The following is a 57,671-nucleotide window of genomic DNA, read 5'->3' as shown; positions in this document are numbered from 1 at the left end:
CAACGATATAGCCGTGGCCATTCGCCTCGTTGCGATAGTCATCCTGTGCACTGGCCCCCGTTGGCGTCACATCAAAACGGGCAAATTCATCGAGCCGTTCTTCACCGTGGCCTGCAAGATCATCCCAGCCGTAGCGAGTGCTGGTCTTGCTGATCCCGATGCGGGCTTGTTCGGCAGTTAAGGTGCCACGATTAGCAAAGTAACCCGGCCAGTTTTCTTCACAGGTTAAATAAGTGCCCCAGGGGGTATAGCCATTGCCACAGTTATTGAGTGTGCCACGAGCCTGACTGCCATCGGGGGAGTAACGGGTTTCGAGCAGTGAAGAATAGGCCAGCGGTCCACTGACATCCATCACTGTCGCACCAGTAAAGCGGCGGTTATGACTGTCGTTATAGATAACTTCCCATTGATTATTAATCAGTTTAATTCTTACGACAGACACACCATGGGCATTAATTTCCTTACGGACCTCATCGACAATAGTGCGTAAACCCGTGGTCGCATCTACCGTTGGGCCATTGGGATGCAGGGCCATTTCATCGATATATTCATGGTTGATACACAATAAACCGTCATCACCAGCCTCATTCAGGGGAAAGAAGTGCATACCATCGTGGTGCATACCAACAGCGTTTGCTTGGTCATCGGCGGTATTACTGCCATCGGCTTTCCAAGGTGCAGCTTTTGAATTTAATGGTGTTCCCCAAGGCGCAAGCACTTGAGCGCTATAACCTTCTGGGACCACTACCGCATCTAAGCGCGACCCAGCGACTGAGGCGAAATTCAGTTTTACACTACTTTGGGTAGGGGGGACTGGCACAACAGGATCGATGGGGTTAGGAGTCGAAGTACCATCAGAGCCACAGCCCGTTAAACCTATACCTGCAAAGGCGGTCATAGCGCTAATGCCGAGCCCACCTTTTACAAAGTTACGACGGGATAAATGTTTATCCAACACTTGGCTAAAGGATTCATTATTGCTTTTATTATAAAGTGTCGGGTCAAAGGTGGCCTTGCTCATATTGCACTCCAGTTGAATGGTAGGATTAAATATCGAGCCTTAGCCTGCCATCACAATATGACAATAAAGCAGAGTTTGCATGACAGAAAAACGACAAAGGTTGCTCTATTTTTTTAATATTAATCATGCAAATGGCTAAAAATAATCTTAAATTTCACCGATATTAAGGTTAAACGTGACTTATTTTATCTCTCACGTAAACTCTTTAGACTGTAATGATCGCAATGCTATTAATTTAGGGAGAGATTATGTCGGTTGAGAGGAAAATTGCCGTCTTATGCCGGGTGGAGCCCGGTTGTCTTGGACCCGATGGCAGCGATCATATAGAGGCTTTTTGTGCCTTGGCACAGAGGGCAATGCAATATTTTGATGTGGATGTTGCTACCTGGATCCTTACGCCAAGGTACGATAAAACCTTAGAGGAAATGCAGTACAGCGTTGCAAATAAGTTACTCTCACATGCTCAGGCTACTCAATATTTCACCTTAATCGGCCGGGATATAGACGCATTTGAAGAGCGTTTTCAAGATAAGTTAACTTCACTCATCAATCTTTACCTTGCTAGAAAGTAGAACATTCATCTTAGCTAACGATTATTGACGTCATTAAAGCTGTAATGTGCTGATATTATTGGATTATGTCTAGTGTACCGCAAACCGTTTATGGTTCGAATATCGGCTAGAACATCATAAATAACATCACATCAGGCATTCGCTATCGGCAATGGGGTGCAATTAAGCCCGTAAAGTCGAGCATAATTTGGTAGACTAGCCCATAGATTTCAATGTTAGCTCGTTTTTGGCTTTATCATGGCTAGTCGTCCCTTGGTGATTGAGCCCAATAGAGCAAAGGGATTGTCCATGGTTCATTCCGCCCAAACTCTTCAGGCCCATACTGCTGATAGTGCTCACTATGCCCCATTATTGCAGCGGCAATTTGGTTTTACGGCATTCCGTGGTGGACAACTCGAAACGATTTCTCAATTGTTGGCGGGCCACTCCAGCCTAGCGATTTTCCCGACAGGTTCAGGAAAATCCCTTTGTTACCAGTTTACGGCGCTACAGTTACCCCAGCTAACCTTAGTCATTTCTCCGCTACTTGCACTGATGAAAGATCAGCTCGAGTTTTTACGCTCCAAGGGCATTGCCGCGGCCAGTATTGATTCGACCTTAAATGCCGAGCAGAGCAAACAGGTGATGATGGATGCGCGAGCGGGCCGTTTAAAAATTTTAATGGTGTCAGTTGAGCGCTTTAAAAATGAACGCTTTCGACAGTTTATCCAGTCGGTTGCCATTTCAATGCTGGTTGTCGACGAGGCACACTGTATTTCAGAATGGGGGCATAATTTTCGGCCAGATTACTTAAAGTTGCCCGATTATCGCCGTGAGTTAAATATTCCCTTAGTCTTGCTGTTAACCGCAACGGCTACCCGAAAAGTAAAACTAGATATGGCGATGCGATTTGATATTGCACCTGAGCACATTGTTCAAACGGGGTTTTACCGCGCTAATCTCGATTTAAACGTGCTCCCAGTCACCAGCCAAGATAAGGTCACACGGCTTCACCAAGAGGTAAGTCGCTTTTCCGGTGCTGGGATTGTTTATGTTACCTTGCAATCTACCGCCGAAGAGGTGGCAAAGGCCCTGTGCAGTAAAGGGGTAGTTGCAAGTGCATACCATGCAGGGTTTGAGGATATTAAGCGTCAACAGATCCAAAACGATTTTATGCAGGATCGAATACAGGTTGTCGTCGCGACGATAGCCTTCGGTATGGGGATTGATAAAAGCAATATTCGCTTTGTTATCCACTATGACTTACCTAAATCTATTGAGAATTACAGCCAAGAAATTGGTAGAGCAGGTCGTGATGGCTTACCTTCTCACTGTGTGACTCTGGCAAATCTTGATGGGATGAATACGGTTGAAAATTTTGTTTATGGTGATACGCCTGAACGTGAATCCATTGAGTATCTGATTGAAAATATTAAGCAAGAGCAGCATGATGCTCGCTGGGAGTTACAATTAAACGCTTTGTCCAATGCGAGCAATATTCGCCAGCTACCGCTTAAAACCCTGTTGGTTCAGCTAGAAATCTATGGCGTGATAAAACCACTTTATGCCTACTATGCCGATGTCAGCTATCGCTTTATTGTTGAGCCGTCAGAGATTTTGAAAAAGTTTAATCCTGAGCGACAAACATTTTTATCGCAAATATTTACCTACACACAAATGAAGCGGATCTGGGGCATATTAGATTTTAATGCGCTTTATCAGGCCACAGGAAGTGAGCGTAGCCGCGTCCTGACGGCGCTAGAATATCTCGCAGATCTGCAACTGATTGAGCTTGAAACTAAGCGCATTACGGATGTGTACCAGGTTGATGCGGTTGCCTTAGCGAATTCATCGTTAGTGGATGAGCTTTATGTTTATTTCGTTGAAAAAGAACACAAAGAAATTCAACGAATTGCTCAGTTAGTGCGTTTTTTCGAGTTGGAGACTTGTTTAAGTTACAATTTATCACGCTATTTTGATGATAATGCATCACCCAAGCACTGTGGCCATTGCAGTGTTTGTCGTGGACAAGTGGTGAAGTTGGCTTTTTCGGTGACGCCCGTTTGGCCACTGGACAGTCAGATACTCGCGGATCTACAGAAGTTACAGCATCAAGTGCAAGTGAAGGGCGAAGTACCTTTGTCCCTTGATACCCAATGCCGTTTCCTCGCGGGGATGGTCGTTCCCCTGTTTAGCCGATTTCAGCTCCGTAAACTCGAGGGCTTTGGTCGTTGTGAAAAATTAAGATATGCGGAGATAAAACAGAAAGTGTCGTCGCTTGTGACGAGCTAAGATAGCAAAGGATCGAACATGAGTAAGGCTGTAAAAAAGATGCTCGCCAAGCATGAGCGATTAGTTCATTCGGAAGGTGTAACTGTACTTTCCCACACCCAAAGAGAGAAGGGCGAGTGGATACAACATACCATAATGGTTGATGATTGTGATGTGCCCTTTAAGTTTCGACGGGTAAAAAATACAAGGATTTACAGGGGCAGAAGGTGAGCCTAGTGTATTACCCTGATACTGAAATGGTGGCGGGTTTCGAAATCGAAATTATGCAAGTGGTTAGAATTAAACGATTCTAAGTGATGTCCTTCGGATCGTTGCTGTTTAATGTCAGTGACGATCCGAAGGGGATTTGAACTAAGCCTAAGCCGTAAACAGCTTATTTAGCATACTGGTATGTGGAGTCGACTTTCCAGGTTCTAAAACGTAATTCTGTGCCTTTTGGCAGGTAAAACACTTTAGGTAAACGGCTGTCGTAGCGCATTTTTAACTCACTAGGGATCCGCACAAAGGCTTCTTTCTTCGCCATTTCAAAGCATGCCATCATAGTGCTTGGCCCTTGGGAAATCTCATCGACTTGGTAGTAATTATATCCCCAACCCTTTACGGTCAACTCTTTTAGCTCACCGCTTAGCCCATGCTTGTTGCAGTCAACTAACTGGGTCTGACCAATTTGGATCTCAAGTAGATAATCGTCTTCGTTCTCTAGGGGCGGTAAAGTTAGGATATGTTGAACCATTCCTAGCTTAGGTGCGGGGAACATTTTAGTGACTTCCTGTTCGACATAGTTCACTGAGTTGAAGCTGGAAACACTGATCATTGGCGAATTTAATCCTGTAGGATGTGGTGGGCTCACAGCGGTAGCGTTAAAAGACAATAAGGCAAAGGTTAAGGGTAAGGCCACAGCTGTAAATAAATGAGTCAGTTTCATATTTTCTCCTTGGCGATCCAACTATTTGGTAATGGGGTGGTAATCCTGCCCCTTATCGCGTTTCTGTTCCTATAAACGGATGTGAACTTAAAAAGGGTTAACACTTTTGTGTCAATTATAAAAAATGACCAATGAAAATAATATACTGATTTGATTTAAAAATAATGAGCACTTGAGTTTTATATGAAATTGCTAGCCATTGGTTCAACATCGGCCATGCATTTCAATGGAACATGACTGCGCCAGTTACTACAGCTTGTTGCTCAGTAACTTGAATACTGTGGTCTCCCTAAGGCTGGGCATTTTTACTCATTTGATTCAGTGTATGACAGCACTACTGCATAATTTGTTGTAGATAGTCGCCAGTAACCAGCCATATACGCCAGCCAGTACAGACCAACTTATCAACCCCATAAAAATACCGCTTACAGATAGCTGCCAACCCATTTGTGACCAGTTGCCATGGATCATATGACCCGTCATATCCATCATCAATGAAGGCAACAGCCATACCAGCAGGCTACAAACGAGCCAGAGTATGGCAAAGGTGAGGGCGGCTGCTAGGCCAAATTTGGTTGCATTGATTTTCATCGATATCTCCTTAAATTGTCTGAGACTCCCAAAAAGATATGACATGCGCTGGTGGCTGGAAGACACAAATAGAGGTGTGTCAAAGACTGGGCCCATCATGTTTTATCCACTTTAGGAGTCTCACGATAAGTTTTCATTGAGGGTCACTATTGATGCTCCTGCGCATCATGTTCCATCATTTGCTCCATCATCATCTGGATCATGCCCATGTGCTGCTCCATCATGCCCATGCGTTCACCCATGTCCATCCCGGGCATATCCTTCTCTGCACCTTGTTGATTTCCTGATTGTTCTCCCATCATACTGCCGTTCATCATGTGCATCCCTTTTTGCATGGCCTCCCAATGCTGTTGCATCAATTCCCGATGTTTTTCCGGGTTCTTTTCCTGTTTGATATTGTTCATCAAAGACTGCATTGTCATCATCTGATCCTGCATTGTCATCATCTGATCCTGCATTGTCATCATCTGATCCTGGTTCATCATTCCCATCATCATGCCGCCATTTTGCGAGCGGCCCTGTGGCTGTTCTACGACAGCTAACACAGCTGATGATGCTAGTAGGGATGAGATGGCGAGAGTGTTAATGAGTGTTTTCATGGTTTTTCCTCAGTTTTTTCAGGTTTTGTTTCAGCACTATGGAGTTTTATTTTTGGGAACCATGCTGGTGTTCGGTGCATATAGGCACGATAGGCATCACCAAACTCTGCCAATGCCTGCTGTTCCTCTCGCTTCGCTAGGCGCACATAAACCAACACCAATATAGGGAACAGCACTAGGGTGGGGATAGTTGGCCATTGAAGCAGAAAGCCAAACATGATCAGGATAAATGCGAGGTATTGCGGATGCCGACAGCGGGCGTACCAACCTGTACAGGCTAAGGTTCGAGTTTGTTGCGCCTTATGCAACACACTCCAAGCGGAGGACAGTAAAATGAAGCCCATGACAATGAGCAGGTTGCTGACGATATGTAACGGATCCCAATGGGGGTTGCCTTCGAAGCCGAGCAGGGTATGCAGCAGGTGACCGTTGTCATGGGCAAAGAAATCCACGTCGGGATAGTACTTGGTAAGCCAACCGGAGAGGAAATAGATACTCAATGGGAAGCCATACATCTCGGTAAAGAGTGCGACGATAAATGCTGAAAAGGCACCGAGGCTGCGCCAGTCCGATATTGTCCTAGGTTTGACAAAACTGAAGGCGAAAAAGATAAAGATGGCAGAATTCAAGATCACCAGTGACCACAAACCATAGGCAGATTCATCGTGCATCATCATTCTCCCTATTACCCTTGGGATTTAAGCTGCTTCCATCTTTATCTGCTCTATGGGGATCGTCGTTATGGTGTCTATGCCCATGGTGCATGAAAACGTGCATCAAGGGGCAGGCCAATAAAATCAGCAAGGGCAGGAACTCAAATAAATGTTGTCTATGCTCCATAAAGAGGAAGTAACTTACTGCGGCTATCATTCCTATGGCGGCCCAACCCTGTGGCGTGAACCAAAATGAACGCCGTTGCTTAGCCATAACTCACCTCATAAAAATTAACTCGTTATCGCCGGACACTCTCTATCACTTGTTCATTATTAGCCCATGGCATCTTTAGATCATAGTTCGCTTCACTCGACATGCAATTCGCCACAGTACATTTGCATCTGGCAATGGAAGTGATAGACACCCGCTGGCAATGCCGGTAATGCAATCGACTTGGGTCTATTCAAGGGCAGGGTCTCGCTGATCTCCAGTTCGGGAAACACCAAGGTTTCGGCGCAGGGCGAAGCGTCTTTACGGATAAACTGCAAACGGGTGGCTTGGTTGACGTGTATTTTAATCCGTGAGGGCTGGTAGATGCCGTTTTCTACCAGAATGGTCATCTTGTCTTGTTCAAACACGGCTTCCTTGGGCCGATACAGCCAGAACCACCAGATGATCAGTGCAATCAACAAAATACCGACGATATTTATTATTAACATAATGCTCTCCTCACGCTCAATGTTCCTGGGCTTTAAACAGGCGCAGACGGTTGGCATTGGTCACTACGGTCAAGGATGAAAAGGCCATCGCCGCACCGGCGATCACTGGGCTTAGCAATAGGCCAAAAAATGGGTACAACACTCCGGCAGCAAACGGCACTCCCGCTACGTTGTAGACAAAGGCGCCGAACAGGTTTTGTTTAATATTTCGAAGGGTGGCCTTGCTGATCGCAATCGCGTCAGCCAACCCATGCAGGGAGCCGCGCATCAGGGTGATATCGGCGCTTTCGATGGCCACATCTGTCCCTGTGCCTATCGCAAAGCCGACATTTGCCATCGCCAGTGCGGGCGCGTCATTGATGCCATCTCCTGTCATACCCACTATCTCCCCCTGCATTTGCAACTGCTGTACTTTTTGGGATTTCTCCTGTGGCAACACTTCGGCAAAAAATTCTGTGATGCCGGACTTGGCCGCAACGGCTCTGGCGGTGTCGCGGTTGTCACCGGTTAACATCACTACCCGGATGCCGTTTTTTTGCAGCCGCTTAATTGCGGCGATGGAATCATCTTTTATGGGATCTGCCACGGCTATGATGGCCGCAAAATTGCCATCCACGGTGAAATACATAGGAGTCTTTGCATCTAGGGCTAATTGTTGTGCTTTGTCGACCAAAGAGCCTAGGGCGATATTGCGATCATTCATTAGTTTTTCATTGCCAAAGAGTAACATCTGGCCGTCGACTTGGGCCTCGACCCCATGGCCAGCAATGGCATTGAATTGACTGACTTTTAGAAGCTCAATGCCCCGTTCTTGCGCCGTCTCGACGATCGCCTGTGCTAACGGGTGTTCCGAACCCGATTCGAGACTGGCGGCCAGTTGCAATACCCGCGCTTCGCCAATGGAGCCCGCTAGGACGATATCGGTCACCTTGGGCGCGCCCAAGGTGATAGTGCCAGTCTTATCTAGGATCATGGCGGTGATTTTCGATGCGGTTTGCAGCGCCTCACCATTGCGGATCAGCACGCCAGCCTCTGCCGCCTTACCGACTCCAACCATAACGGACATGGGGGTGGCCAAACCTAGGGCACAGGGGCAGGCGATGATGAGTACTGTTGTTGCCGATACCATGGCGAAGGCTACCGCGGGCTCGGGGCCAAAATTCAACCATGTCAGGGCACTGACGATGGCGACTATCATCACGACGGGAACAAAATACGCCGAGATCACATCCGCCAGCCGACCGATAGGTGGCTTCGAATTTTGTGCCCGTTTGACCATATTAATGATTTGTGCCAGTGCAGTGTCTTTGCCTACACGGGTGGCTTTGAAGATGAGGGAGCCAGTCTTGTTGATGGTACCGGCGGCCAAGTTATCGCCGGGTTTCTTTTCTACAGGCATGGGCTCACCGGTCAGCATGGATTCATCGACCGAGGTATGGCCTTCGATGACGTCACCATCGACCGGAATTTTCTCGCCGGGCCGGACCCGTATCTGGTCGTCGATAAGGACCTGTTCGATGGCGATATCCATCTCCTGCATGCCGCGGATCACCCGTGCCGTCTTCGGCTGTAGACCTATCAGGCGTTTGATCGCTTCCGAGGTGCGGCCGCGGGCCTTGAGCTCCAGTGCCAGCCCCAGATCGATCAAGCCTATGATCATCGCTGTCGCCTCGAAATACACGTGGCGTGCCATTTCAGGCAGTAGATGGGGAACCAATACTACCAACATGGAATAGACCCAGGCCGTGCCTGTTCCGAGGGCTATCAGAGTGTCCATATTGGCCGAATGGTTCTGTAAGGATTTCCAGGCGCCGATATAGAAATGTTTGCCCGAAAATATCATGACACCTAGGGTAAGCAGGCCGACTATGAGCCAGACGATACGTTCCGTTGTGCTGCTGACCGTCATCTCCCCGACGACTAGGCTATAGAGCATCAGCGGCACCCCCAAGGACAGGGCCAGAGTCATCTCCCGTATCAGTCGCCTATAGTAGACGAGATCCGCTTTCTCCTTTTCATCCAGCGTATCGCTTCCGGTTTCACTCTGAGCGGCTATGGCTTTGTAGCCTGCCACTTCAACTGCTTTCAGTAGATTTGCCACCGGTGCGGTTCCCGTCACTTGGACCGTACGTTCGGCAAAATACATTTGGGCACTCGTTACCCCTGGTACCTGCTGCAGTGCGGCCTCGATCTTGCTAACGCAACTGGCGCAGCCCGCCCCTTGGATAATCAATTCCAAGGAGGGCGTTGGGTTTAATTGGCTCTGCTGGTGTTTGCCATGCTTAGGTGAAGTCGAGTCTTGTGTTTTTAGTTTCATCACTGAGACTCCTCAACGTGTTAGTTGCAGAATATTTACATCTCTTGTTTAAGCATGGCTCAGTATGATTAATGGTGCCCAGTTTCTTGGTCACTACGGATGCTGTCGCTAGACCTCTTTATGGCTGATTTTGACACTTACTATTTTTGTGAACATATTCACCTCGTTAAGTGGTTTTACTCAGTTAGTAAGGTGCCCATAAGTGTTGGTACGGATTATTCGGGGATTATCATACACTCAATCAAGTTAAGCACTTGCCTAAGCAATAATGGTGTTCAGTTACTGCTTCTTGACCTCTACCATTGGCTGATCGCCTGCCAAATCAATCGAATAGCTAGCAGCGTAAGCACAATGCTAAAAGTGGTTTGAAAATGTTTATCGGCAACCCGTTTTAGCATTTTAAATCCAATCCAGGTGCCTAAGGCGCCACTTAAGATCATATAGAACAACAGCGGCCACCAATCTGCAAGCGATACGCCGATACCTTCAAACACCACAATTTTAACGCCGTGCTGCAACGACATCGCCATGGCAAAGGTGGTGACGGTGCGAAAACGGTCAACTTCCAATTGTTTAATAAACGCCGCAACTAATGGCCCAGTTGCCCCCGCAAATAGTGAAATAAAGGTGGTGATAGCACCAGCAGCCAGTGTTCCTAAGGTGCCAAGCACCATTTTGGGCAGTTTTGGCCCCCAACAGGAATACAGAATAAATGCGGCAATGGTGAGATACATGACTGATGGCGGCAGCGCCACCAACACAACACTCCCCAATAATGCCCCTAAAATCGCACCGGGGAAAAATGCACCTATGAGTTTCCATTCAATCTGGCGCCAGTCCAGAGCCGCACGGCCAACGTTCGAGCCCAATTGCACCACGCCATGCATTGGAATAATCAGTTGCGGCGGTAACGCTTGTGCCATCACACCTAATAACATGACGCCACCACCAATGCCAAAACAAGCCGTAAAAAAAGAGGTAAAAGCAGCGCTAAGGGTTAACAGGGCAAACATATCCGCGGGGATAACATCAAAGAAAAACCATGAAGAGGGCATAGGTCGTATTCGGAATGTGGGAGGGTGCTAACAGTAGCAAAATTGCATGAGGCTTTCAAAGCCATAAGCAGTCACTTAGCATTGGATTAGATGAAAAATACAGCGGTCCTGATCTTACCAATCTAAGCGGCTTACGATTATCCATGAGATTAAATTTATTAAAATAGTTTCTTAAATGCTTCTTTAGCTAAGTGCGCTTGAGGTTAACGACTAGGTATGCTGGCCTTATATTCAACCTGAACGATAGTATCTCTATTTACAGCAGTTATACCGAAATACTCTAGCCATAGGATGCAGAAGATACGAACCCAAAGCGCTTAGATCCAATGACGGGTAATAATATTGAACTGGGAGCTAAAGGGGATTTCTTAGATGAGTAACTGACCGCCAGTATCGCTGTATTTAAAGTGAAAAAAGAAAATGTAGCAGAACGCTCTAAATTATCCCACGCCCTTGCCCGATGGCCGCTACCCACTGCGCGGCATCGATGGGACCAGTAACCAAGGTTATGAAGTTGAGCTAAACGGTAAACCAACAGAGGGTTGGGATCTATTTTTTAGCCATACCCATAGTAAATCAGAAGATCAAGATGGAGCCGCCTTTAGCTCCTATCTACCAAAGGAACTGTCTCGCCTGAAAGGATAATACTGAAGGTTTAATTAGCGAGACAGTCTTCATCTTTGAGTCGTTTTAGGATGCAACAGTCGCTAACTTGGTGATTATCGCAGGAGACTAAGGATGAGAGTGATGTCTCAAGCTTTGCTAACTCCCGTTGAGTTTGACGAATATGCTCGAGTTGCTCGGCAATGATGTCATCGACCACGGCGCAGGAATGATGTGGATATTGTTGGACTTCAACCAAGCGACGAATATCACTCAGAGCAATATTTAGCGCGCGGCAGCGACGGATAAAAATCAGTGTCTCTACATCACTCTGAGAGTAGTAGCGGTAACCATTTGCCATCCTCTTAGGGGAGGGTAGTAATCCTTCCTGCTCATAAAAGCGAATTGTTTTTACTGGGACTTGTGAAGCTAATGCCAGTTCACTGATTTTCAACTTGACCTTCCAGTTACTGTAACCTTTAGCCTTGCATCGTAACACTTACTCATTATTCAACGCTATAGGATTGACCAATGCATCCCTTATCGCCTTTAGCCCTGCTGATATTATCCATAGGCGTCACAGCAGCCTATGGAGCACAGGCCAATACAAGCAACCAGCTCACAGACGTCTCTCAAACCGAAGCTGAGACAACTAATCTGCATGAACATGATGATACACATGAGCCACAGAACGATGAACACACAGATGAACATGATGAAAGCATGGAGCGAATTTTGGTTCAATCTACTCGTCTTGGAAGGATTGTCGACGACCAGCCAATAAGGGTTGAAGTCGTCACTAGTGAGGAAATTGAAGAAAAAGCCGCTATGCGTCCTGGTAATATTTCTATGTTATTGGCTGAAACCGGCGGAGTTAGGGTGCAAACGACATCACCAGCCCTTGGCAGTGCCAATGTGAGGTTACAGGGGCTGTATGGACGTTATACTCAACTATTGGCTGATGGCTTACCTCTTTATGGTAGTCAAGCTTCATCACTCGGTTTACTTCAAATACCTCCTACGGATTTAGGCCAAGTTGAGGTGATTAAGGGCTCGGCTTCCTCCCTCTATGGTGGCTCGGCCTTGGGTGGGGTTATTAATTTGGTCTCTAGACGGCCTGGTGACGAATTTGCTGGCGAGACGCTTATAAACCTGACATCTAAAAGTGGCCAAGACTTTACCGGTTACGCCGAATCTCCACTCAGTGAGAATATCAAAGGCTCAATTACCACGGGAGTCCATTATCAGAGTATCGAAGATGTAGATGACGATGGCTGGGCAGATCTGCCCGAATATGAACGTTATACCTTAAGACCAAGATTGTTCCTCGAGGGCGAAAACGGCGACAATCTTTATGTTACCGCCGGCTACATGACAGAAAACCGCCGAGGCGGGACACTAAATGGGCATACTGTTGCGGACGGCAATCCCTTTGTTGAAACTCAGAATTCCGAGCGTGTGGATGGTGGAATAGTCTACAATCGACCAGTGACCGATACCTTGACCTTCAGTACCCGTGCTTCCGCCATGGTGCAAGAACATTTCCACGCTTATGGCGTTGATAACGACAATGACAGACATGGCAATTACCTGATGGAAGCGAGTCTATCTGGCTACCGTGATAATTTGGATTGGGTCATTGGCGCAGCATATCAATCTGAAACCTACAGTTCAGATAATTATGCTGAATTTGATTATTCCTTTAATGTGCCAGGGCTCTTTGCCCTTGTTGACTATAACTTGACCGAAGACTTAATCGCCTCTGTCAGTGCGCGTATGGATGACCATAGCCAGTACGGTAGTGAGCTGAGCCCCCGATTCTCGCTCTTATATCGAGCCGATGACTTCACCGTGCGTGGCTCATATGGCCGAGGTTATTATGCACCCACCCCATTTGTGGAAGAAATCGAAGCAGCTGGTTTATCACGACTCGAACCACTTGGGGAACTCAAAGCAGAAACCGCCAAAACAGCTTCACTGGATTTTACTTACCGCTTCGAAGATTTAGAAACGAGCTTAACCCTGTTCGGTTCGGATATTAGCAATGTGACCGAACTTGAAGAATTCACCGTGGGAAATAATGAGACTCCTAACCGAGTCCGCTTAGTCAATGCCGAGGGGGAGAGCCGGATCCGCGGCTCTGAAATGCTATTGCGATACTACCTTGGCGATCTTAAGCTGACTGCAAGTTATCTCTATCTTGACGCCACTGAATCCAGTCAAGATAACACGACACGTCGAGCGATTGCGTTAACGCCAAAACATTCTGCAGGATTTGTCGCTATGTGGGAGCAACACGAAAACTTTAGGGCAGGGTTTGAGGCCTATTACACAGGTATTCAGCGTCTAAATGACAATCCTTATCTATCCGAATCTGAGCCTTACTGGCACTTAGGCCTGATGGGAGAAATGACATTTGGCCGCTACAGTTGGTTTATCAATCTGGAGAATTTGTTGGATATCAAACAGAGCGATACCCATCCATTGCTATTGCCAGAAAGGAGTCCCGCAGGACAATGGACCACCGATATCTGGTCTCGAAATGATGGGTTTATTGCTAATGCAGGAGTCCGGATCAAATTTGGGTAAGTTCGTATGCCTAGGTTTGCTCGCGGGTTTTCAGAGCAAACCTAGGAATTAATTTGTTGCGACCCAGATATCGAGTCATCACAAGCCCAAACACACAGAACCGTTTTCCGCTGGACTTCACCACCCCAAAGCTGTACTCGTTGTTAGGCTTAAATAAATATTTAATCTGAAACTCACATAACAGCTAAAAACTAACTTAGCGTGAGCCGATTGTAAAAAACATGCGAATGCTGGATTTTTAGTAAAATTCAATAAATTTATTTTGTTATATCAACACGTTATATGTTTTACATTTATTTGGTTATTCTGAACCATATGTGATTGCTATAAAAGTATTTAGAAAAAATTGTCATTTAGGTTAAGCTTTACTGACAGGTTAGGTTGGAGTTCTACATTGAGTATCAGACAATTAATCATAGTGTGTGTGCTACTGACGTTTGTTGGTCAGGCATTTGCGTCTGTGATTTTGCCGTGCCCAATGGAGATGAAAGCCATGCAAACCCTTGATGGCGCAAAAACATCAGAGACTTCACAGCAGAAAAATACTTGCCATCATTCTCCTATTACAAACAAGGACATGGGAAAGGATGTGACTGACAAGAGTCATTCGGACTGTTGTGATAGTCAGTGTAATTGCCCCATGGGATCCTGCTTGTCTGTCGCATTAACGATGAAACAACTTGAGTTGGAAGGAAACATTCAAGCCACAGAATTTACTCAAATCCTAGTGGTGAGCGTGTTACCACAATATAAATCTTCCCTGTACCGCCCTCCCATATACGCCTAATTTAGGCACAGTTACGCCTATTTTTTGGCGACTGTCCTAAACAATCAAATCATTTTTACTTTTATAAATTAATCAATTTTGCTTTAGGTCATTGATTTATTTATTTTGATTTGGAGGCAGTATGCCCTTTATTAAACACTCTTATTTGCCTAAACAGCTAAAAATAGCCGTCATATTTGTCTTAGCTATTTTGGGCAATAGTCCACACGCCTTTGCCAACGCGGCACAAGCACCCGTAATCTTTGATGTTTATAAAGATCCTAACTGTGGCTGTTGTGAAAAATGGCTGACATATATCAATCAACGAGGCTTTATCACCCGTAGCCATAATGTCGAAAACCTGTTTTCACTAAAACAGGAAAAAGGTATTCCAACTGCATATCAATCTTGCCATACCGTCATTTCCAGCGAGGGCTATGTATTTGAAGGTCATGTTCCGGCTAAATACATACAAGAATTTCTCACAAAACGTCCTCCAAACGCTGTTGGTCTCTCTGTTCCGGCCATGCCCGTCGGTAGTCCGGGGATGGAATATCAAGACAAGTTTCGTCCATACCAAGTGCTGTTGCTAAAAGTTGATGGCACCACAGAAGTCTTCGCCCAAGTGAATAGCCTTGAGGAGTCATTACGATGAAAATCCCTAAGTTAACCACTCGGATGCAACAGATCCCAACAGAGTTAGATAACAACGGTCGCCGTCAATTTGTATTTGGGGCTTCTGCGATGTTAGCAATGGCGAGTATTCCTTTTCCCAAAAATGTGTTCGCCAATGCGCAGAGCCTGTCTTTGACTCAATTGTCGGGTAAGGTATTTGATCTCAGCATTGATTATATGATGGTCAATTTCACAGGTACGCTGGCACGCGCTACGGTTGTCAATCAACGACTGCCTGCGCCGTTATTGCGCTGGAAGGAAGGTGAAATTGTCACGCTAAGGGTAAAAAATAACCTCGACCATGACAGCTCCATTCACTGGCATGGGATTATTTTACCCACCAACATGGATGGTGTGCCTGGTTTCAGTTTTAATGGAATTAAACCCGGCGAAACCTTTGAGTATCAATTCAAACTGCAACAAAGCGGAACCTATTGGTACCACAGTCATTCGGGTTATCAAGAACAGACAGGCCTATTTGGTGCCATCGTTATCGACCCTGCAGAGGCCGATCCTGTGATATTCGACCGAGAATATGTGGTGATGCTGTCGGATTGGTCAGATTCAGCCCCTGAAACCATTTACGCCAAATTGAAGAAACAGGCCGATTATTACAATTTCCGGGAGCGTACCGTATCAGATCTTTTTTCTGATATTGCCAATAACGGCTTAGCCAATACATGGAATGCTCGCGCTATGTGGAACAACGCTCGGATGAGCGATCGCGATATCTCCGATGTCACAGGGGCGACGTATACCTATTTAATGAATGGCAATCCGCCAGCTCAGGGCTGGCAAGCCATATTCAAACAAGGTGAAAAGATTCGCTTGCGCTTTATTAACAGCGCCGCCATGACCATATTTGATGTGCGTATTCCAGGTCTAAAGATGACAGTCGTGGCAAGTGATGGCCAGAACATTCAGCCCGTCGCCGTTGATGAGTTCCGCATTGGCGTTGCAGAAACCTATGACGTTATTGTTGAGCCAGAGATGGGGAATGCCTACTGCATTTTTGCACAAAGTATCGATAGAACGGGTTTCACTGTAGGTAATCTCACCTCTGATCCTCATTTACATGCAGAAGTGCCCAAAATGGATCCCGTACCTTTGCTTGGCCATAGTGATATGGGAATGAGCATGGAAGGTATGGATCATGGTGCTATGGATCATAGCAAAATGGACATGAGTGCTGGTGATATGCAGGGCATGGCTCACAGCAAAATGGACATGAGCGCCGATGATATGCAAGGCATGGATCATAGCCAAATGGATATGAGTGCCAGTGATATGCAGGGCATGGATCATAGCCAAATGGATATGAGTACCGGTGATATGCAAGGCATGGATCACAGTAAAATGCAGGTGAGTGCCGGTGAGATACAGGGCATGGACCACAGTAAAATGCAGGTGAGCAAATCCGCTTTAGGCTTAGCAGGCTTTGGTAGTAATAATGAGATTAAGCATTTAGATACCGAGTTCGGCCCACAGGTTGACATGCGAGCGGATGCCCCCAAAAGCGGATTGCACGATCCTGGTATTGGCTTGAGAGAGCATAAAGAGAAATTTAATCGAAAAGTGCTCACTTATGCGGATATTAAAGGCCTACATCCTACCTATGACAAACGACAACCCAGCCGAGAAATCCAATTACACCTGACGGGTAACATGAATCGCTATATGTGGTCGATGAACGGCGTGAAATTCATGGATGCGGAGCCCTTGGTTTTTGAATACGGCGAGCGACTGCGTATCACGCTAGTTAATGACACTATGATGACTCATCCGATGCATCTGCATGGAATGTGGAGCGAGCTTGAAACTGGCGACCCCGATTTTATTCCACGCAAACACACAGTATTGGTGCAACCAGGTTCAAAAATCAGTTACTTAGTCACGGCTGATGCCATCGGTCAATGGGCGTATCACTGTCACTTACTGTTCCACATGCCAGGCATGTTCCGCAAAGTCGTGGTCAAATAAGGGGGAAAATATGAAGAATACTAATCGATTGGTACTCCGTCTGATTGCGATAACTCTTCCTCTGATGAGTGGACTCGCTATGGCTGGCGGCGAAGATGACCCACTGCTAACAAAAGTCATGATTGATGAGCTTGAGCGTGGTCTCGATTCTGCGGATCCAACTCGCTTCAGTGGACAAGCTTGGATTGGACATGATCTGAATAAGCTGTGGCTGAAAACAGAAGGTGAATATCAAAATAGCGATAAACAAGGTGTAGAACTACAAGCGCTCTACAGCCGCGCCATAGCGCCTTATTGGGATCTACAAATGGGATTAAAAACAGATATTAAACCTTCGCCGTCGCGTAACTGGGCAGTGCTGGGTATACAAGGTTTATCACCCTATTTTTTTGAGGTGGATGCCGCATTATTCATTGGTGAAACAGGGCGCACTGCCATGCGCTTGAGTGCTGAATATGAACTGCTCATTACCCAGAAGTTAATCTTAACCCCTGAAGTTGAAATGAACCTTTATGGCAAAAATGATGCCGAGGTCGCTATCGGTGCGGGCTTATCGGATATCAGTACTGGTTTAAGACTGCGGTATGAATTCATTCGAGAGTTTGCCCCCTATGTTGGCATTGAATGGAGTAAAAAATTTGGTAATACGGCTGATTTTGCGCGTGATGAAGGCGAAGACAGCCAGGAAACACAATTCGTTGTCGGCGTAAAAGCCTGGTTTTAACGATAAATAAAGCAAGTCATTCATTTAACTATACAAAATAAAGAGGTTCATAAAATGAAACTAATCAACACAGTGTTATTAATAACAGGCTTAACATTAAGCGGCTCTGTATTGGCGCATGTTGGATTAAGCAACTCAACACCGGCAAAAGGCGCCATGTTAATGGCTCCCCCGAGTAAGCTTGAACTGGCATTTTCGGCCCCCATTCGCTTAGTTAAGCTCTCGTTAAAGGATGCGAGTAACCAAGAAATAGCCTTAATGCTACCGTCATCGACACAAAGTCAGGCACAGTATTCGTTGGATTTACCTGTATTAGCTGCATCTAACTACACTGTCAGCTGGGTAGCAATGGGTGATGATGGCCATAAAATGAAAGGTCAATTTGAATTTATGGTCCACGGTAGCACAGCTATGAGTGAGGTCATGCAAGATATGCCAGTAGTGCAGATGAATCGTCATTAATTTGGGTAATTAAGTCATGATATTAACCGAATTTGACTTAATGGCACTGATCTCCAAATGGGCTATTTATGTGAGTTTCGCCAGCCTGGTTGGCGGCACATTTATGCTTGGCCTTCTGAGAGAACAGCATAGCGAAGTCGTTGCCATACGGCGCTATATTGCTATTGGAACGTGCTTAGGTGTCATTGCTGTTGTAATCAATTTCTTTGCGCAAGTGGGAGCGTTCGCCGAGAGTGGTTTTGCTGGCATGTTTGATACTCAAATGCGACAGTTTTTATGGTCTAGCCCCATCGGCGAATCGGTTACTTGGCGCATTATCGGATTTAGCATTGTGCTGATTGCATGCGGGAGTGTACTTGGTCCAGTTAATGCCTTAAGGCGTGTCGCTTGGATCGGGCTCTTAGTTGGCGGATTGATATTAGCGACATCCTTTAGCCTACTAGGCCACAGCGCTGAGCTTAATCGATTCGGCCAAGGCATGTTGTTGTTACATGTTTTGGCAATTGGCTCTTGGGTAGGATCATTTTATCCATTATGGCGTTTATGTGCGCATGCCGATCTCACCTTGATACGCCATGTGATGGATAAGTTTGGCCAGTTGGGTATTGGCATCGTCATTCTTGTATCGGTTTCCGGCGGAGCCTTACTGTGGCAATTATTTGATAAACCCGCAGAGTTTTTCAACAGTAACTACGGCCTTGCCATAAGTCTTAAGCTGAGTTTTTTCAGCATTATTTTACTTATCGCGGCGTTACATAAATTTATCCTCGTCCCTAGGTTAAAGATTGAAAATACGCAAATAGCACTACGCAAACTCAAGCTCTCAATTGCCATCGAAGGCTTAGTTGCGCTATTCATCTTGACCATAACCGCTGTGCTTTCCAGTGTTTTCGGGCCAGAGAGTCTCAGTTAAATACTAAAAACTAATCAATACATTAAGAGGAGTACACATTGAAACCAAGAAAAATAGTGACCTTGTTAACCGGACTAAGCTTGTTGTTTTCAGCAGGTCAAAGCTCGTTACTATTCGCGCATGGTGATGAAAAACATACAACCGAACCTACAGCGTTTATTGGTATGGAGACGGCTCCTGCAAAACGAGTCCAGCAATTTCATCAAGCATTGAAGGCGGGTGATGAAGCCATAGTGAAGCAACTCTTAACTGAGGATGTGCTGATTTATGAAGGGGGTAACGCCGAGCGTTCACTCGCCGATTATGCCAGCCACCACATGGGGGCTGACATGGCATATTTAAAAAATCTCACCATTACACTTAAGGAACAACAAGTGAAAGTGGTGGGGGATATCGCTATTTCGACTGCGATTAGCCATGCCACCGGCGAGTATAAAGGTAAGCAGATTGATTCGACGGCAATGGAAACCATAGTGCTGTCTAAACAGCATGATGGTAGTTGGAAGATTATTCATATCCATTGGTCATAACATCGTTATCTGCTGAACTGTAGTGGCACGCTGAATTTGGCCACTACAATCCTATTTTTAACGTACTTTAATCCCCAAACGTTTTGGTAAATAAAAACTTTATCCATTTTGCAGATAATTCTTTCAATAGTTTCAAGCAGATTTGAATTTTAATCTGCTTTTGTGTGCCAACAGGTTTGGCACGAAATGGGCACAAATTTAGAAAAACGGCGAGTTTAGGGGTAACAATGGTAGATGTAGGTTAAGCAATCGAGGCAAAATCAGGCAGAGTCGAGGGGGAGGGCACGTTTGAATGCTTCTGAAAAAACTAGTTTAGGCTCGAAAATTTTATCTTAGGCACAAATAAAAATTAAGTATCTTGATGGAAGATTATATTAAATTAAGATTTTATAGGGAGTTAAAGCAAGAAATGGTACACCCGAGTGGACTCGAACCACCGACCCCTACCATGTCAAGGTAGTGCTCTAACCAACTGAGCTACGGGTGCACTGTTTACTTTTTAATAAGAAGTCACATTTTATACTCTGTGAAGAGAGTGGTACACCCGAGTGGACTCGAACCACCGACCCCTACCATGTCAAGGTAGTGCTCTAACCAACTGAGCTACGGGTGCATTGCATTACTGGTGTCTAAAGCGTTGCGCTTTGGAACGAGCGCTATATTAGGGTGATAGCGAAAGGCTGGCAAGCAAAAAAACGAAATTTATTGCCAAATGGTGAATTGCTGTGCAACTTGCCCAGTGTTTCAGCAAAGTTACTGATAAAACGGCAAGTTAGACTCTAATGAGTGAAAAATGGTCAGTGGATAAACAAAACGGCGAGACTTATGCTCGCCGTTGATCTAATGAAGATTACCTGTCGTTAATGATGCACACTGTCGCCTTCAATCAAGCTTAGATGCACGCCATATTTTTGAATATAACGTAGGCGGATAAAGAATAGCAGTGCTGCAGAGGTGAGCCCGGCGATAAGTCCAGTCCAAAATCCGTGAGCCCCCATAGCTGGCACGATATAATCTGTATAAGCCAAGGTATAGCCTAATGTCATACCAATCCCCCAGTAGGAAAACAGCGTAATATAGAAAGCACTGCGTGTATCTTTATAGCCACGAAGGGCTCCTGCTGCAACCACTTGAACTGAATCCGATAATTGGTATAGCGCCGCCATTAACATCAAACTTCCTGCTAAAACAACGACTTCAGGATCACTGTTATAGAGTTCAGCAATTTGGAACCTAAACAGTACAGTCAATATGGCTGTCGATAGCGCTAATGACAGTGCCAGCCATAGACCGACTTTGGTGACAACGGCAGAAATATCAGCCCGATCTCGGCCTAAGTAGTAACCAATCCGAATCGATACCGCGATTCCAATGGAGAGCGGCAACATAAATACAATAGCTGAAAAGTTCAGCGCAATCTGATGGCTTGCAACCACAGTAGCACCCAAAGGTGCCAATAAGAGGGCGATGATCGCAAATAGGCTTACCTCAAAAAACAGTGCCATGGCGATCGGCATGCCGAGTTTGGTCATTTTTTTCATCGTTTTAAAATCGGGGCGATGAAATTGGCTAAAGGGTGCCAAGGCGGCAAATTTCCTATGTAGCTGCATATATAGGGTCATGGCTATTAGCATTGCCCAAAAAACAAGGGCAGTAGCGACACCACACCCAGCGCCACCCATGGCGGGGACGCCAAAGTGTCCATAGATAAAAATATAGTTAGCAGGGATATTGACCGCTAAACCCACAAAACCGATCACCATAGTCGGCAATGTATAGGAAATACCTTCACTGCAGCCTCGTAACACTTGATAGAGCACAAATGCGGGGGCGCCCCATAAAATACCATCGATATAACCTATGGTTAAGCGGTACAATTCGGGTTCTAAATTCATATGGCCGAGCACAAAAGGCGCTGATGCAAGAAACGCCATCACACCAATTCCTCCGATAAGTGCCAGATAGGCGGCTTGGAATGCTAAGGGTTGGATCGCTTTTTGGTTATTAGCCCCATTATAGTGGGCAAATAAGGGCGTGAAGGCCATGAGCAAGCCCTGAACAAACAGGATAGCAGGCAACCATAGGCTAGTGCCGACCGCGACTGCGGCCATATCGACTGCACTGACGCGGCCCGCCATGACGGTATCGATAAAGCCCATCATGGTCTGCGTGACTTGGGCGATGAGCACAGGCAGTGCAAGTTGGATAAGACGTTTGGCTTGGAAGCCTGAATGATTCATAAATACAGCCTTTAACGAATGAGCGAGAAAAAATGTTTACAGGTATAGTTCAAGCCACCTGTGAGGTGGTTGCAATACATAAGAAAGATGGCCTAAATACCCTTGAGGTAGCGTTGAAACCTGATTTGCATGAGGGACTTGCGATTGGAGCAAGTGTGGCAAATAACGGGGTATGTCTTACCGTGACTCAGGTGGTTGATGATAGGGTATTTTTTGATGTAGTGGAAGAGACGTTACGGTTAACCAACCTTGCCTGCTTAGCCGTAGGTCACAGGGTTAATATTGAACGCTCTTTAACCTTCGGCAGTGAAATCGGTGGTCATATTTTGTCTGGTCATATCCATACTAAGGCTAAAGTTGTCGATATCAGTCATACAGAACAACATTACGATCTAACGCTAGTGGTTGAGCCTAAATGGATGGATTACATTTTTTATAAGGGTTTTATTGGGGTCAACGGCTGCAGTCTAACCGTTGGCGAGGTGAGGGATTCGAGCTTTATGCTGCACTTAATTCCAGAAACGCTCAAGCTCACAAACTTAAGTCAGTGCCAAGTCGGTGATGAACTCAATATTGAGATCGATAGCCAAACACAAGTGATCGTTGATACCGTTGAGCGCGTGCTAGCCAGACGCTTTAAGGAACAAGCGCAGAAGAATGGCTGATATGGCCTATCACTTAATAAATTTGCTCATCATCTGAGTCAACATACAATTCAACGGTTCGCCGAGAATCATCTACGTGCAGACGCAAGTGGATGGGATTACAGCAAACTCGGCAATCATCGTAATAATCTTGATCACCACAGCTGGCATCGATACTGATATGTTGATGATGCCCGCAGTGGGGACAGGCGATAACCTTATTCATGATCCTCATAGCGTTACTCCTTCTTTCAAATCGGATGAAAGAATATATGGCCCTTAACCCTATGCAGTAAATGAACCCCTCCCATAGGGCTTACTAAGTATAGTTGCGATATGGTATAGCTGCGATATGGCGATCCAAGTGAATAGGTGAGTTGCGCACAAGCCTTAAACGCTAATCTTTTACCGTTATTAGTCCCTCAATTTCATCACTTTGCAAAACGCCATCGCGGGCATGTTGAACGATTGAACGGGTTAATTGCTGCATTTGTTGTTCAAGCTCATCTTGGATATCAACAATCAGCATTTGGGTATCAATTTGAATATTTATGGTACTTGCGTTTTGAGTCTCAGGTAAAACGGTCGATGCTTGGGTTAACGCGACCGCAAATAGGATACAGTTCAACATATCAACTTCCTTTCGATGTTTTTGAGTGCTGTACAATCAACGGGAGCCAGAATAGGGATGTTTGATGACTGGCAAGTTACCAAGACACTGCAAAATCATGAATTTGCTTTTTGCTTTCAATCCCAATTCTGGCCAATATGCTTGCGCCTTTTAGCTACAATCCCGTAGAATAAACGCCCTGCTACGCAAGGCGGCTAAGACTCCTGTACTGTCTTAACCTAGCGAGCATTTCTCTTACATTAACTAAAACCAAGTGGCCCTACGTGTGGGTCACCACTGGAAAGGACATTTCATGCCTGTAATTACACTTCCCGATGGTAGCAAACGCGAGTTTGCTCATGCTGTATCGACTCTCGATGTTGCCGCCGATATTGGCCCTGGTCTAGCGAAAGCCTGTATCGCTGGCCGCGTTAATGGCGAATTAAAAGATGCTTGCGATCTCATTGAAACCGATGCTGAGCTATCAATCATTACCGCCAAAGACGAAGAAGGTGTTGAAATTCTTCGCCATTCTTGCGCGCATTTATTAGGTCACGCGATTAAGCAAATGTGGCCAGAAACCAAGATGGCGATTGGTCCTGTTATCGATAACGGCTTTTATTACGATATCGACCTTGAGCACAAGCTGACTCAAGACGACATCGACGCCTTAGAAAAGCGCATGCTTCAACTGGCAAAAACCAACTATGACGTAGTAAAACGCGTGGTGAGCTGGCAAGAAGCCCGCGATACATTCGCGGCGCGTGGTGAAGATTATAAGATTGCCATTCTGGATGAGAACATCAGCAAAGACGCGACGCCTGCGCTGTATCATCACGAAGAATATACCGACATGTGTCGTGGACCGCATGTGCCTAATATGCGTTTCTGCCAACATTTTAAGTTAATGAGCATCGCCGGCGCTTACTGGCGCGGCAACTCAGAAAACAAGATGTTGCAACGCATCTATGGTACCGCTTGGGCCGACAAAAAAGCGCTGAGCACACACTTAACCCGTCTTGAAGAAGCGGCTAAGCGTGATCACCGTAAAATCGGTAAGCAACTCGACTTGTATCACATGCAAGAAGAAGCACCGGGTATGGTGTTCTGGCATAACGACGGTTGGAGCATCTTCCTCGAACTAGAAAGATTCATTCGCCGTAAGTTAAACCAATACACTTACCAAGAAGTGAAAGGCCCATTAATGATGGACCGCGTGCTATGGGAACGTTCAGGCCACTGGGATAAATACGCAGAAGCCATGTTCACGACCAGCAGCGAAAATCGCGAATATGCTATCAAGCCGATGAACTGCCCAGGCCACGTACAGATCTTCAACCAAGGTTTGAAATCTTACCGCGACTTGCCGCTGCGTATGGCAGAGTTTGGTTGCTGTCACCGTAATGAACCTTCAGGTTCGCTCCACGGTTTGATGCGCGTACGCGGTTTTACCCAAGACGATGCCCATATTTTCTGTACTGAAGATCAAGTGCAAGCGGAAGTAAGCTCTTGTATCCAGATGGTTTACGACACTTATTCAACCTTTGGTTTTGAAAACATTGTCGTAAAACTGTCGACTCGCCCCGAAAAACGTATCGGCGACGATGCGATGTGGGATAGAGCAGAAGAAGCACTCAAGCAAGCGCTACGCTCAAATAACATTGAATTCACCATTTTACCGGGTGAAGGCGCCTTCTACGGACCAAAAATCGAATTTACTTTACACGATTGTTTGGACCGTGCGTGGCAATGTGGTACTGTGCAGCTCGATTATGCGTTGCCAAACCGTTTAGGTGCGACTTATGTCGCCGAAGATAACAGCCGTCAAACTCCCGTGATGATCCATCGTGCTATTTTAGGCTCTTTGGAACGATTCTTGGGTATCTTGATAGAAGAATATGCAGGTCGTTTCCCAACTTGGTTGGCCCCAATGCAAGTTGTCGTGATGAATATCACCGACAAACAGGCTGATTATGTTGAAGAAGTCGTCAAATTCTTCAAAGAACAAGGTATTCGAGCGTCTTTTGACTTGAGGAATGAGAAAATAGGCTTTAAAATACGCGAGCACACCTTAAGGCGTGTTCCTTATTTGTTGGTCGTTGGCGATCAAGAAATGGAAAATAAGGAAGTAGCGGTGCGTACCCGTGATGGTATTGATTTAGGTAAGATGCGAATCGAAGATTTCGCCGCTAAAATCCATCAACAAATTTCGCTCCGTAGTCTCAAATTGTTGGAGGAATAGGTCATAAAGATCAAAAAAACAGCAGGGCGTCAGCCGGCCCCTAATAGAATCAATGAAGAAATCACAGGCGTACCAGAAGTACGTTTAACAGGCATTGATGGTGAAGCTATTGGTGTGGTAAGCATCAGAGATGCTCAGAATTTGGCAGATGAAGCGGGTGTAGACCTAGTTGAAATTAGTCCAAACGCTGAACCTCCAGTATGTCGCATTATGGACTACGGTAAGTTCCTTTTTGATAAGGCTAAGTCAGCCAAGGAACAAAAGAAGAAGCAAAAGCAGGTTCAGGTTAAGGAAATTAAATTCCGTCCTGGAACTGACGAAAACGACTATCAGGTAAAACTACGCAACCTGATACGTTTTCTGGAAGACGGGGACAAAGCGAAGATTACGCTGCGTTTCCGAGGTCGCGAAATGGCCCACCAAAATCTTGGTATGGATCTATTGAACCGTATTAAGGCTGACTTGGATGAGTATGCGGTTGTTGAATCTTTCCCGAAAATGGAAGGTCGACAAGCCATCATGGTGCTAGCGCCTAAAAAGAAATAAGTAGGGCAACCCGAAAGTAGCAAAGGTCTATGGCCTTTGCTCGCCTTGCTTTTTATTTAACATCCCAATGCGGAGTTTTAGTAATGCCTAAAATGAAAACCGACAGAGGTGTAGCGAAGCGTTTTAAGAAAACCGCCAATGGTTTCAAGCGTAAGCAAGCACATTTACGTCACATTTTGACCAAGAAGAGCACTAAGCGTAAGCGTCACTTACGTGCAAAATGTTTAGTTGCTAAGTGTGATGTTCCAGCAATCGCGCGTCAATTACCTTACGCTTAATTTAGGAGATTAGAAAATGCCAAGAGTTAAGCGTGGTGTAACCGCTCGTGCTCGTCACAAGAAAGTTTTAAAATTAGCTAAAGGTTATTATGGCGCTCGTAGCCGTACTTACCGTGTTGCTGTACAAGCAGTAACTAAAGCTGGTCAATATGCTTACCGTGACCGTCGTCAGAAAAAACGTCAATTCCGTCAACTGTGGATTGCACGTATCAATGCTGCGGCTCGTCAAAATGGTCTGTCTTACAGCCGTTTCATCAACGGTCTGAAAAAGGCGTCTATCGAAATCGATCGTAAGATTTTGGCTGACATCGCTGTATTCGATAAAGTTGTATTCGCAACTTTAGTTGAAAAAGCAAAAGAAGCATTAAACTAAGAAATTAGTTTGTTGCTGTAGAGAAGGGACCATCTGGTCCCTTTTTTTGTGCGTCATTTTTGTATATTAATGACTCAAAGGTAAGGTATTAACGGGTTAGGGTAAGACTATTTGTTAACGGCTGGAGAGCGAGTAGCGGGGCAGTATCGTTGGCTAATTTTGGCGATAAATTTCAGCTAAAAAAATAGCAGGCTAGACCTGCTATTTGTTGAAAAATCGAGCCTTGTTATTTTTTAGCGTCTAAATAACGCTCTGCATCGAGTGCGGCCATACAACCTGTACCAGCAGAAGTAATCGCTTGGCGATAATGTTGATCCATCACATCACCACAGGCATAAACACCTTCGATGCTGGTTTGCGTGGCGTTTCCTTGCAAGCCGCTCTGCACTTTTAAATAACCGTGGTTCATTTCGAGCTGACCTTCAAAGATGCCAGTGTTTGGGCTGTGGCCAATCGCAACGAACACACCTGCAACGGCTAAATCGGTAATCGAGCCATCTTTAGTGCTCTTCATCTTTAGACCTGTTACACCCATAGCATCACCGACCACTTCATCCATGGTTTGGTCTAAGTGGAGGATAATATTGCCATTGGCAACTTTATCCATCAAACGGTCTATGAGAATTTTTTCTGAGCGGAAAGTGTCACGGCGATGGATGAGGTGAACTTCAGCAGCAATATTGCTTAAATATAATGCTTCTTCAACGGCGGTATTGCCGCCACCGATCACAGCGACTTTTTGATTGCGATAGAAGAAGCCATCACAGGTTGCACAGGCTGATACGCCGCGGCCCTTGAAAGCTTCTTCTGACTCTAACCCTAAGTAACGGGCAGAAGCGCCAGTTGCGATGATCAGCGCATCACAAGTGTATTCACCATTATCGCCTTTTAAACGGAAAGGGCGCTCAGTTAGGGTCACTTCGTTGATATGATCGAACAAGATTTCAGTATCGAACTTTTCAGCATGCTTCTGCATACGTTCCATCAAGGCCGGACCGGTTAAGTCGTCCGCATCGCCTGGCCAGTTTTCAACTTCAGTCGTCGTGGTTAATTGACCACCTTGTTGCATACCCGTGATCATCACGGGTTTTAAATTCGCACGCGCAGCATAAACGGCTGCGGTATATCCTGCTGGGCCTGAACCCAAAATCAATAAGTTACAATGTCTGACCTGGCTCATTTTTATCTCCGTGCCTTTAGCAAATTGCAAGGATTGTAGGGAATTTACCTGTAGGGGTAAAGCGCTGTTTGGCGATTCTTTTAGATTAAGCTAATCGAGAGATAGCGGTATTGTCAGTATAAGTTTACCCATAGGGGATGAGAGTACCTTATCCTAGGATTAACTCTTCCAAGACGTAAAAAATCGGCCCCAACAGAGTTGGGGCCGATGAATGAACTTCACTCAATATTTATGCCTACGGCGCTAAATATGTTCGGTGAGTTATACCAATAAGGTTGTTGGTGCTGTGTACTCTAGGTCTAACGCATGAGCCACTTCTTTACAGACGACTTTACCATGCATTACGTTCAGACCGTTCAGTAGGTGTTTATCCTGTAACAGTGCTTCTTTATAGCCTAAGTTAGCTAATTTAAGAATGTAGGGTAGTGTTGCATTGTTAAGTGCAAACGTGGAGGTGCGAGCAACCGCACCTGGCATGTTCGCCACGCAGTAATGCACAACATCATCAACGATATAAGTAGGATCTTGGTGAGTGGTTGCGTGTGAAGTTTCAACACAACCACCTTGGTCGATTGCAACGTCAACAATGGCGCTACCAGGCTTCATGCGGGAAATCATGCTGCGAGTCACCAATTTTGGTGCTGCTGCACCTGGGATCAATACGCCACCGATCACAAGATCAGCTTCAATAACATGACGTTCAATCGCATCGGCAGTAGAGTAAATAGCTTTTACGGCAGAGCCGAATTGCACATTTAAGCGACGTAGTGCATCGATACTGCGATCGAGTACAACCACATCGGCACCCATACCAACAGCCATTTGTGCGGCGTTAGTTCCGACCATACCGCCGCCAATGATGACAACTTTAGCAGGTTCAACACCGGGTACGCCGCCCAGTAACATACCGCGACCACCAGAAGATTTCTCTAATGCCATAGCGCCAGCTTGGATTGACATACGGCCAGCAACTTCTGACATTGGGGCAAGTAAGGGCAGGCCACCACGGTCGTCCGTCACAGTTTCGTAGGCAATACAAACTGCACCACTTTTAACTAAATCTTCTGTTTGTGGTAAATCTGGCGCTAAATGCAGATAAGTGAATAAAATCTGATCGTGACGTAGCATAGCGCGTTCAACTGCTTGAGGCTCTTTTACTTTTACAATCATCTCTGCTTTAGCGAAAACTTCAGCAGCAGTCACTAAAATTGTGGCGCCAGCATCAATATAATCTTGATCTGAGAAACCAATACCTGTACCAGCATTTGTTTCAACAAATACTTCGTGACCTTTTATTGCTAACTCACGAACACTTGAAGGAACCATACCGACACGATACTCGTGGTTTTTAATTTCCTTTGGAACACCAATAATCATCTTTGAGCCTCAATTGCCTGATAACCCACTTTTAATGGGCATAATTGTTATTTTATCGTGACCTGAACGTGATTAATTCAGGGATATCTAGTATAGTATCGGCGACGCAGTTTATGCTGCTGAACTTTGGACATACGTAGAATAAAATGTTGTTTTAGTGATAAAGCAAGGTTAAATAAATGGCATATAATAAAAAGAGTCCTGTAAAAGACTTGGATCGCATCGATCGCAACATTCTTAATGAATTACAAATTGATGGCCGCATTTCTAATGTGGAGTTATCAAAAAGAGTTGGATTAAGTCCAACTCCGTGTTTAGAAAGAGTGAAACGACTCGAAAAGCAAGGATATATCAACGGCTATACCGCGCTGGTTAATCCCCATTTCCTGGGTGCATCCCTACTGGTATTCGTGGAAATCACTTTAAGCCGTGATACGCCCGAAGTGTTTGATAAGTTTAATCGCGCAGTGCAATTACTGGATGATATTCAAGAATGCCATCTCGTTTCGGGCGACTTTGATTACTTATTAAAAACGCGTGTTTCTGATATGTCGGCGTATCGCCGTCTATTAGGTGAGACATTGCTAAAATTACCTTCCGTTTCAGATACTCGTACATACGTTGTGATGGAAGAAGTAAAACACACCAGTCGTGTAGCGATAAATCATCTACTCTCAGATATCTAAATTACCCTGATTGTTTGGTTTTACATAAGGGGCCAAGGCCCCTTATTTATTGACGCTCTCTTGCCAACGCACACTCGACCTTGCAACGCCCTTAAGTAGCCAGCTTAGGGGCATTTTTTTAGGTTGTTTGTGTACAAGTTACAAGCAGAAAGTCTCTGTGTTCTAATTGGTTAATGCTAAATATGTTCCTTTATGTTGAGGAACGGTTATTTTTTGTCTCCTGCGGACAAATCTCAGGAGAAAAACAGGCTAATGTGCTCCACATTTAGTGGGATTCTGGTATCGTTAGCTCACCTGTTTTCATTTTTTATGGATTATGTCGTTTGTCTCAAGGAAATAGTGTACGCACGCTCACAGGGCTGCAACGTCTACTCGAAGGTGGACTGATTATATGTTGTGTTCTCGCCACTTATATTCTTCTCGCGCTGACCAGCTTTAACCCATCGGATCCGGGTTGGAGTCAGTCGCATTTTCAAGGTGAGATCAGAAATTGGACTGGTGCTGTTGGTGCTTGGATTGCCGACATACTGTTATATTTTTTTGGTGTTACCGCTTATATCATGCCGATTATTGTGGCATCAACGGGTTGGTTATTGTTTAAACGCGCCCATGATCTGCTCGAAATTGATTATTTTTCAGTCGCATTACGTATCATAGGTTTCTTATTACTTATCCTTGGTTTTTCCGCTTTAGCTAGCATGAATGCCAATAACATCTATGAGTTTTCTGCTGGCGGTGTTGCGGGGGACGTAATAGGTCAAGCCATGCTACCGTATTTTAATAAACTCGGTACGACTCTGTTATTGCTGTGTTTTTTAGGTTCTGGCTTTACCTTGCTCACGGGGATTAGCTGGTTGACTGTGGTTGAAAAACTCGGCTTTGCTTCCATTTGGCTATATAACCAACTCAAGCGTCTGCCTCAGGCCATGAAACGTGAACATGAGACCGAAGATACCCGTGGTTTTATGTCGGTTGTTGAGAAGTTTAAGCAACGTCGTGATTCCCAGCATGCCATTGACACGTCCAGAGTACATGAACGTGTGCCTACCAAGGTGATTGTGCCCCAAAAAGTAGATGACATAAGCACAGAGGACACCCAAAACCAGGAACCCGCGCAGAAAAAACGTTCGCCTCTTGCTAAAATTTTGAGCTTAAGCAGTGCTAAAAACACTGTTAATCAGCGGGTTGAACCACAGATCGATAAACAGGAAGCTATTGCTGAACACGGTCATTTTGAGGCGCCGCCTTGGGTGGCAAAGCCCAGCCATATCGATGACGTTGAGTATGATGCAGGCTTCCACACCTTTGACGCTGAAGAAGATGAACCTGTGTTTGGCCGTGAGGCATTTACGGATGACGATGATGACGTCACTTTAGATTTTAGCGATGAGGATGTTATCGATTTTGATACCAAAGCATCGACGGGTGCCGTCACCGCCCAACGCAGGAAGCAAGATCAAAAGGCAAAAATCGTCGATGGTATCGTGGTATTGCCTGGTCAAGCAGATAAGCCTGTACCAGCCAAACCTATGGACTCATTACCAAGTATTAGCCTGTTGGATGTCCCCGATCGTAAAAAGAATCCCATAAGCCCCGAGGAACTTGAACAAGTTGCTCGCCTAGTGGAAGTTAAATTGGCGGACTTTAATATTATTGCCAATGTTGTCGGTGTGTATCCAGGGCCGGTGATCACTCGCTTTGAGTTAGAGTTAGCTCCCGGCGTGAAAGCGTCTAAAATTTCTAATTTATCCAAGGATTTAGCTCGCTCATTACTGGCGGAAAGCGTGCGTGTCGTTGAGGTTATCCCCGGTAAGGCCTATGTAGGACTGGAGCTACCGAATAAATTCCGTGAAACCGTATTTATGCGAGATGTGCTCGATTGCACTGCGTTCACTGAGAGCAAGTCGAACCTCACTATGGTACTTGGTCAAGATATTGCGGGTGAGCCTGTGGTGGTTGACTTAGGTAAAATGCCGCATTTATTGGTTGCTGGTACCACAGGCTCGGGTAAGTCTGTGGGGGTTAACGTGATGATCACGAGCCTGCTTTACAAGTCTGGCCCCGAGGATGTGCGCTTTATCATGATCGACCCCAAAATGTTGGAACTGTCAGTCTATGAAGGCATTCCGCATTTGCTATGTGAAGTCGTGACCGATATGAAAGAAGCCGCCAATGCACTGCGTTGGTGTGTGGGCGAGATGGAGCGTCGCTATAAATTAATGTCCATGATGGGTGTTCGCAATATTAAGGGCTATAACGCGAAAATTGCCGAGGCGAAAGCCAACGGTGAAGTGATTTTAGATCCTATGTGGAAGTCATCGGACAGCATGGAACCCGAAGCCCCCGCATTAGATAAGTTACCTTCCATTGTCGTCGTGGTCGACGAATTTGCCGATATGATGATGATTGTCGGTAAGAAAGTAGAAGAGCTTATTGCTCGTATTGCCCAGAAGGCTCGTGCGGCTGGTATCCATTTAATTTTAGCGACCCAACGCCCATCGGTGGATGTGATCACGGGTTTGATCAAGGCGAACATTCCGACACGGATGGCATTCCAAGTGTCATCGCGTATTGATTCGCGCACTATTTTAGATCAACAGGGAGCAGAGACCCTGTTAGGTATGGGAGACATGTTATTCCTCCCCCCCGGCACAGCGGTGCCAAATCGGGTCCATGGTGCCTTTATTGACGATCATGAAGTTCACCGTGTGGTGGCTGATTGGTGTGCTCGCGGCAAGCCCCAGTATATTGATGAAATTCTTAATGGTGTCAGTGAAGGCGAGCAAGTGTTATTGCCGGGTGAGACCGCTGAATCCGATGAAGATTACGATCCACTTTACGATGAGGCCGTAGCCTTTGTAACCGAAACGCGCCGCGGCTCGATTTCTAGCGTGCAGCGCAAGTTTAAGATTGGTTACAACCGTGCGGCGCGTATTATCGAACAAATGGAAATGCAGGGGGTCGTCTCGGCTCAAGGTCATAATGGTAACCGCGAAGTGCTGGCACCTCCGGCACCTAAACACTATTAATGTTAAGCTAAATGTCAGTTTGAGCTCGCCATAATGCGGTGAGTTCAGGTTTTAGTCCAAAGGATACCTATGAAAAAACTGTTGTGTGCTGTGTTGTTATCACCATTGTTATACAGCAATGCAGTGTTGGCCGATGATGCTAAGCAATTACGCGAGACCTTAAACGGCACAGAATCCCTCAAGGCAGATTTCAAGCAAACCGTTACCGATGTCAATAATAAGGTCATCCAAACGGGAGCTGGCATATTCGCGCTTGCCCATCCTAACCAGTTTTATTGGCATCTAACCGCACCCGATGAGTCTCAAATCGTCGCAGATGGTAAAGATTTATGGATCTACAATCCATTTGCCGAAGAAGTGGTCATTATGGATTTTGCAGAAGCGATTAATGCTTCTCCCATTGCGCTATTAGTGCACCGTGATGATGCCACTTGGTCACAATATTCAGTCACTAAAAAACAAGACTGCTATGGGATAAAACCTAAGGCTATCGATGCGGGTATAGTGACTGTCAATGTGTGTTTCAAAGATTCGAAGCTGGCTAAGTTCAATGTGCTTGACGATAAAGGTAATCTGAGCCAATTTGATTTGAGCAATCAACAAGCCATTAGCACAGACGATAGGTCTCTGTTTAAGTTTGTGTTGCCTGATAATGTCGATGTTGATGATCAGCGTCTTAACACACCGCACTAGGCCAGAGCGTGAGCAGTTTATCCTTTGATTTCGCCCCCGATTTTCGTCCGCTAGCCGCGCGTATGCGGCCTAGGTCGATCGCTGAATATATAGGTCAAGCTCATTTGTTGGGTGAAGGCCAACCGCTACGCAAAGCATTGGAAGCCGGGCGTGCCCATTCGATGATGTTATGGGGACCACCAGGTACAGGTAAAACAACCTTAGCCGAACTGATCGCCCATTATTCAAATGCCCATGTTGAACGCATTTCGGCGGTCACTTCTGGGGTGAAAGATATCCGTGCCGCCATTGAGCAAGCCAAAGCGGTTGCTCAGTCCCGGGGACAACGCACCTTATTATTTGTCGATGAAGTGCATCGATTCAATAAGAGCCAACAGGATGCCTTTCTGCCCTTTATTGAAGACGGAACGGTTATTTTTATCGGTGCGACGACGGAGAATCCATCCTTCGAAATCAATAATGCCTTACTCTCACGGGCACGTGTCTATCTTATCAAGCGCTTAAGCCAAGATGAGATAGTGCATATCATCACCCAAGCTTTAACGGATACTGAGCGAGGTTTAGGTCAACGTCAGTTAGTCATGCCGAGTGATGTGCTCAAGAAGCTGGCGCAGTTATGTGACGGCGATGCACGCAAGGCGCTGAACCTGCTTGAGTTGATGAGCGATATGGTGGCCGATGGTGGCAGTTTTACCACAGAGATGCTGGTACAAGTTGCTGGTCATCAAGTGGCGGGGTTCGATAAAAATGGCGATCAGTTTTACGATTTAATATCGGCGGTACACAAATCGATTCGCGGCTCGGCGCCGGACGCCGCGCTGTATTGGTTCTGCCGCATTTTAGAAGGCGGTGGCGATCCGCTCTATGTCGCCAGACGCTTATTAGCTATAGCCTCGGAAGATGTGGGTAATGCCGATCCTGCGGCCATGACCATAGCACTCAATGCCTGGGATTGTTTCCACCGCGTCGGGCCAGCCGAGGGTGAACGGGCGATTGCGCAGGCGATTGTGTATTTAGCCAGTGCACCTAAGAGTAATGCAGTGTACACCGCCTTTAAAGCGGCGAGGGCGCTGGCAAGTGAAACTGGCCAAGAGGCCGTGCCTTATCATCTGCGTAATGCACCGACCAAACTCATGGCGGAAATGGGTTTTGGTGCAGAGTATCGCTATGCCCACGATGAACCCAATGCCTATGCCAGTGGCGAGAATTATTTCCCCGAATCCTTAAAAGAGTCGCGATTCTATTTCCCGACCGAACGGGGATTTGAGAAGCGAATTAAGGACAAATTGGCGCAATTAGCCCAATTAGATCAGGCCAGTGAGATTAAAAGATATGACTAATCTCTTACTCGTTGCGCTCGGAGGTTCAATTGGTGCGGTTTTTCGCTATCTTATTTCAATATTCATGATCCAAGTATTTGGTAGCAGTTTTCCTTTTGGTACACTGTTGGTCAATGTTATTGGTTCATTTTTTATGGGCGTTATTTACGCACTGGGGCAAATGAGTCATATCAGCCCCGAACTCAAGGCTTTAATAGGTGTTGGCCTATTGGGTGCTTTGACAACGTTTTCGACTTTCTCCAATGAAACCTTATTGCTGATGCAAGAAGGGAATTGGCTGAAGGCGATTTTGAATGTGGTGCTGAACCTAAGTTTATGTTTATTTGTGGTTTATTTAGGTCAGCAACTGGTGTTTTCTCGCATTTAACTATTAAGAATATATCACATGTTAGATCCTAAATTTTTGCGCAACGAATTAGCAGTTACCGCAGAGCGATTGGCCACTCGTGGCTTTATTTTGGATGTCGCTCATCTGACTCAATTAGAAGAAAAGCGTAAGTCGCTACAAGTGGCGACAGAAGAGTTGCAGGCCTCGCGTAATGCCATCTCCAAATCCATTGGCCAAGCTAAAGCCCGTGGGGAAGATGTGGACGCTATCATGGCGCAAGTTGGGGATTTAGGTTCACAGCTTGATGCCCAAAAGAGTGAACTGGCCGCCGTGCTTGAAGAAGTCAATGCCATTGCGATGTCCATGCCGAACTTGCCAGACGAGTCAGCACCAATAGGTGCCGATGAAACACAGAACGTCGAAGTTCGCCGCTGGGGTACACCACGTACTTTTGATTTCCCGATTAAAGATCATATCGATCTAGGCGAAGGCTTAAACGGGTTAGATTTTAAAAATGCCGTTAAAATCACTGGCTCACGTTTTATCGTGATGAAAGGCCAGATCGCGCGCTTAAATCGGGCTCTTGGCCAATTTATGCTAGATCTGCATACGACTGAGCACGGCTACACCGAAGCCTATGTGCCCTTACTGGTTAATGAAGCCAGCTTACTGGGTACAGGTCAACTACCTAAATTTGGTGAGGATTTATTCCACACTAAACCTGCCACCGAAGAAGGCCAAGGCTTAAGTTTGATCCCAACAGCAGAAGTCCCACTGACTAACTTAGTGCGTGACAGCATTGTTGATGAAGACGAGTTGCCGATTAAATTAACCGCGCATACCGCCTGTTTCCGTAGCGAAGCGGGCTCCTACGGTAAAGATACCCGTGGTCTTATCCGTCAGCACCAATTCGATAAAGTCGAGTTAGTGCAACTGGTTAAGCCAGAAGATTCAATGGCGGCCCTCGAAGCGCTGACGGGTCACGCCGAAACAGTGCTGCAGCGTTTAGGACTGCCGTACCGTACTGTGGTTTTATGTACTGGCGATATGGGGTTTGGCTCAAGCAAAACCTACGATATCGAAGTCTGGTTACCAGGGCAAAATACTTACCGTGAGATTTCTTCATGCTCGAATATGAAGGATTTCCAAGCCCGTCGTATGCAGGCTCGTTACCGCGTGAAAGCAGATAATAAGCCTGTGCTATTACATACCTTAAACGGCTCTGGTTTAGCGGTTGGACGTACCTTAGTCGCTATTTTGGAAAATTATCAAAATGCCGATGGTAGCATCACAGTACCCGAGGCATTGCGTCCTTATATGGGCGGTTTAACACAAATCGGTTAATGGAATACTGCGCAAAACGTTATGGATAAAGGTCAACGTTATCTTCGTTGGCTTTCCTATACCGCCATTATTGCCGTCTTTGGTGCGGTCATGTTGGCGACCCTAGGCAAAGCCGTTTGGGTTGTGTTAGAAAACGTGAATTAATACGACTCATGTTGTGCAATAAAAAGGCATGTCTCCCGAAGGAACATGCCTTTTATGTTAAATGGTGTTTTTTAGCTCACTAGCACAAACATATAAAAATCAAATTATTGAGATTAAATGCATTTAGCTGGTTTTGGTAAGCCAGCAATCTTTGTTGCTTGCTTCGCGGGACCAATAGGGAATAGGGTATAAAGATATTTAGAGTTACCTTTATCTGGCCCCAGTGTTTGACCTATGGCCTTGACGAGCACGCGGATAGCCGGGCTGGTTTTATATTCCAGATAAAAATCCCTGACAAAATGGATCACTTCCCAGTGGGCTGGTGTGAGTTCAATTTGTTCCTCTTGGGCCAAAAGTGGTGCCAGATCTGGGTGCCAATCCGTGATATTTTTTAAATATCCCTGATGGTCGCGCTCAATATCGACACCATTAAATTGCAGCGGATTTACCACGTTATCACCTTATCATGCACTAGCGTTTGAGCGACAAACTCGTTGTAATCAATCTGACAGACATTCGCTAATCGCTCCGTTAAGCCGCGAGCAATCACATCATCCCTCAGCACCATAAGTTTGAATGGTGATAATGCCATCGCCCATTGACGTAGCAGTAGTGCATTAACACCATCGCTGGAGAGTAGAATGGCATCTTCCTTACAGGCGTAACGTAAGCAAAGTTTAAGGGCATTATCTCGGTTAGGAGATGTTTGAATATGATGCAAAATCATTAGAATACTAAGACCTCATCTACCGATTTTAAATGGGCAGCAATCGCTTCATCGTTCACAATTGTGACTGGGATGGCGAGCAAACCATGGCTTAAACCATAATCGCCGAGGGATTGTTTGCAGACCAACACAGACTCAATATCATAAAGAGGAAGTGCCTTAAATGTGGCCAGATAATCTTTACCACCAATTAGTTCAGGTTGCTGATCTTTAAGAAGATGCAGTACACCTTCATCGACAAACACTAGGCTCACTTCCTGTTCGAAACTGGCACTAAGCAGTGCCAAATCTAACCCCTCACGACCTTTCGTTGTTCCGTGGGGTGCACTTCGGAACAGAATACAGATTTTTTTCATAGGATTTCCGAAGGTTAAAAACAGATCAAACGATCAGCAGATTCGATACCCGTCACAAGTTCACCTAGGCCACCCATAATAAAAGGCTGCCCGACATTCCAATGGGATAGGCCATTTTCCTGCGCATCTTGCTGTGCAATAATTCCGCGGCGTAGGGCGGCGGACACACAATTAACCAGCGGAACTTGGTACTTTGCCGCTAATATTTTCCATTGTTGCACTACATCATATTCATCGGATGCGGGTAAATTAAGCTCCGTGGAGTTATAAACCCCATCTTGGTAAAAAAATACACATATCACTTGATGGCCGCTCAAAAGCGCCGCTTGGGTGAAACGTAGGGCATTCACACTTGCCGACGAGCCATAGGCAGGCCCGTTCACTTGAATAATAAATTTGCTCATCATAATAAAAATGGCCCTAAAAGTAGGGCCATTCTAGCGTAAGTTGTCCCAAAAAGGGATCAGTCATCGTTACCTACACCCAGCAAATGCAAAATGGCAATAAAGAGGTTTAAAAAAGTCCAGATATAGCGCAATGGTTGCACGGATATAATTGGTTTCTCCGCCATTAACGATACGACTGGTATCGAACAGGATAAAGCCAGTCATAAGCAGCGCAAGGCCTGCGTTAATGGCCATAAAGGCAACACTATTACCGACGAAAATATTAATGACTGCTGCGGCGATTACCACAATTAAACCTGCAAATAAGAAGCCACGCATGAAAGAGAAATCTTTTTTCGTTGTGACTGCATAGGCTGACAGGGCAATAAAGATAACCGATGTTAAACCAAGGGCTTGCATAATAAGTTCTGAGCCATTGGTCATGCCAGCGTAATGGTTGAGCATATAGCCAAGGGATGCGCCTTCCATACCCGTAAAGGCAAACACCCAGAAGATCCCCGCCGCAGAATCTGCCTTACGCAGGGTGACGAATAAGAGCACTAAGCCACCAATGGATAAGCCTAGGGACATTAATGGGCTGATATTGAACGCCATGGCTAAGCCTGCACAAAGCGCAGAGAACGCTAAGGTCATGGCTAATAATAAATAGGTATTTTTGAGAAGTTTGTTCACTTCCAGTGTTGAGGTACTCGTTGAGTACAAGGTTTGTTGAGTCATGTTGTTCTCCATTGACACATTTCTAAACTGATCATTTTGATTTTTCACGGTAACTTTAGTTCCCGAACCGTTTCCACAAAAAACAAACGATGGCGCTTTATCGATGATACGCTAGTTGCAGTATGGGTAAAAGTCTTCAATCTTTGAATAACAAATTGTTAATATTGATTTTTATGTAAAGTTTTACCATAGGTATAAAAAGAGTGAATTTAATGCACGCCACTCTTTGCAAGCACATCATAATGACGTTAATTCAACCTTAACCGCGATAGCGTCAAGCTAGCCATTCCCGGTGAAGTTTTTCAGTATCACCAAGGTAATCCAGCACCCAGACAAGGGCAGGTGACATTTTATCGGCATTCCAAGCGAGGCAACAAGGGCTTGTTTGTTTTGGATTTTCAAGCTGTTTCTGCACTAAGGCACCCGCTTTAATAAACACACTAGCTAAATGAACAGGCATATAACCCACACCTAAACCTTCACGGAAACAATTGATTGCCCTGATCCAATCTGGCACTACTAATCGGCGCTGATTTTCAAGAAGCCAAGTCATACGTTTGGGAATTTCCCGTGAAGTATCTTCTAAACAAATTGAGGGGAAAGGGCGCAGCTCATCGTCGGTTAATGGGCGATCAACATTGGCTAAGGGGTGATTTTTACTCACTAAAAATGCCCATTCAATATCGCCCATATCTTTATATTGGTAGACTCCGCCAACAGGAATGGCGGTGGTAGCACCAATAGCAATATCACTGCGACCCGTTGCCAGCGCTTCCCACACCCCGTTGAACACTTCGATACGGATGATGAGCTCAATATCATGGAAATGACGGTAAAAATCAGCGATCAGCACACTTATCCTATCGGCACGTACTATATTATCTAACGCGATCGATAGGGTGGGCTGCCAACCATTTGCAACCCGTTGAGTACCCCGCTTCATTTCATCCATCTGCGTGAGTAGGTTTCTCGCCTGCTTAACAAAGTGTTCTCCGGCAGGAGTTAAGGTAACGCTTCGATGATGCCGCTCAAACAGGATAACACCTAACTCTTCCTCTATTTGTTTTACCGCATAGCTGACAGCGGAGGGAACTTTGTGAAGCCGATGTGCTGCCGCCGTAAAACTCCCAACACGAGCCACAATATCAATGAGTTCTAACGCTTGTTCCGAGAGCATAGCTGACATCCATTCATATGAAAATTATTGATAACATAAGTCAAAAATAAACGTTTCCAATAAAATTAACAAGTCTTTAGACTGCGGGCCTTCGTTCATTTGGCAAACTTATTTTATGAAATCGTCTAGTAATATCTTTGTAAGTATGAAGTTCTTTGTATTTTTATTCTATTTAGCGTTGCTCAGCATGCTCGGCTTTATTGCCACGGATATGTACTTGCCAGCTTTCAAAGCAATTGAAGGCTCATTTGAAAGTACTCAGTCACAGGTGGCTATGTCGCTGACTTGTTTTCTCGCGGGTCTTGCCCTTGGACAACTGCTATACGGTCCATTAGTGAACAAAATCGGCAAACGTTGGGCGTTGATTTTTGGCCTTGTAGTATTTGCCATCGCCAGCGTATCCATCGCCAATAGCGACTCAATCCTAATGCTTAATATCGCCCGATTCTTCCAAGCCATTGGAGCTTGCAGTGCTGGCGTTATCTGGCAAGCCATTGTTGTTGAACAATATGATGCAGATAAGGCCCAGAGTATATTTAGTAATATCATGCCGCTCGTTGCACTTTCTCCGGCATTAGCCCCCATTATTGGCGCCTATATTCTCAATGCGTTAGGCTGGCGCGCCATCTTTATCTCTTTGTGTGTTATTGCTTTTTTACTGATATTGATGACGCTCTATTTTGTTCCAGGCAAAGTGCAACATAAACACAGCACGCATCCCTTGATATCTTATGGGCAAATTCTGAAAAACACCCGCTATTTAGGTAATGTTGTGATCTTTGGCGCTTGTTCAGGTGCGTTTTTTGCCTATTTAACCGTATGGCCGATAGTGATGGAACTGCATGGATATCAAGCGACTGAAATCGGATTAAGTTTCATCCCTCAAACCATCATGTTTATTGTCGGTAGTTATGCCAGCAAGTTACTGATCAAACGCATCGGCACAAATCAAACATTGAATATTCTCTTGGGCATTTTTGTCATTTGCGTGTTATCGATAACAGGATTTACCTTGATTTATCCAGCGCAAAGTATTTTCCCGCTGTTGATATCATTCTCGATTTTAGCCGCAGCAAATGGCGCCATTTACCCAATAGTCGTCAATAATGCATTGCAGCAATTTAGTCAAAATGCGGCTAAGGCGGCGGGTTTACAAAACTTTTTGCAGATCACTATTGCATTTGGTGCATCAAGTTTAGTCGCAATATGGGCAAGTTTAGGAGAAGTGGTGATAGGTTGGGGCATACTGGGCTGTGCCATTGTCGTGGTATTGGGCTACATCCTAAAAAGCCAGCAGCAGTGGGGTGATTTTGGTCATTATTTTACTGCACCGGATCCCGCCCGTATTGGGATTGCAACTCATGGGAAGCAAAATCAAACAGATTGAATGTAATACGAGCAGTTAACGCATATTTATCAGTTAGTGCTTTACAGCCAGCAAACTTACTTATATTATGCGCCTCGTTCGGAGGGGTGGCAGAGTGGTTTAATGCACCGGTCTTGAAAACCGGCGTGGGTTTATAGCCCACCCAGGGTTCAAATCCCTGCTCCTCCGCCATATTTTACAAAAAAGGCCATCAGCAATGATGGCCTTTTTTGTTTGCACAGTTTGCACAGTTTGCACCACGGTACCTGATTCTAAGTAAAGCTCCTCCATGTTTAGTCAAAAAGGCCGCTAATATCATTTAGTGGCCTTTTGCATTTAAGACTTTTGAATCTTTTAGAGGACTAATTCAAAACCAAAGCGCAGTTTTTCACTCATTGCCTTAGTAGAAGTCCATCATTATTGCTGTTTTCTTGATTTTCTAAATATTTACATTAACTTATATTTGATAAGTGCAAGCGCAAATAGCTCAAAAGCCGCATTATCTTCAGCGCCAACCCAACAGGTGTAAATACACTCTGGATCGCTTAAGGTTAATCCCAGTGCTTCAATATAGTCAGGTCCATTCACCGCAAAGAACTGTTTCTTAAAGGGAAGTAACACCATATTAGGCGTTTGCTTTAAAAAAGCTTGTGCCTCATCAAAGCGGCTAAACCAATGATTGAGCAGGGTATCGCAGCGTCTGTTATGGAATAGGGCGCCTAAGTCTTCACCTATTTGTGCTTGACCCGATAACACACGTTGGCAGTGATTAAAATCAGTAAACCCTAGCTCACGGGCCAATATGCATTGACAATGCTTGAGCTGGATGTTGTTTTGATCAAACCCTTGTTTATCCATCAGTGATGCGAACTTTTGTAGCGCAAGCGTATCACCAGCCTGGCAGGCTTTAAGTTGCTTTTTAGCGAGGATTTTAATTTCGGTTAAGGCACTTGGTGCTGAGGTAATATGTTGTATCACAAACAATTCTCCTAAGTTTTATTGGCATCTCCGCTAAGCCAAACCTAATCAATTGTTGTGTCATACATTTGATGTGTCACATCGAGATATGAGTCAGAGTGATGTCATCTTCTGCGGATAGGCGTCTCTGCAACCTGACGCCATTATTCGACTTCTTTCGTTTTCAGTCAAGTTAACCACTTAATTTAGCTGAGTGATTGCTAGTGTTTCTCTTACCGTTGGTTACAAGTAAGGTTTGAATATTCATAAAAGGCTGGGTCATAAGAGTCGTCTTAGGAAACATCCACGTAGTGACGCACTTACTAGATAACAATAAAAGTTTGCTCATCACTAGCGTTTATTAGCATGAGAGGCTGTCTGTAAATTCACGAATAACACGAACCAGAGCACGGCCTGGAAAACGTGAGGCTTATATAGAGAAAAAAATGATCACTCAAAATTCTCATAGAGCACAAAACAAGAGGCCTACATCAGAATAGAGCAGCAATCCTAGTTCTCACTAAGAATTACCAAGATCAATCCAGCTATCCTTTAAGATATTCAATTTAACATAATATACATTGTGCGCAGTTTTGTGTGGGAGGGTTTGATGCTTCCTTGGAGCTTATTCATTGATGCCATGCAAGTGATCTAATGGCTTGTTGAATGCACTTTCGTGCCTTTCCGTTTGAGTGGTATGTAAATACTGTGATGTTGTGTCGATACTTTCATGGCCCGCATCAGCCTGTACGTGTGACAATGGTCTGCGGTTGATATTGATATCATGCGTAATGCCGGTGTGACGAATATTATGTGCCGTTAGCTTACGCATTTGCTGTGCATCGTGGATGAATCCATCTGTTTGCGCATTATCGGCGGCAAGCTTGATAATGTATTGAATTTCATCACGAATTTGTCGGATCCCTAAGTTAGCGTTCAGTAAACCAACATCACGGCCACGGCCTGCGGCTCTGTGTCTGACAAATAGCGGATGGCTTTCATTTGGGTGCGGATAGTCAGTTAAGCCTAAATACTGACGATACGTCACTAATGCGTCAAGCAAGGCTTTAGAAATGGCTACGTTGCGCTTTTTACCCCCTTTGCTCAACGGAATGTGAAAACTCCATATGCCGGTTTGATGATTCTGCCTAAATTGACCCATGACGGGTGAATATCCTGCACGTGCAGAGACATCCGAAATACGCAGATAGCATGAATAAATTAACGATATCAAAAATAAGCTTCGCTGATGCAACTCGGGTGATGCTTCTGCTAATATTGTCACGGTCGTCATAATGTATGACCACTGTAGCTCTGTGAATGCAAAGCTATTTTCCTCTTCATCGATTCGGCTTTGATACCGTCGTGTCAGCGTAAAACGGCTGTGATTTAGCCAAACTTGTGCGGGATTTCGTTCACAATATTCTTCACCCATTAGGTAGGAATAAAAGGAAGATAAAATTGCAATTTTGGTCTTTAATGCATTATCACTCAGTCTATACGGTTGAATTTGTCCTAAATATTTCTTCCCTACAAAGGGTTTCCATAATGGATTTGGTATCCGTTCTCCAAGATATTTGTCGAATTTGAACTGTGGGACATTAAAGTAGCCTATCAATTCCATTGGCGGATTAAGACAGTAATCTACGTAGCGGCTCATGTCTTTTCGCATCACTTCTGTTGGTGACAGAGAGGCTACATCAAAGCACCAATGTAGGAATGTGGTGAGTTCACTACGGTAAGCTTTATAGTTATTTTCACTGTGTTTTTGTTCGAATAACCAATCAGTTGCATGTTCCATCACTAGGCCCGCATCGACAACTTTCATTAGACTAATCTGGGTGATGTACTGATTAACGATACAATTTCCCTCTTGTATGAATTCAACTGAATCAAATAAAGGAATAACGGCTTGATGTTGCATAGACAATTTGAATTATAAAGATTTTTTATATGATAATACTTAAACGCAAATGCCGATAACGTTATTTATCGGCATCAATGTGGATGTTAATTTGTGCGCAATCTGCATAGGTACATTGGCGACAAAACAGGCGCTTTTGGCAGCAGATCAAGCAGAGTTGCCAGACTTTTCTCTTCGAGACACTATCAAGGCAACTAAAGTCAGCAGCACACAAATGACCATCTCGGATTAATTGTGCAAGTTTTTGCTCCGGCATGGATAAATTAATACGTTCAGCCATGTCCCCTCCTCGTTATGGTGAAATGACAGCATACACAAATGATAATTATTATCAAATGAGTGGTGTGAGTCCTATCTCCCATTTTCTTTATTAATTTTTTCTACTGCTTTAAAAGGCTTGAACTACACTCATAAAGTGCGCTGGATTTCTACTTTACTGAGGTATCGGATGTCGATTGATCTTACAAAGAAAAAGCCTCTTTTTTTCCGGTCAAAAAAAACCATGAAACAACCGAGGTTGGAAGCCCTTGGAAGATACTGGTTGTTGATGATGAGCCCGATGTTCACACCGTCACTAAACTTGCCCTATCCCGTTTTAGATTAGATGGACGGGCCCTCACCTTCATCAATGCCTACAGTGCAGAACAAGCCAAGGCCTTATTGAGTCAAGAGGAAGATGTTGCAATTGCATTTATTGATGTCGTGATGGAAAGTGATCATGCGGGATTAGAGCTCGTTAAATGGATCCGTGAAGAACTTCGCAACAAGACTATTCGTCTTATCTTACGTACTGGTCAACCCGGCCAAGCGCCGGAAGAAGATGTCATCGTTAATTATGATATCAATGATTATAAAGCAAAATCTGAACTTGATTCCCGCAAATTGATGACCAGTGTTTACTCTTCCCTGCGGTCCTATCGCGATATTATGGAAATAGAGCAAGCAAGACGTGCTCAATTTAACCATCGAATGGGGCTCGAACGTGTTCTTGAGGCAACATCAGGGTTATTTGAGTTAAGAACCTTACATAAGTTTGCCGATGGACTCCTTACCCAAGTCGCAACACTGCTTAATCTAGACTCAGAAACCTTACTCTTAACCTGTAACGCGATGGATGCGATCAGTGGTCATATCGACTCGGCAGAAATTGAGATCCTAGCGGGCACGGGGCAATTTGCAAACAGCCCTTCGCACAGAGTGCTCCCAGAGCATATTGATAAACTATTGCGTAGCGCATTAATTCAAAAGCGCTGTCTCTATGAGGATAATTGTTTTATTGGTTATTTCCCGACTAAGGGGGGGCTGATTAACCTGCTCTATATGGATGGTATTGATAAAATAGATGATTTAGACAAAAAGCTTGTCGATATTTTTGCGATAAATGTCGGGGTCGCCTTTGAGAATCTGCTCTTGAATCAAGAGGTCGAGGATACCCAATCAGAACTGATTTTACGTTTGGGGGATGTGGTTGAAAGTCGCTCTAAAGAAGCTGCCAATCATGTTAAACGCATGGCTGAATATTGTTCTCAACTGGCGTTACTTGCAGGTTTAAGTGAAAGTGAAGCCGATCTATTACGCCGCGCATCCCCCATGCATGACATAGGTAAAATTGCTATTCCTGATGCAGTATTACTGAAACCTGGAAAGCTCGATGAGGATGAGTGGAAAGTCATGCGCCAACATCCAATCATAGGGCATCAAATTTTGGAGAACTCCGAGCGCCCTATTTTAAAAGCTGCGTCGACCATTGCATTACAACACCATGAAAAATATGATGGTTCTGGTTATCCTGCCAATTTAAAACAAGATGAAATTCACATTTTCGCGCGGATTGTGGCCATTGCAGATGTGTTTGATGCCCTTTCACATGCCAGATGTTACAAATCGGCATGGCCACTGGAAGAGGTGCTAACTGAGATGCGTAAAGGCGCGGGTAAACATTTTGATCCCGAGTTATTGGAACTCTTTATTGAAAACATTGATGTCTTTGTTCATGTAAAAGACAATTGGAGGGATCATGATGAATGATCCTCTATCTTATGTCCTTTAGAAGGATGATTAATATCACCGTGGAATCCATCGCTTCACAGCCTAGAATCTGAACGATCGAATCAACCTTAAATTAAGCGTTATTATCGGCAAGGAAATCGAATGTGACCGCCTTAGACTCTCCATTGAGGGTGAAATTGACAAATCCTCGCCAGACCATATATCCACTGCTGCAAGAGCCATAAATCATTTGCCCTTCATAAGCCTTTTCACTCAGTTCACGAATATTTACGGGAATAACACCCATAAACATATCTCTTCCCTCAAGACGGATCTGTACATCACTGATTGCGGATGAGGATAATAGCTTCAATGTTAATGGTTTTTCGCTTGGTGCGTGGCTAGGTGAAAGCGTGAATTTAAGCTCGATACCAGCCACTTTTTTTATACATTCGCCCCGAGAAAAAACACACAGGGAGGGATCTAGCACTTTTTTTTCAGCGGCTTGCTCAACCTTTTCATTGCAAGCACTGAGATTGAGCACTAATGCGATTATAAATAAAGGGAGGGATTGACGAATAAGCACAAAAATTAACCTTGTGATGCAATGTGTTAACATTCTATTGTGTAGGTTGATCTAGATCAACTTTCTACCCCCCTTCTTTGGTATCTTTTTTGACATAGCTCAAGTATCATTGCGAAACCTCATATTTGAGCACAAATGTGCAGGGTAACGCATTGACATGGCTCGACAACCCTAATAGGGAAGCGAGTTTTGTGTCATTTATAACAGGTAAAGCTCGTCTTTGCTAAAAGTAAAAGTAATAAGCAGTGGAAGCATTATGATGAACCATTCCCAGCCAACAGGCGCTGATTACAATTACACCATTGTCCGCCAATTTGCCTTAACCACAGTTTTGTGGGGCATTGTTGGTATGTCAGTCGGTGTATTAATTGCGGCTCAGTTAATCTGGCCTCAACTGAACTTTGAAACACCTTGGTTAACGTATAGTCGCTTGCGACCATTACACACCAATGCGGTGATTTTCGCGTTCGGAACATCAGCCCTCTTTGCAACATCCTATTATGTCGTACAACGCACCTGTCAAACCCGACTATTTGCACCTAAGTTAGCCGCATTTACGTTTTGGGGATGGCAAGCCATCATTCTGTCAGCAGCCATCTCTCTGCCCATGGGTTTCACCCAAGGTAAAGAATACGCTGAATTAGAATGGCCTATCGATCTCGCAATCGCTATCGTTTGGGTGTCCTACGCTATTGTGTTCTTCGGTACTATTATCAAACGAACGACTTCGCATATTTACGTGGCGAACTGGTTCTTTGGTGCCTTTATTATTACCGTAGCAGTACTACACATAGTTAACTCTATGGCAGTCCCCGTTAGCCTGTTCAAGTCATACTCTCTGTATAGCGGCGCTGTCGATGCGACTGTGCAGTGGTGGTATGGTCACAACGCTGTAGGTTTCTTATTAACCGCAGGTTTCTTGGGGATGATGTATTACTTCGTACCTAAGCAAGCGGGTCGTCCTGTTTACTCATATCGTCTGTCGATTGTGCACTTCTGGGCACTGATCGCACTGTACATTTGGGCAGGTCCTCACCACTTACATTACACTGCCCTGCCTGACTGGACTCAGTCTTTAGGTATGGTGATGTCACTGATCCTGTTCGCTCCTTCTTGGGGTGGTATGATCAACGGTATCATGACCTTGTCTGGTGCTTGGCATAAACTGCGTACTGACCCTGTATTGCGTTTCTTGGTTGTTTCTCTGTCTTTCTACGGTATGTCTACCTTTGAAGGCCCGATGATGGCTATTAAGACAGTTAACGCTTTATCTCACTATACAGATTGGACTGTAGGTCACGTTCACTCCGGCGCGCTAGGCTGGGTTGCAATGGTGTCGATAGGTTCTCTGTATCACTTGATCCCAGTACTGTTCGGCCATGGCCGTATGTACAGCATCAAGTTAGTCAACGTCCATTTCTGGTTAGCGACTATTGGTACCGTGCTTTACATCGTCTCTATGTGGATTTCGGGTGTAATGCAAGGTCTAATGTGGCGCGCAGTGAATGCTGACGGTACTTTGACTTATAGCTTTGTTGAAAGTCTTGAAGCTTCATATCCTTTCTACTTTGTACGTTTCCTTGGCGGTTGTTTCTTCCTGACCGGTATGCTGATCATGGCATACAACGTGATCCGTACTGTGAAAGCCTCTAAAGATTCATTGCCAGCATTGGCTGAACCAACAGCGGCTTAAAGGAGCAAACTCGATGAAATTTAATCATGAGATAGTTGAAAAAAACATCGGTTTGTTAGCGATCTTCACCGTTATCGCTATCAGCTTCGGTAGTCTCGTTGAAATCACACCGTTGATTTTTCAAAAAGATACCACTGAGCCAGTGGTAGGTTTAAAGCCATACACTGCCCTGCAAATTGAAGGCCGTGACATCTATGTTCGTGAAGGTTGTTATAATTGTCACAGCCAGATGATCCGTCCTTTACGTGCAGAAACTGAACGTTATGGTCACTACTCTGTTGCCGGTGAATCGGTTTGGGATCATCCATTCCAATGGGGCTCTAAGCGTACTGGTCCTGATCTTGCCCGTGTTGGTGGTCGTTACAGCGATAAATGGCATGAAGTTCACTTAATCGATCCTCGTGCTGTAGTTCCTCAATCGAATATGCCAGCCTTCCCATGGTTAGCCGAAAACAAGTTAGACGGCGAACTGACGGGCGATAAGATGATTATCCTACGTAACCTGCATAAAGGCGGTTACAAAGGGAATGATCTTTATACCGATGAAGAAATCGCAGGCGCACAGCAAGCTGTTGCAGGTAAGACAGAGTTGGAAGCCTTGATTGCATATCTTCAGTCTTTGGGTCACGCACTCAAATAAGGAGGCGATATATGGATTACGGCACATTACAAGGTATTTTAACCATCATTGTGATGCTGACCTTCGTCGGTATATTTGCTTGGGCATATAGCTCGCATCGTCAAAAATCCTTTGATGAAGCAGCTAACCTTGTGTTTTCCGATGAGGAAGTCGGCAAGGTATCGAAGGACTCAGGAGAGAATAAGTGATGAGTAGCTTCTGGAGTGTTTGGATTAGCGTACTCTCGTTAGTCGTGATCGCGGGTTGTTTTCTATTACTACGTGTGTGTTCTAAGAACACCACTGATGTGAAAGAAGGCGAATCTATGGGTCACAGTTTCGACGGTATTGAGGAACTCAATAACCCACTGCCAAAATGGTGGAGTTATATGTTCTATATCACTATCGTGTTTGGCTTGATCTATCTAGCCTTATTTCCTGGTTTAGGTAACTACAAAGGCCTTTTAGGCTGGACGAGTTCTAACCAAAGCATTGGTACTGAACAAGGTATTAAGGCCGACTCTGCCGCAGCGATTGCACTAGCAGCAGAAGAAGGCCGTTATGTTCAGTATGATCAAGAAGTAAAGCACGCTAATGAAAAATATGGCCCAATCTTCGCGGCTTACTTGGCGACACCACTAGAAGAGTTAGTGAAAAACCAAGAAGCATTGAAAGTGGGCGGCCGTTTGTTCCTACAAAACTGTGCACAGTGCCATGGCTCTGACGCACGAGGTAGCAAAGGCTTCCCTAATCTCACCGATGGTGACTGGTTATATGGTGGCGACTTAGCCACGATTAAGACCACTATCATGGGTGGTCGTCATGGCATGATGCCACCCAAAGGTGGTTTACCAATCGACGACAGCGAAATTGCGGGTTTAGCTGAATACGTTGTTAAATTGTCTGGTCGCGAGCACGATGAAAAACTCGCCGCTCTTGGTCAAGGCTCATTCATGAAAGGTTGTTTCGCGTGTCACGGTATGGACGCTAAAGGCAACAAGTTCATGGGTGCTCCTAATTTAACTGACGATGTTTGGTTATATGGCGGTAGCCGTGGCGTGATCGAAGAAACCATTAAACATGGTCGTGCAGGTGTGATGCCAGCATGGAAAGACGTTCTCGGTGAAGAGAAAGTTCACGTGATCGCAGCTTATGTTTATAGCTTGTCAAACAAGTAATTAGATATGAGTAACGCTAAGGCCTCGAAGACTTCGAGGCCTTTTTTTTAAAGTGCTAAAACCACCTTTTAACGGTAAAATGGCGTAAATTTTTTGAATGGGTATCTGTCATGAACGAACAACAAGCCTGGTATAAGCAGTTCTGGCCTTGGTTTTTAATTATTCTGCCTTTATGTGCTGTCATCGCAAGTTTTACCACACTGAAAATTGCCCTATCAAACTCGGACTCGTTAGCCGCCGAGGATTACTATAAAGAAGGCAAAGCTATTAATATGGACTTGAGTAAAGTGAAGTATGCCAAACAAATCGGCATGAACTTTTTACTCGAACAAGCCAGTAATGAAATTCTACTGACTCAGCAAGGTGGTCCCGCTTCTCAAGCTGCCCTAAAAGTCGAGTTCTACCATCCAACGATTGCCGACAGAGACATCAAGCTCACCGCCACTGCCGATGCCAGTAATGTGTATCGCATTACCTTGCCTGCCACGCTGACTGGCCCATGGGAAGTTCGCCTAGAAAGTTACGATGGCAAATGGCGTATTCACCAACGCGTTGAATTAAAAGATCATGTCCAACTTTGGCTAAACTGATTGTGGTTGAATAAGTAGTACTATGACACATCCAAGTTGTTTTCACTGTAATGAGCCCGTGCTGACGGGCCAGCAGTTTGTGACTCGCATTAATGATCGTGATGAACTCATGTGCTGCCCAGGTTGTCAGGCGGTTTCTCAGGCGATTGTGGACGCGGGATTACTCAACTATTACAAGTTCCGCACTGAGCCCGGTAGTAAGCAAACCGCCCTTGTCCCCGAAGCCCTAACGCAGTTTAGTGCCTATGACTTGCCCGAAGTGCAACAGGATTTTGTGCACTCAGTGGACAATATTGAGTCAGTGTCACTCTCTATCGATGGTATTACCTGCGCAGCCTGTGCTTGGCTTATTGAACACAAAGTGAAACAGCTTAACGGCATCATACAAGTGCTCGTTAACTCAACTACCCAAAGGGCGATGATCAGTTGGGATAAACGCGCGGTAAAACTTAGCGACATTCTTGGGCAAATTAGCCGTATTGGCTATCAAGCTGCGCCCTATCAAGTCGATGAGCAAGAGCTCAACAACAAACTCAATAGCCGTAAGTTTTTATTGCGCTTAGGCTTAGCTGGCTTTGCGACCATGCAAGTTATGATGTTCGCCCTCGCCCTTTATACTGGCTACTTCACCGATTTAGATGTGCAGTATCGGGATTATTTCCGTTGGGTCAGCATGATTTTTGCCACCCCTGTGGTGCTTTATTCAGCGCAGCCCTTCTATTTCAGCGCTATTCGTACCCTGCTCAGCGGCAAACTCAATATGGATGTGTCTGTCTCCATCGCCATTGGCGGCGCATACGTCGCTAGCTGTTTTGCTACCGTCAACGGCACTGGCGAAGTGTATTTTGAATCCGTGTCCATGTTTACCTTCTTCCTGTTATTGGGGCGCTACTTCGAGCAAAAGGCTAGACAGAAGGCCTCGATCAGCTCCAGTAATTTACATAAGTTGGTACCACTTACGGCGCACTTAGTGAACGACAGTGGTCTGGTAGAAATTCCCGCTAAAAAGTTACGCCTTGATGATGCAATCCTTGTGAAACCGGGGGAAATGGTGGCCGCCGATGGTGTGGTAATTGAAGGCCATACTAGCATCAATGAAGCTATGCTCACCGGCGAGCAAATGCCGATTGATAAAACTGTTGATAGCCAAGTTTACGCAGGCACCATCAACGTTGAGCAACCGATCAAAGTCAAGGTGACTGCGCTGGGGCAAGATCAACTGGTCGCCGAGATTATTCGACTGCAGGAGCTCGCATCCAATACTAAACCTGCGATTGCGTTATTAGCCGATAAATTATCCCGCTATTTCTCGGGTACGATCCTGACTATAGCGACGATAACCTATTTGGTTTGGCATCAAATTTCACCCGAGGATGCCTTTTGGGTCACTTTATCGGTCTTAGTGGCAACCTGCCCCTGCGCCCTAGCGCTGGCTACACCCACTGCCGTCACTTGCGCCACCGCCATTTTTACTCGCCTTGGGATCATTACCCGCAAGGCCGGTGTCTTTGAAAAACTGCCGCAGATCAAACACGTTGTTTTTGATAAAACGGGCACACTCACCTGTGGCACGCTCTCCATTGGTCAAATAGAGAGCTATGGTGATACGGTAAAGGATAACGCTCTCGCTATTGCCGCAGCACTTGAAAGCGGCTCTCGCCATCCCATTGCCAATGCGTTCGCTTCCTATGCGAATAGCCGCTATATTGCCGAGCAAGTTCACCACGAAGTGGGTTTTGGGATCAAAGGCATAATCGAGGGTATTGAGTATCGAATCGGCAACGCTCATTTTACAGGCGCAAAGGTAAATAATAACCTGACTCAACAGCAAATTTGGCTGGCTCGTTTAAGCGATGAAACCCCCGTGCTAATGGCCCGCTTCGATATTCAAGACAATATTCGTGTAGACAGTAAAGTGACCGTGGAAACCTTAAAACAGCAGGGTTGCCTTGTCAGTATTGCCAGCGGCGATAGCTCCGGACACGTACATCAACTAGCCAAAGAGCTGGGAATTGAAGATGTACACAGTGGATTAACGCCTGCGGATAAACTTGCACTCGTGACGCAATTACAACAGCATACTCGCGTTGCCATGTTTGGTGATGGCATCAATGATGCACCAGTGCTTGCCGGGGCCGATTTGTCGGTTGCCATGGGTAGCGGCAGTGCTATCGCGAAAAACAGTGCCGATCTGATTTTACTTGGGGATCATCTTTCTCGCTTCACGCAAGCAGTTGCTGTCGCTAAACTGACAACACAGATTATCAGACAAAATTTAGCATGGGCGCTGGGTTATAACGCCCTTATCTTGCCTTTAGCCGTCACGGGCCATGTGGCACCTTATATCGCGGCGATTGGCATGTCGGCAAGTTCTTTGATAGTGGTTGGTAATAGCCTGAGATTATTGCGGGTTAAAGTGTAAACATCATTAAAAGTTTAACCAGAATAATAAGGGGTCATTATGGAAATTATTTATGTGCTTATCCCAATTGCCATGATCTTTGTTGCCATCGCTGTAATAGTATTTTTTTGGGCCGTGAAATCAGAACAATTTGACGATTTAGACCGCCAAAGTGTGTCGATATTATTCGACGAAGACACTGTTAAACCAAACAGCCATCCGGTGCCTGAGAAAAAGCAAGCCGATGCAGCACAAGAAAAAGGCATGCCTCTGTGATTGAGTACAATGTCACTGGGGCTTTTCTGGTGGGGTTAATGGGTGCAGCCCATTGCTTTGGCATGTGTGGCGGTTTAGTGGGCGCGTTTTCTGCCCAAATACCTAATCCTAAAACTGGTAATTTTCTGGCACATCAGCTCAAGTATTTACTGAGTTACAATCTTGGTCGTATTTTGAGTTACACCTTAACGGGTGGTTTAGTGGGCGCATCGGCGGCGGGTCTTGGTCATTTATTTGAACTGGATACGTATCTGATTGTGCTGCGTATGATTGCCGGGATGATGATGATCGCAACTGGACTGTATATTGCCAAAATTTGGGTTGGAATAGTGCAGATTGAACGCATCGGCCAATGGTTATGGCAATATTTAAAACCCATAGCGCAACAGCTTGTTCCTATCAAAAATCCGAGCCAAGCGGTTATGGCTGGTTTTATTTGGGGCTGGCTCCCCTGTGGTCTCGTTTATAGTACCCTGACTTGGTCTGTGGCTTCTGGCTCTGCAACTCAAGGCGCTCTGATCATGCTTGCCTTTGGTTTGGGCACCTTACCCGCCCTATTAAGTGCCGGCGTTGCGGCTAAACGACTTGCAACTTGGGTGCAAAAGAAAACCGTTAGACTATTGAGTGGCTTACTGTTAGTTGCCTTCGGTGGGCAAACTTTATATATCGCCCTGGCGCAGCTAAACTAGCCCAAGTGAATGAATTGGTTTAACATGGCTACAGTGGATAAACTTGAGAATCAACATGACAATCGAACAGAATAAAAATCGTCGCCCCGCTGCTAGCGGATGCACAATCCATTGTCACGACTGCAGTATGGGTACCCTTTGCATCCCTTTTACCCTTAATGCCAATGAACTTGATCAACTCGATGATATTATTGAGCGCAAAAAACCCATTCAGAAGGGCGAGCAGATTTTTAAGTCTGGCGATCCCCTAAAATCCCTGTTTGCGATCCGCTCTGGCACCATCAAAAGCTATACCATTACCGAACAAGGTGATGAACAAATTACCGGTTTTCATTTAGCGGGTGATGTGATCGGTTTCGATGGTATTCACGCGCAGCTGCATCAAAGTTTTGCCCAAGCACTCGAAACCTCCATGGTATGTGAAATTCCCTTCACTATCCTCGATGAACTCTCGGGCACTATGCCTAAGTTGCGTCAACAAATTATGCGTCTAATGAGCAATGAAATCATGAGCGATCAAGAAATGATCCTCTTGCTCAGCAAAAAAAATGCCGAGGAGCGCCTCGCCGCATTTATTAGCAATCTTGCAAATCGTTTCGGTAACCGTGGGTTTTCACCCAAAGAATTCCGCTTAACGATGACTCGCGGTGATATAGGTAACTACCTTGGACTGACCGTTGAAACCATCAGCCGCCTACTCGGCCGTTTCCAAAAATCAGGCTTAATTGAAGTAAAAGGCAAATATATCATCATAGTCGATCACCAAGAGCTAAACTTACTAGCCGGAAATGCCAGAATCGCTAGATAGCTAACTGCAGATAATCAATCCCTTAATGATGTATATTCAAAACGTTGCGGCAAAACACTTGTTGTGTTGATATCTATACTGTCCAAACGTTAGATACTGTTTTTTAAATGAGTTTTGATCTAGAACAAATACAGCTAACTGCCAAAGGCTCATGATAAAGGTGAGCCTATGACTAAAGGAACATGCTATGAAGGATTATCAAAAAATACTGGTTGTAGTAGACCCCACGACTGAAAATCAGGTTGCCCTCGCTCGTGCTGTTACTTTAGCGAGCAAATGTAATGCCCATGTAACTGTGTTTCTTTCTATTTTTGATTTCTCCTATGAAATGACCTCGATTCTGTCTAATCAGGAACGTGAAGCCATGCGTCAAGGGGTTATCGATCAACGATTGGCATGGATCCAAGACTTACTTGCGGCTTATAGTCATTTACAACTCAGTATCGACACCCAAGTAATTTGGCATAATCGTCCCTTCGAAAGCATTATCAATCATGCGATTGCAGGTCAATATGATTTGATTGTTAAGGGCACCCACACCCATGACAAACTTAAGGCTGTGATCTTCACACCGACCGACTGGCATTTGATGCGTAAAGCACCAGTACCAGTATTAATGGTCAAGGACCATGCTTGGCCAGCCGCGGGCAAAATTCTCTGTGCTGTCAATGTTGCCACCGAAGATACCGACCATCAAATGCTTAACGGCAAAATTATCGAGTATGCAAAGGATTTGGCGCTAAAATTTGCAGCCGAAGTCCATCTCGTGAATGGTTATCCGGGAACACCGATTAACTTGGCGATTGAGTTACCCGATTTTGATGCACAAACCTACAATGACACTATTCGTATGCAACATGAACAACGTGTCAATTACCTTGCGAATGCCTATGGTATCGATGTAAACCGTTGTCATGTAAAAGAAGGTTTACCAGAGGATGTCATCCCTGAACTTGCTGAGCAATTAGATGCAGAGCTTGTGATCCTAGGAACAGTTGGCCGCACTGGGTTCTCCGCCGCATTAATTGGCAATACAGCTGAGCACGTGATCGATAGTATTAATTGCGATTTATTAGCGATTAAACCTGATGGCTATAAATCCCCCTTAGAAGAGGCTTAAAGCACTCCGCTCTTTACCCCGCCTAAGATAGCTGGAATAATACGCGCCCTGAAACTGTGTTACTGGGCGCTTTTTTTATGTTGGAAGCTATGTCTGAAGTTATGGCGAGTCAAATGTCTGAAGAATTATCAAAAAAACAAACTACCCGTCTGAATAAATTGCAAAAGCGTCTGCGTCGTGAAGTGGGTAGCGCCATCGCCGATTACAATATGATCGAAGAAGGTGATCGTGTCATGTGCTGCCTCAGTGGTGGTAAAGACAGCTATGCCATGCTCGATATTCTAATGAATCTGCAGCAACGTGCGCCCGTTCAGTTTGAAATTATTGCGGTGAATTTAGATCAGAAGCAACCCGGTTTTCCCGAGGATGTACTGCCCGCTTATCTGGATAAATTGAACATTCCCTATCATATTCTCGAGAAAGACACTTACTCGATTGTAAAGGACAAAGTCCCTGAGGGGAAAACCACCTGCTCTCTGTGCTCTCGCCTACGCCGCGGTACGCTTTACGGTTTTGCTCAGCGCATCGGCGCGACAAAAATTGCCCTAGGCCACCACAGGGACGATATTATCGAGACCTTGTTCTTAAACATGTTCTTCGGTGGCAAGATGAAAGCCATGCCACCTAAACTGCTGTCGGATGATGGAGCCAATGTGGTGATCCGTCCTTTAGCCTACTGCCGCGAAAAAGATTTAGAGGAATATGCCGAGCTAAAGCAGTTCCCAATCATTCCCTGTAACCTATGTGGCTCACAGGAAAACTTAAAACGCCAAGCCGTTAAAGACATGCTTAACCAATGGGATAGACAATATCCAGGTCGTATTGAAACCATTTTCACTGCCATGCAGAATACGGCACCATCCCAGGGAGTTGACCGTGAGCAATTTGATTTTATCTCACTCAAACGGGACCCTAATGCACCGATGAAAGGGGATGTCGCAGAGGCAGATTTACCCGCCTTCGATTTTCTCGATGTTACCAACAACGGTCATATTGATTTAGATGCGGCTAAACGTATCAATATTGTCAATGTCTATGAAGTCTAATACTTTACACTAGCAATAAAAATGCC

Annotated in this window: 58 protein-coding genes, 3 tRNA genes and 3 pseudogenes (1 of these 64 running past the window's edge); 37 read left to right on the top strand and 27 right to left on the bottom strand. The window is 45.2% G+C overall.

Going from position 1 to position 57,671, the window contains the following annotated elements; genetic code table 11:
- Positions 1–1,021: the 5' end (the start) of a PhoX family protein gene (locus SOHN41_RS08370; protein ID WP_007647728.1), read on the bottom strand. It extends 1,037 nt beyond the left edge of the window; the window shows 1,021 of its 2,058 coding nt (coding positions 1–1,021); it begins with the start codon at positions 1,019–1,021; its stop codon lies beyond the left edge, outside the window.
- Positions 1,022–1,269: 248 nt separating this feature from the next.
- On the opposite strand from SOHN41_RS08370, the gene SOHN41_RS08365 reads away from it, so the two are divergent.
- From SOHN41_RS08365 to SOHN41_RS20370, 3 genes and pseudogenes are all read left to right on the top strand, one after another.
- Positions 1,270–1,593, top strand: coding sequence for a hypothetical protein (locus tag SOHN41_RS08365; RefSeq protein WP_007647726.1), 324 nt, complete (start codon positions 1,270–1,272; stop codon positions 1,591–1,593).
- Positions 1,594–1,881: 288 nt separating this feature from the next.
- Positions 1,882–3,864 (top strand): RecQ family ATP-dependent DNA helicase, encoded by a 1,983-nt coding sequence (locus SOHN41_RS08360; RefSeq protein ID WP_007647724.1) that lies wholly within the window; start codon positions 1,882–1,884, stop codon positions 3,862–3,864.
- An 18-nt stretch (positions 3,865–3,882) separates the two neighbouring features.
- Positions 3,883–4,157 (top strand): annotated as a pseudogene (locus SOHN41_RS20370) (hypothetical protein).
- A gap of 80 nt (positions 4,158–4,237) precedes the next feature.
- Here the strand turns inward: SOHN41_RS20370 and eco are convergent.
- From eco to SOHN41_RS08305, 9 genes are all read right to left on the bottom strand, one after another.
- A complete protein-coding gene (gene eco / locus SOHN41_RS08350) occupies positions 4,238–4,789 on the bottom strand; it encodes a serine protease inhibitor ecotin (RefSeq protein ID WP_007647720.1) in 552 nt (183 codons plus the stop codon).
- A gap of 318 nt (positions 4,790–5,107) precedes the next feature.
- Positions 5,108–5,380, bottom strand: coding sequence for a DUF5676 family membrane protein (locus SOHN41_RS08345; RefSeq protein WP_007647716.1), 273 nt, complete (start codon positions 5,378–5,380; stop codon positions 5,108–5,110).
- A gap of 146 nt (positions 5,381–5,526) precedes the next feature.
- Complete coding sequence (locus SOHN41_RS08340; protein WP_007647713.1) at positions 5,527–5,979, bottom strand: hypothetical protein; 453 nt, start codon at positions 5,977–5,979, stop codon at positions 5,527–5,529.
- Positions 5,976–6,650: a methyltransferase family protein gene (locus SOHN41_RS08335; RefSeq protein ID WP_007647711.1), complete on the bottom strand. Its 675-nt coding sequence runs from the start codon at positions 6,648–6,650 to the stop codon at positions 5,976–5,978. Before SOHN41_RS08335 ends, SOHN41_RS08340 begins: the two co-directional genes overlap by 4 nt.
- A complete protein-coding gene (locus tag SOHN41_RS08330; protein ID WP_007647709.1) occupies positions 6,640–6,906 on the bottom strand; it encodes a DUF2933 domain-containing protein in 267 nt (88 codons plus the stop codon). Before SOHN41_RS08330 ends, SOHN41_RS08335 begins: the two co-directional genes overlap by 11 nt.
- Before the next feature lie 92 nt (positions 6,907–6,998).
- Positions 6,999–7,352 carry a cupredoxin domain-containing protein gene (locus tag SOHN41_RS08325; RefSeq protein WP_007647707.1) on the bottom strand — a complete coding sequence of 118 codons (354 nt, stop codon included), beginning with the start codon at positions 7,350–7,352 and terminating at the stop codon, positions 6,999–7,001.
- A 16-nt stretch (positions 7,353–7,368) separates the two neighbouring features.
- Complete coding sequence (locus tag SOHN41_RS08320) at positions 7,369–9,669, bottom strand: heavy metal translocating P-type ATPase (RefSeq protein ID WP_007647698.1); 2,301 nt, start codon at positions 9,667–9,669, stop codon at positions 7,369–7,371.
- A 296-nt stretch (positions 9,670–9,965) separates the two neighbouring features.
- Entirely contained in the window at positions 9,966–10,724 is a 759-nt protein-coding gene (locus SOHN41_RS08315) for a sulfite exporter TauE/SafE family protein (RefSeq protein WP_007647696.1), read from the bottom strand.
- A 655-nt stretch (positions 10,725–11,379) separates the two neighbouring features.
- The gene (locus SOHN41_RS08305; RefSeq protein ID WP_007647687.1) at positions 11,380–11,781 is read right to left on the bottom strand and encodes a Cd(II)/Pb(II)-responsive transcriptional regulator; all 402 of its coding nucleotides are present in this window, start codon (positions 11,779–11,781) and stop codon (positions 11,380–11,382) included.
- Between the two features lie 77 nt (positions 11,782–11,858).
- On the opposite strand from SOHN41_RS08305, the gene SOHN41_RS08300 reads away from it, so the two are divergent.
- From SOHN41_RS08300 to SOHN41_RS08265, 8 genes are all read left to right on the top strand, one after another.
- Positions 11,859–13,916 (top strand): TonB-dependent receptor plug domain-containing protein, encoded by a 2,058-nt coding sequence (locus SOHN41_RS08300; protein WP_007647686.1) that lies wholly within the window; start codon positions 11,859–11,861, stop codon positions 13,914–13,916.
- Between the two features lie 394 nt (positions 13,917–14,310).
- Positions 14,311–14,703, top strand: a complete 393-nt coding sequence (locus SOHN41_RS08295; RefSeq protein WP_050801826.1) for a CopL family metal-binding regulatory protein — start codon at positions 14,311–14,313, stop codon at positions 14,701–14,703.
- 121 nt (positions 14,704–14,824) lie between these two features.
- A complete protein-coding gene (locus SOHN41_RS08290) occupies positions 14,825–15,337 on the top strand; it encodes a DUF411 domain-containing protein (RefSeq protein ID WP_007647684.1) in 513 nt (170 codons plus the stop codon).
- The gene (locus SOHN41_RS08285; protein ID WP_007647683.1) at positions 15,334–17,337 is read left to right on the top strand and encodes a copper resistance system multicopper oxidase; all 2,004 of its coding nucleotides are present in this window, start codon (positions 15,334–15,336) and stop codon (positions 17,335–17,337) included. Before SOHN41_RS08290 ends, SOHN41_RS08285 begins: the two co-directional genes overlap by 4 nt.
- Positions 17,338–17,347: 10 nt before the next feature.
- Positions 17,348–18,061: a copper resistance protein B gene (locus SOHN41_RS08280; protein WP_037458499.1), complete on the top strand. Its 714-nt coding sequence runs from the start codon at positions 17,348–17,350 to the stop codon at positions 18,059–18,061.
- A 54-nt stretch (positions 18,062–18,115) separates the two neighbouring features.
- Positions 18,116–18,523 (top strand): copper resistance CopC family protein, encoded by a 408-nt coding sequence (locus SOHN41_RS08275; RefSeq protein ID WP_007647680.1) that lies wholly within the window; start codon positions 18,116–18,118, stop codon positions 18,521–18,523.
- A 16-nt stretch (positions 18,524–18,539) separates the two neighbouring features.
- Entirely contained in the window at positions 18,540–19,436 is an 897-nt protein-coding gene (locus SOHN41_RS08270; RefSeq protein ID WP_007647679.1) for a copper resistance D family protein, read from the top strand.
- Between the two features lie 38 nt (positions 19,437–19,474).
- Entirely contained in the window at positions 19,475–19,966 is a 492-nt protein-coding gene (locus tag SOHN41_RS08265; protein ID WP_007647678.1) for a YybH family protein, read from the top strand.
- A 410-nt stretch (positions 19,967–20,376) separates the two neighbouring features.
- Here SOHN41_RS08265 and SOHN41_RS08260 read toward each other — a convergent pair.
- The 3 genes from SOHN41_RS08260 to SOHN41_RS08250 all read right to left on the bottom strand — a co-directional run bounded on the left by SOHN41_RS08260 (position 20,377) and on the right by SOHN41_RS08250 (position 22,206).
- A tRNA-Val gene (locus tag SOHN41_RS08260) sits at positions 20,377–20,453 on the bottom strand.
- A gap of 49 nt (positions 20,454–20,502) precedes the next feature.
- Positions 20,503–20,579 (bottom strand) — tRNA-Val (locus SOHN41_RS08255).
- Between the two features lie 247 nt (positions 20,580–20,826).
- The gene (locus tag SOHN41_RS08250) at positions 20,827–22,206 is read right to left on the bottom strand and encodes an MATE family efflux transporter (protein ID WP_007647677.1); all 1,380 of its coding nucleotides are present in this window, start codon (positions 22,204–22,206) and stop codon (positions 20,827–20,829) included.
- Positions 22,207–22,238: 32 nt separating this feature from the next.
- Between SOHN41_RS08250 and SOHN41_RS08245 the strand changes: the two genes are divergently transcribed.
- Complete coding sequence (locus SOHN41_RS08245; protein WP_007647676.1) at positions 22,239–22,871, top strand: riboflavin synthase; 633 nt, start codon at positions 22,239–22,241, stop codon at positions 22,869–22,871.
- Positions 22,872–22,884: 13 nt separating this feature from the next.
- On the opposite strand, the gene SOHN41_RS08240 is transcribed toward SOHN41_RS08245, so the two are convergent.
- Both SOHN41_RS08240 and SOHN41_RS08235 read right to left on the bottom strand, forming a co-directional pair.
- Positions 22,885–23,085: a CPXCG motif-containing cysteine-rich protein gene (locus SOHN41_RS08240; protein WP_007647673.1), complete on the bottom strand. Its 201-nt coding sequence runs from the start codon at positions 23,083–23,085 to the stop codon at positions 22,885–22,887.
- Positions 23,086–23,247: 162 nt separating this feature from the next.
- Positions 23,248–23,481, bottom strand: a complete 234-nt coding sequence (locus SOHN41_RS08235) for a hypothetical protein (RefSeq protein ID WP_007647664.1) — start codon at positions 23,479–23,481, stop codon at positions 23,248–23,250.
- Positions 23,482–23,773: 292 nt separating this feature from the next.
- Here SOHN41_RS08235 and thrS point away from each other — a divergent pair, with 292 nt between their 5' ends.
- From thrS to rplT, 4 genes are all read left to right on the top strand, one after another.
- Positions 23,774–25,702, top strand: a complete 1,929-nt coding sequence (gene thrS / locus SOHN41_RS08230; RefSeq protein ID WP_007647662.1) for a threonine--tRNA ligase — start codon at positions 23,774–23,776, stop codon at positions 25,700–25,702.
- A gap of 3 nt (positions 25,703–25,705) precedes the next feature.
- Entirely contained in the window at positions 25,706–26,248 is a 543-nt protein-coding gene (infC, locus tag SOHN41_RS08225; RefSeq protein WP_012089240.1) for a translation initiation factor IF-3, read from the top strand.
- An 83-nt stretch (positions 26,249–26,331) separates the two neighbouring features.
- Complete coding sequence (rpmI, locus tag SOHN41_RS08220) at positions 26,332–26,526, top strand: 50S ribosomal protein L35 (RefSeq protein WP_007647659.1); 195 nt, start codon at positions 26,332–26,334, stop codon at positions 26,524–26,526.
- Between the two features lie 16 nt (positions 26,527–26,542).
- Positions 26,543–26,899: a 50S ribosomal protein L20 gene (gene rplT, locus SOHN41_RS08215; RefSeq protein ID WP_006081652.1), complete on the top strand. Its 357-nt coding sequence runs from the start codon at positions 26,543–26,545 to the stop codon at positions 26,897–26,899.
- A gap of 226 nt (positions 26,900–27,125) precedes the next feature.
- On the opposite strand, the gene trxB is transcribed toward rplT, so the two are convergent.
- Entirely contained in the window at positions 27,126–28,079 is a 954-nt protein-coding gene (trxB, locus tag SOHN41_RS08210) for a thioredoxin-disulfide reductase (protein ID WP_007647644.1), read from the bottom strand.
- A gap of 261 nt (positions 28,080–28,340) precedes the next feature.
- The gene (gene ald, locus SOHN41_RS08205) at positions 28,341–29,456 is read right to left on the bottom strand and encodes an alanine dehydrogenase (RefSeq protein ID WP_007647642.1); all 1,116 of its coding nucleotides are present in this window, start codon (positions 29,454–29,456) and stop codon (positions 28,341–28,343) included.
- Between the two features lie 179 nt (positions 29,457–29,635).
- On the opposite strand from ald, the gene lrp reads away from it, so the two are divergent.
- The 7 genes from lrp (at position 29,636) to SOHN41_RS20500 (ending at position 37,020) form a co-directional block, all read left to right on the top strand.
- Positions 29,636–30,142: a leucine-responsive transcriptional regulator Lrp gene (lrp, locus tag SOHN41_RS08200; RefSeq protein ID WP_007647640.1), complete on the top strand. Its 507-nt coding sequence runs from the start codon at positions 29,636–29,638 to the stop codon at positions 30,140–30,142.
- A gap of 323 nt (positions 30,143–30,465) precedes the next feature.
- Entirely contained in the window at positions 30,466–33,171 is a 2,706-nt protein-coding gene (locus SOHN41_RS08195) for a DNA translocase FtsK (protein WP_007647625.1), read from the top strand.
- A gap of 69 nt (positions 33,172–33,240) precedes the next feature.
- Positions 33,241–33,864 carry an outer membrane lipoprotein chaperone LolA gene (gene lolA / locus SOHN41_RS08190; RefSeq protein WP_007647624.1) on the top strand — a complete coding sequence of 208 codons (624 nt, stop codon included), beginning with the start codon at positions 33,241–33,243 and terminating at the stop codon, positions 33,862–33,864.
- Between the two features lie 8 nt (positions 33,865–33,872).
- Positions 33,873–35,204: a replication-associated recombination protein A gene (locus tag SOHN41_RS08185; protein WP_007647623.1), complete on the top strand. Its 1,332-nt coding sequence runs from the start codon at positions 33,873–33,875 to the stop codon at positions 35,202–35,204.
- The gene (gene crcB, locus SOHN41_RS08180) at positions 35,197–35,571 is read left to right on the top strand and encodes a fluoride efflux transporter CrcB (RefSeq protein ID WP_007647622.1); all 375 of its coding nucleotides are present in this window, start codon (positions 35,197–35,199) and stop codon (positions 35,569–35,571) included. The genes SOHN41_RS08185 and crcB overlap by 8 nt, the downstream gene beginning before the upstream one ends.
- Before the next feature lie 18 nt (positions 35,572–35,589).
- A complete protein-coding gene (gene serS, locus SOHN41_RS08175) occupies positions 35,590–36,876 on the top strand; it encodes a serine--tRNA ligase (RefSeq protein WP_007647621.1) in 1,287 nt (428 codons plus the stop codon).
- Positions 36,877–36,897: 21 nt separating this feature from the next.
- The gene (locus SOHN41_RS20500) at positions 36,898–37,020 is read left to right on the top strand and encodes a hypothetical protein (RefSeq protein WP_007647620.1); all 123 of its coding nucleotides are present in this window, start codon (positions 36,898–36,900) and stop codon (positions 37,018–37,020) included.
- A gap of 113 nt (positions 37,021–37,133) precedes the next feature.
- Here the strand turns inward: SOHN41_RS20500 and SOHN41_RS08165 are convergent, their stop codons facing one another.
- The 6 genes and pseudogenes from SOHN41_RS08165 to punR form a co-directional block, all read right to left on the bottom strand.
- Positions 37,134–37,472 carry a TusE/DsrC/DsvC family sulfur relay protein gene (locus SOHN41_RS08165; RefSeq protein ID WP_007647619.1) on the bottom strand — a complete coding sequence of 113 codons (339 nt, stop codon included), beginning with the start codon at positions 37,470–37,472 and terminating at the stop codon, positions 37,134–37,136.
- On the bottom strand, positions 37,466–37,747 hold the full coding sequence (gene tusB / locus SOHN41_RS08160; protein WP_007647618.1) for a sulfurtransferase complex subunit TusB: 282 nt from the start codon (positions 37,745–37,747) through the stop codon (positions 37,466–37,468). The genes SOHN41_RS08165 and tusB overlap by 7 nt, the downstream gene beginning before the upstream one ends.
- Positions 37,747–38,103 carry a sulfurtransferase complex subunit TusC gene (tusC, locus tag SOHN41_RS08155; RefSeq protein ID WP_007647617.1) on the bottom strand — a complete coding sequence of 119 codons (357 nt, stop codon included), beginning with the start codon at positions 38,101–38,103 and terminating at the stop codon, positions 37,747–37,749. Before tusC ends, tusB begins: the two co-directional genes overlap by 1 nt.
- Positions 38,104–38,117: 14 nt before the next feature.
- A complete protein-coding gene (tusD, locus tag SOHN41_RS08150; RefSeq protein WP_037458531.1) occupies positions 38,118–38,507 on the bottom strand; it encodes a sulfurtransferase complex subunit TusD in 390 nt (129 codons plus the stop codon).
- A 59-nt stretch (positions 38,508–38,566) separates the two neighbouring features.
- Positions 38,567–39,227 (bottom strand): annotated as a pseudogene (locus SOHN41_RS08145) (Bax inhibitor-1/YccA family protein).
- A 274-nt stretch (positions 39,228–39,501) separates the two neighbouring features.
- Entirely contained in the window at positions 39,502–40,404 is a 903-nt protein-coding gene (punR, locus tag SOHN41_RS08140) for a DNA-binding transcriptional activator PunR (RefSeq protein ID WP_007647611.1), read from the bottom strand.
- Between the two features lie 115 nt (positions 40,405–40,519).
- Between punR and punC the strand changes: the two genes are divergently transcribed.
- Together punC and SOHN41_RS08130 are read left to right on the top strand one after the other, a co-directional pair.
- Positions 40,520–41,791, top strand: a complete 1,272-nt coding sequence (gene punC, locus SOHN41_RS08135; protein ID WP_037458495.1) for a purine nucleoside transporter PunC — start codon at positions 40,520–40,522, stop codon at positions 41,789–41,791.
- An 80-nt stretch (positions 41,792–41,871) separates the two neighbouring features.
- A tRNA-Ser gene (locus SOHN41_RS08130) sits at positions 41,872–41,962 on the top strand.
- A 255-nt stretch (positions 41,963–42,217) separates the two neighbouring features.
- On the opposite strand, the gene SOHN41_RS08125 is transcribed toward SOHN41_RS08130, so the two are convergent.
- The 3 genes from SOHN41_RS08125 to SOHN41_RS08115 all read right to left on the bottom strand — a co-directional run bounded on the left by SOHN41_RS08125 (position 42,218) and on the right by SOHN41_RS08115 (position 44,931).
- Positions 42,218–42,748 carry a hypothetical protein gene (locus tag SOHN41_RS08125; RefSeq protein ID WP_007647606.1) on the bottom strand — a complete coding sequence of 177 codons (531 nt, stop codon included), beginning with the start codon at positions 42,746–42,748 and terminating at the stop codon, positions 42,218–42,220.
- A 604-nt stretch (positions 42,749–43,352) separates the two neighbouring features.
- On the bottom strand, positions 43,353–44,651 hold the full coding sequence (locus SOHN41_RS08120; RefSeq protein ID WP_007647604.1) for a tyrosine-type recombinase/integrase: 1,299 nt from the start codon (positions 44,649–44,651) through the stop codon (positions 43,353–43,355).
- A gap of 61 nt (positions 44,652–44,712) precedes the next feature.
- Complete coding sequence (locus SOHN41_RS08115) at positions 44,713–44,931, bottom strand: hypothetical protein (protein WP_007647602.1); 219 nt, start codon at positions 44,929–44,931, stop codon at positions 44,713–44,715.
- A 168-nt stretch (positions 44,932–45,099) separates the two neighbouring features.
- Here SOHN41_RS08115 and SOHN41_RS08110 point away from each other — a divergent pair.
- A pseudogene (locus tag SOHN41_RS08110) lies at positions 45,100–46,679 on the top strand (DUF3369 domain-containing protein).
- Positions 46,680–46,773: 94 nt separating this feature from the next.
- On the opposite strand, the gene SOHN41_RS08105 reads toward SOHN41_RS08110, so the two are convergent.
- On the bottom strand, positions 46,774–47,226 hold the full coding sequence (locus SOHN41_RS08105) for a hypothetical protein (RefSeq protein ID WP_007647599.1): 453 nt from the start codon (positions 47,224–47,226) through the stop codon (positions 46,774–46,776).
- 256 nt (positions 47,227–47,482) lie between these two features.
- Here SOHN41_RS08105 and ccoN point away from each other — a divergent pair, with 256 nt between their 5' ends.
- The 11 genes from ccoN (at position 47,483) to ttcA (ending at position 57,645) form a co-directional block, all read left to right on the top strand.
- The gene (gene ccoN / locus SOHN41_RS08100) at positions 47,483–48,919 is read left to right on the top strand and encodes a cytochrome-c oxidase, cbb3-type subunit I (protein WP_007647598.1); all 1,437 of its coding nucleotides are present in this window, start codon (positions 47,483–47,485) and stop codon (positions 48,917–48,919) included.
- A gap of 13 nt (positions 48,920–48,932) precedes the next feature.
- Entirely contained in the window at positions 48,933–49,559 is a 627-nt protein-coding gene (gene ccoO / locus SOHN41_RS08095) for a cytochrome-c oxidase, cbb3-type subunit II (protein WP_007647597.1), read from the top strand.
- Between the two features lie 11 nt (positions 49,560–49,570).
- Positions 49,571–49,747, top strand: coding sequence for a cbb3-type cytochrome oxidase subunit 3 (locus SOHN41_RS08090; protein ID WP_007647596.1), 177 nt, complete (start codon positions 49,571–49,573; stop codon positions 49,745–49,747).
- A complete protein-coding gene (gene ccoP / locus SOHN41_RS08085) occupies positions 49,747–50,715 on the top strand; it encodes a cytochrome-c oxidase, cbb3-type subunit III (protein ID WP_007647594.1) in 969 nt (322 codons plus the stop codon). Before SOHN41_RS08090 ends, ccoP begins: the two co-directional genes overlap by 1 nt.
- A 110-nt stretch (positions 50,716–50,825) precedes the next feature.
- Positions 50,826–51,305 carry a FixH family protein gene (locus tag SOHN41_RS08080; RefSeq protein ID WP_007647593.1) on the top strand — a complete coding sequence of 160 codons (480 nt, stop codon included), beginning with the start codon at positions 50,826–50,828 and terminating at the stop codon, positions 51,303–51,305.
- Between the two features lie 22 nt (positions 51,306–51,327).
- The gene (locus SOHN41_RS08075) at positions 51,328–53,727 is read left to right on the top strand and encodes a heavy metal translocating P-type ATPase (protein ID WP_037458489.1); all 2,400 of its coding nucleotides are present in this window, start codon (positions 51,328–51,330) and stop codon (positions 53,725–53,727) included.
- Between the two features lie 39 nt (positions 53,728–53,766).
- Positions 53,767–53,982: a cbb3-type cytochrome oxidase assembly protein CcoS gene (ccoS, locus tag SOHN41_RS08070; protein ID WP_007647591.1), complete on the top strand. Its 216-nt coding sequence runs from the start codon at positions 53,767–53,769 to the stop codon at positions 53,980–53,982.
- Positions 53,979–54,671, top strand: a complete 693-nt coding sequence (locus tag SOHN41_RS08065) for a sulfite exporter TauE/SafE family protein (RefSeq protein ID WP_007647590.1) — start codon at positions 53,979–53,981, stop codon at positions 54,669–54,671. The genes ccoS and SOHN41_RS08065 overlap by 4 nt, the downstream gene beginning before the upstream one ends.
- Before the next feature lie 55 nt (positions 54,672–54,726).
- Positions 54,727–55,479, top strand: a complete 753-nt coding sequence (gene etrA, locus SOHN41_RS08060; protein WP_037458487.1) for an electron transport transcriptional regulator EtrA — start codon at positions 54,727–54,729, stop codon at positions 55,477–55,479.
- A 187-nt stretch (positions 55,480–55,666) separates the two neighbouring features.
- Entirely contained in the window at positions 55,667–56,599 is a 933-nt protein-coding gene (gene uspE / locus SOHN41_RS08055; protein WP_007647588.1) for a universal stress protein UspE, read from the top strand.
- Between the two features lie 77 nt (positions 56,600–56,676).
- Complete coding sequence (gene ttcA, locus SOHN41_RS08050) at positions 56,677–57,645, top strand: tRNA 2-thiocytidine(32) synthetase TtcA (protein WP_007647587.1); 969 nt, start codon at positions 56,677–56,679, stop codon at positions 57,643–57,645.
- The last annotated feature ends 26 nt before the right edge of the window (positions 57,646–57,671 follow it).

Source organism: Shewanella sp. HN-41 (genome assembly GCF_000217915.1).
Taxonomy (GTDB): domain Bacteria; phylum Pseudomonadota; class Gammaproteobacteria; order Enterobacterales; family Shewanellaceae; genus Shewanella.
The sequence above is the reverse complement of the archived record's forward strand: the minus strand, read 5'-3'. Positions and strand labels throughout refer to the sequence as shown.

Bases quoted from the DNA above. Each gene is read 5' to 3' on its own strand.
- SOHN41_RS08365 (WP_007647726.1), top strand. From the start codon at position 1,270: ATGTCGGTTGAGAGGAAAATTGCCGTCTTATGCCGGGTGGAGCCCGGT.
- SOHN41_RS08360 (WP_007647724.1), top strand. From the start codon at position 1,882: ATGGTTCATTCCGCCCAAACTCTTCAGGCCCATACTGCTGATAGTGCT.
- eco (WP_007647720.1), bottom strand. From the start codon at position 4,789: ATGAAACTGACTCATTTATTTACAGCTGTGGCCTTACCCTTAACCTTT.
- SOHN41_RS08345 (WP_007647716.1), bottom strand. From the start codon at position 5,380: ATGAAAATCAATGCAACCAAATTTGGCCTAGCAGCCGCCCTCACCTTT.
- SOHN41_RS08340 (WP_007647713.1), bottom strand. From the start codon at position 5,979: ATGAAAACACTCATTAACACTCTCGCCATCTCATCCCTACTAGCATCA.
- SOHN41_RS08335 (WP_007647711.1), bottom strand. From the start codon at position 6,650: ATGCACGATGAATCTGCCTATGGTTTGTGGTCACTGGTGATCTTGAAT.
- SOHN41_RS08330 (WP_007647709.1), bottom strand. From the start codon at position 6,906: ATGGCTAAGCAACGGCGTTCATTTTGGTTCACGCCACAGGGTTGGGCC.
- SOHN41_RS08325 (WP_007647707.1), bottom strand. From the start codon at position 7,352: ATGTTAATAATAAATATCGTCGGTATTTTGTTGATTGCACTGATCATC.
- SOHN41_RS08320 (WP_007647698.1), bottom strand. From the start codon at position 9,669: ATGAAACTAAAAACACAAGACTCGACTTCACCTAAGCATGGCAAACAC.
- SOHN41_RS08315 (WP_007647696.1), bottom strand. From the start codon at position 10,724: ATGCCCTCTTCATGGTTTTTCTTTGATGTTATCCCCGCGGATATGTTT.
- SOHN41_RS08300 (WP_007647686.1), top strand. From the start codon at position 11,859: ATGCATCCCTTATCGCCTTTAGCCCTGCTGATATTATCCATAGGCGTC.
- SOHN41_RS08290 (WP_007647684.1), top strand. From the start codon at position 14,825: ATGCCCTTTATTAAACACTCTTATTTGCCTAAACAGCTAAAAATAGCC.
- SOHN41_RS08285 (WP_007647683.1), top strand. From the start codon at position 15,334: ATGAAAATCCCTAAGTTAACCACTCGGATGCAACAGATCCCAACAGAG.
- SOHN41_RS08280 (WP_037458499.1), top strand. From the start codon at position 17,348: ATGAAGAATACTAATCGATTGGTACTCCGTCTGATTGCGATAACTCTT.
- SOHN41_RS08275 (WP_007647680.1), top strand. From the start codon at position 18,116: ATGAAACTAATCAACACAGTGTTATTAATAACAGGCTTAACATTAAGC.
- SOHN41_RS08270 (WP_007647679.1), top strand. From the start codon at position 18,540: ATGATATTAACCGAATTTGACTTAATGGCACTGATCTCCAAATGGGCT.
- SOHN41_RS08250 (WP_007647677.1), bottom strand. From the start codon at position 22,206: ATGAATCATTCAGGCTTCCAAGCCAAACGTCTTATCCAACTTGCACTG.
- SOHN41_RS08245 (WP_007647676.1), top strand. From the start codon at position 22,239: ATGTTTACAGGTATAGTTCAAGCCACCTGTGAGGTGGTTGCAATACAT.
- SOHN41_RS08240 (WP_007647673.1), bottom strand. From the start codon at position 23,085: ATGAGGATCATGAATAAGGTTATCGCCTGTCCCCACTGCGGGCATCAT.
- SOHN41_RS08235 (WP_007647664.1), bottom strand. From the start codon at position 23,481: ATGTTGAACTGTATCCTATTTGCGGTCGCGTTAACCCAAGCATCGACC.
- thrS (WP_007647662.1), top strand. From the start codon at position 23,774: ATGCCTGTAATTACACTTCCCGATGGTAGCAAACGCGAGTTTGCTCAT.
- rpmI (WP_007647659.1), top strand. From the start codon at position 26,332: ATGCCTAAAATGAAAACCGACAGAGGTGTAGCGAAGCGTTTTAAGAAA.
- rplT (WP_006081652.1), top strand. From the start codon at position 26,543: ATGCCAAGAGTTAAGCGTGGTGTAACCGCTCGTGCTCGTCACAAGAAA.
- trxB (WP_007647644.1), bottom strand. From the start codon at position 28,079: ATGAGCCAGGTCAGACATTGTAACTTATTGATTTTGGGTTCAGGCCCA.
- ald (WP_007647642.1), bottom strand. From the start codon at position 29,456: ATGATTATTGGTGTTCCAAAGGAAATTAAAAACCACGAGTATCGTGTC.
- lrp (WP_007647640.1), top strand. From the start codon at position 29,636: ATGGCATATAATAAAAAGAGTCCTGTAAAAGACTTGGATCGCATCGAT.
- lolA (WP_007647624.1), top strand. From the start codon at position 33,241: ATGAAAAAACTGTTGTGTGCTGTGTTGTTATCACCATTGTTATACAGC.
- crcB (WP_007647622.1), top strand. From the start codon at position 35,197: ATGACTAATCTCTTACTCGTTGCGCTCGGAGGTTCAATTGGTGCGGTT.
- serS (WP_007647621.1), top strand. From the start codon at position 35,590: ATGTTAGATCCTAAATTTTTGCGCAACGAATTAGCAGTTACCGCAGAG.
- SOHN41_RS20500 (WP_007647620.1), top strand. From the start codon at position 36,898: ATGGATAAAGGTCAACGTTATCTTCGTTGGCTTTCCTATACCGCCATT.
- tusB (WP_007647618.1), bottom strand. From the start codon at position 37,747: ATGATTTTGCATCATATTCAAACATCTCCTAACCGAGATAATGCCCTT.
- tusC (WP_007647617.1), bottom strand. From the start codon at position 38,103: ATGAAAAAAATCTGTATTCTGTTCCGAAGTGCACCCCACGGAACAACG.
- tusD (WP_037458531.1), bottom strand. From the start codon at position 38,507: ATGAGCAAATTTATTATTCAAGTGAACGGGCCTGCCTATGGCTCGTCG.
- punR (WP_007647611.1), bottom strand. From the start codon at position 40,404: ATGCTCTCGGAACAAGCGTTAGAACTCATTGATATTGTGGCTCGTGTT.
- punC (WP_037458495.1), top strand. From the start codon at position 40,520: ATGAAATCGTCTAGTAATATCTTTGTAAGTATGAAGTTCTTTGTATTT.
- SOHN41_RS08120 (WP_007647604.1), bottom strand. From the start codon at position 44,651: ATGCAACATCAAGCCGTTATTCCTTTATTTGATTCAGTTGAATTCATA.
- SOHN41_RS08115 (WP_007647602.1), bottom strand. From the start codon at position 44,931: ATGGCTGAACGTATTAATTTATCCATGCCGGAGCAAAAACTTGCACAA.
- ccoN (WP_007647598.1), top strand. From the start codon at position 47,483: ATGATGAACCATTCCCAGCCAACAGGCGCTGATTACAATTACACCATT.
- ccoO (WP_007647597.1), top strand. From the start codon at position 48,933: ATGAAATTTAATCATGAGATAGTTGAAAAAAACATCGGTTTGTTAGCG.
- SOHN41_RS08090 (WP_007647596.1), top strand. From the start codon at position 49,571: ATGGATTACGGCACATTACAAGGTATTTTAACCATCATTGTGATGCTG.
- ccoP (WP_007647594.1), top strand. From the start codon at position 49,747: ATGAGTAGCTTCTGGAGTGTTTGGATTAGCGTACTCTCGTTAGTCGTG.
- SOHN41_RS08080 (WP_007647593.1), top strand. From the start codon at position 50,826: ATGAACGAACAACAAGCCTGGTATAAGCAGTTCTGGCCTTGGTTTTTA.
- SOHN41_RS08075 (WP_037458489.1), top strand. From the start codon at position 51,328: ATGACACATCCAAGTTGTTTTCACTGTAATGAGCCCGTGCTGACGGGC.
- ccoS (WP_007647591.1), top strand. From the start codon at position 53,767: ATGGAAATTATTTATGTGCTTATCCCAATTGCCATGATCTTTGTTGCC.
- etrA (WP_037458487.1), top strand. From the start codon at position 54,727: ATGACAATCGAACAGAATAAAAATCGTCGCCCCGCTGCTAGCGGATGC.
- uspE (WP_007647588.1), top strand. From the start codon at position 55,667: ATGAAGGATTATCAAAAAATACTGGTTGTAGTAGACCCCACGACTGAA.
- ttcA (WP_007647587.1), top strand. From the start codon at position 56,677: ATGTTGGAAGCTATGTCTGAAGTTATGGCGAGTCAAATGTCTGAAGAA.